The organism is Sphingomonas sp. ABOLE, assembly GCF_003950455.1.
Classification (GTDB): Bacteria; Pseudomonadota; Alphaproteobacteria; order Sphingomonadales; family Sphingomonadaceae; genus Sphingomonas; species Sphingomonas trueperi.
In genome coordinates this window covers 53,857-110,480 of sequence record NZ_QQWY01000011.1, presented here as the reverse complement: position 1 = coordinate 110,480, position 56,624 = coordinate 53,857, and the positions used below count along the sequence as shown (strand labels likewise).

Sequence of the window (56,624 nt, the reverse complement as noted above, 5' to 3'; positions counted from 1 at the left end):
TGGCTAACGGACTCGAGATAGAGGAAGCCGAGCGGATCGTCTCGGTTGCGACGCTTGCCAGTCGAACGTCCTCAGTGCTTGAGAAGCTGCGCGATTCGGCCCGTAGTGCGCGGGCTGATGACCGGCGCGAGCCGACCTTTACGATCAGCAAGGCGGCCGAGCTGGTAGGTCGAACCCCGGCGGCGATCCGCGATGCGGAGAAGGACGGACGCCTGCCCGAACCATCGCGGACCGACACCAATCGGCGCGAACGATATACGTTGGCTCAGCTGAACGACATGCGAGGCGTCTTCGGAACCCGGCCCTATCGTGCGCCAAGTGATCCGTGCTGCGTCGTTGCCGTTCAGAACTTCAAGGGTGGGGTGGGCAAGTCCACGGTAGCGGTCCACCTTGCCCAATATCTTGCGATCCGGGGCTATCGCGTTGCTCTCGTGGATTGCGACAGCCAAGCCTCCGCAACGACGCTGTTCGGCTACGTTCCCGATCTCGACCTCGACGAGGACGATACACTCTATCCGTTTCTCCGGGAGGGCGAGCGGTCATCGCTCGATTACGCACTGCGCAAGACGCATTTCGATGGCCTGGAGCTGATCCCGGCGAACCTCCGGCTGTTCAACTCGGAGTATGAGCTGGCCGCGCGCATGGCGCGGGGAAGCGACGGGCTCCTTGACCGCTTGAAGGAGGGCATCGAGAGCATTTCGGACCGGTTCGACGTGATCGTGATGGATCCGCCGCCGGCGCTGGGCGCCATCTCGCTGTCGGTTCTTCGCGCGGCGAACGCCCTTGTCGTACCGGTGCCGCCGACGGTCATGGATTTCTCGTCAACGGCGGCATTCCTGTCGATGCTAGATGAGACAATCGAGCAGCTTGCCGAGCGTGGTTTGGCGCCGGAGCTTCAGTTCCTACGGTTCGTCGGCTCTAAGGTCGACGAGAACAAGTCGATGCAAAAGGAGCTGCTGCATTTGATGCGGACGCTGTTCGGGCATGCGATGGTACGGACACCACTCAAGGATTCGGCCGAGATCGACAATGCAACGGCGCGGCTGATGACCGTGTATGAGCTTGATGGACCTGCGACCAGCTCGGCCGTTCGCAATCGCTGCCTTGGTTATCTCGACGGCGTGAACGCGGAGATCGAAGTCGATATCAGGTCGATGTGGCCAAGCCATCAGGCAGCTTTGCGCAAGGCTGCGCTGGCGTGAAAATCCGAAATTGCACGCGTGCAATTTTGAGAGAACAAGGAACAATTGCACGCGTGCAATTCGGTAGAGGGAGGCTCGAATGAGCAGGAAAAACACCGGCTTTGCGGCCGATCTGGCGGCGGGTATCGACCTGTCCGAGGAGACTCCGCCGCCGCGTCGCTCGGGCCTCGCTTCGAATGTGCTCACGGGGCGCTCCAATAGGCTCGCAGACCTTGCTTCCGGCGCGATCGTCAATCGCACGCATGAGCTTGTCGATCCGGCGCGCTGCCGGATGTGGGCAGGCCACAACCGCGATTACGCGCTGCTAACCGAGGAACGCTGCGCCGATCTGATCGAGAGCATCAAGGCGCAGGGGCGCCAGGAGATGCCGGCGATCGTACGGCGTGTCTCTGGCGATCCTGACTTCGATTTCGAAGTGATCTGTGGAGCGCGGCGGCATTGGTCGATCAGCTGGCTGAGAGCCCACAATTACCCTGACTTCAAGTTCCTGGTCGATGTGCGCGAAATCGGGGACGAGGAAGCTTTCCGGCTCGCCGACATCGAGAACCGGGCTCGTGATGACCTGACCGACCTTGAGCGGGCGAGGGACTATCTGCGCGCGCTCGACACCTATTACGATGGCCGCCAGAAGACCATGGCCGAGCGGCTCAAGGTCTCCGAAAGCTGGCTGACCCGCTACCTCGATCTGGCGCGCCTGCCAGTGGAGCTGACCCGGGCGTTCGTGAACCCGCAGGATCTCGGCATCCGCAACGCGATGGCCTTAAAGGGCCTTCTGAAGCCGGAGGATCGAAAGGCGAGGGCCTACAAGGAAGCTGAGCGGCTTTCCGAAGCGCAGGCGACGAGCGGCGAGGCGCTGCCGGTCCTCGATGTGATCAAGGCGCTCACCCTGGCGGCCGACCCCCCCAAGAGGTCAGGATCCCCCAAGAGGTCAGGAAAGCCCGAGACCATCTCCAGTTCAACCGGGAAGCCGGTGCTCCGGATTGACGGCGCCGACCGGAAGGGCATCCGCTTGACCCTGCTGAGCAAGGGCGGAGCGTCCCGCCAGGACGCGGAGGAAGCGATCCGGGCGGTGCTAGATCAGCACTGGGCGTGACCCGGACGAGGTCGACGCCAAGAGCTTTCGGGCACCTTGGGGTGTCACCTTCAGCAGGCGCGCGACCGCGGCGGGCTGAAGCCCCGGGTAGGATAGTTGGAGCCGAGCGAGCAGGGGAGCCTTGCTCCGCTTGGTGACCTGAAGATCGGACCGGATGCGCGCCGCCGCACGCTCGATAGACTCCAGTTCCCGAAGCCCCGTCTGAGCCGTTCGGCCAATCGCCTGCACCATTAGCCTCACGAGCTCAGCGGGGGAGGGGGGCAGGTACTTTGGCAGCAGGATACAAGAGGGGATGATCCGCGTGGTGAAGCCGGCGCGGTAAAGCATCCGTGGCACGGCGACCGCGATCAACCAGTTTCGGTCGCGGCCGCGCGGTGGAAGGTTGAGCGTCCGGCCATCGAGGCTGACCACGTCCCAACCGCTAGTGGTCGCCGGCTCGGTGAGGGCGGCCAACTCGAAGACGCGGTCCGCGACGCCGAGGAGGTCGGTGGTAGGGAAGGGGGCGTCTGCGGCCGCCTGCACTTTCCGCCAAAGGGGACCGAAATGGGCGAGGTCCGACGTCGCATAGGTTTCCGCTTCAGCGCGATCGTCCAGGACGGACCGCAGCGCATTCAGCGTCACGCGGGCGAGAGGGTCGCTAAGACCCTCATCGCGGCTGAGGGCGATATGGAAGATGGCCGCCACCGAGATCGGATCGTTGAGTCCCTCGGACGAGCGGGGAGGGCGCGTGCGACCCGCGATCCAGTCCTGCAGGTCTTTCACTGCGATCGGCACGCCGGCGAGGCCGGCAAGGGTGGAGGCGCCCTTAAGACGCGAACGAGCGAGAAAGATGTCCGCGCTTGTGCTACCCTGCAGCCGGCCATCCAGGCGTCCGAGCAGGAGCAGAGCGTCATCGGCACGAGGGTTGTCGTTGCGGGTCATGAGTGCCGACGATGCCACGTAAGGAAACCAAAGTCAGCAGTTGGTTTCCGCCCATGATAGTCCTTGCTTATGCACCTTCGATAATTGCAGTTATCACATAACCGAAATTGACGCCTCTTTATAAGGTGCGCTACAGCGGCGGGCATGGAGGCGAACGCGCCACTCGGGCAGGAAAGCCCTGAAACCGGTGATTTCGATACGGCCGGCGGCGAGATCGTGATGGTTCCGGCGGAGCTAATTCCCGAGATTGCATGGACTGCGACCCAGATGCGCGCCGGCGCCCGCATCGTCGTCGACGAGGCGTTGATCGCTGCCTACCAAGCCGCCAGCTCCCCGCACTCGATCCGCGCGCTCAAATGCGACCTCGAGGCATTTGACCTATGGTGCCGGCGAACGAACCGCTTGGCGCTGCCGGCGACGCCCGAGATCGTCGCCGACTATCTTGACGCGCGGGCGGGGCAGGGGGCTCGCCCCGCCTCGCTCGGCCGCTACAAAGCGTCGATCGCCAAAATCCACCAACTGCTCGACCTCAAGGATCCGACCCAGGCCACGCTGGTCAAGCTGCGGCTGCGCGCGATCCGCCGTGAGAAGGGCACCGCCCAGGCCCAGGCGCGGCCGCTCCGCTTCAAGGGGCCAGTGCGCGACGTTGAGCGCGACAAACCCCGCGGGATCAACGTGAGGGCGCTCCTGGAGGCTTGTGGAGGCGATCTGCCGGGATTGCGCGACCGGGCGCTGCTGTCGGTGGCGTACGACACCGGATTGCGGGCGTCAGAGCTCGTCGCTGTGGAAGTGGAACATATCCTCGAAGCGCTTGATCCCGAGGCCAGGCTGCTTGCGATCCATCGAAGCAAGGGTGACCAGGAAGGGGAGGGGGCGACGGCGTTCCTGTCACCGCGTTCAGCGCGGGCGATCGCAGCTTGGATGGAGGCGGCGGGTATTGCGAGCGGTCCCTTGTTTCGACGTGTGCAGGTGCGACGCTACAAGGCGCGGCCAGCAGTACAAGGGCGGCGGATCGATAGCATCTCCAGCCGCGAGAAGTGGGACTTGCGCAAGACCCTGTCGAAGCCGGCGGTGCCGGCGCGCGTGGAATATGATGTTGGTGCCGCGGCGCTGCATCCGGGGTCGGTCGGTCCGATCTGGCGGGCAATAATCCGGCGCGCGTTTGACTGCGGCGCATTGGGAGACCTGACCGCTGATGATCTGTCGCGGCTTCTGAAAGGGATCAGCGCGCATTCGACGCGTGTGGGTCTTAATCAAGACCTGTTCGTCGCGGGAGAAGATCTGGCCGGAATCATGGACGCCTTGCGGTGGAAGTCGCCGCGCATGCCGCTTGCGTACAATCGCAATCTGGCGGCGGAGCAGGGCGCCGCTGGACGGCTCATCGCTAAAATTGGATAGGTCTGCTGTGCTACCGGCATGGTGTTGAAGCTTGCTGACGGCCAGGATCACCCGGCTCGACGGCGCAGGAGATAGACGCTGAGCGCGCTGGCGGTGGTGACTACTAGTTCAGCTTCCTCAAATTGAGGCTGCCGGCCTTCGAGGATGTGTCGGCCCTGCTGCGAGGTGAAGCCCCAAAGCTTTTCGACCGCCTGGTCGAGCGGCGCCGGCAGGCTCAGCCGCCTGATGATCGGTCCAAGCGTATCGGTCGTCCCGCCGACCTCGCGGGCGACGCATTCCAGCGCCGCCATGGCGTGCTGAATCGCGCCAGTGACATCGGCCTGAGGGCGGCGCGAGATATCGCGCAAGGCCTCATGGACCTCGTTCGCGGCTGTCGGCGCGCCGTGCTGACGCATCACCTCTGTTGCATGTCCGGTGGCGAGTGCGAAGGCCTCCGACCCGCGCGCGACCAGGGTGCCCTGCTTCATCTCCCAGCCCACACCCCGATCGCGGAAAAGCTGGTTGAGCTGCGCCTCGAAGCGGGCCTGCTGTGTGCCGGTAAAGTCGCGCGTGCCGATTTCGGCATAGAGGCGTTCGGCGAAGTCATACACGCGATACCATGGCGCTTCGTCGATAAGCCCTGACACCTCGCGCTCAACATTGCTTGCCGACCAGTTGTTCTGGTCGGGCCGCTGCAGCAGAATTTGGCACAGAATGTCCCGCATCACACTGGGGCCAAGGTCAGCACCGTATCCCGCCATCAGAATTCCGTCACGGATCGGCGTCGGCGCGTCTTCGCGAATAGTGATCTCGGCTTCCGCGGCGTGATAACCGAAGCGATCGGAGAAGGAAGAACCGGAACCGTTCATGCGACGACGTTACCAGATTCGCCGGCGATCTCCCGGTCTATTTAGCGGCGGTCATTTCGTCCTCGGGCCAGGCAAGGTTGGGCGTCGCCATAATCCGACCGCCCGCGCGGAACTTATTCATGGTGGGCAGCAGCGCTCGGGCCAGCTTACGGTCGGGTGGCAGCAGTCCAACGGGGCTCACATAGACGTTGCTTCGATGTATCATGAGGCCACGCAGTGGCAGCCATCCGGGCTCGCCGAGGTTGCCGATCAAGCCGCGGCGAAGCGCGTTGGTCACGATGTCGACCAACTCGAGTCCGGGCTCCGGTTCGCTCGAAAAGCGAAAGCTCTCGCCATACATTTTCTGCAGGTCGATGCCGGCACCCCGGCTGCGATCGGCAGGCGGCGCGACGTCGCGGAGATATTCCGGGAGCTCGTCGAAGATGAAACGGCGAAAATGGCGATAATCGCCGCCGGGCAGCATCGCGCCGGGTTTCACCAGCGACATCGCCTGCAGCCAGATCACCAGCGTTTTTGACCACCATTCCTCCCAATTGGTGACGGCACTGGGATCCTTGGCGTCGATGACCCAATGGAATTCGCCAAGTTCCTTAGGGAAGCGCTGGCAGTGATAGACGATCATGTCCTGCATGACGTTGTAGAGGAGGTCGATCGTCACCGCGCCCTGAACATAGAGCTGGTCGGAAAACCCAGCCATGCGCCTCTGCAGCGCGGCGATGCTATCGCGCAGTTCCTGGGTATGGCCGTTGGTGAGATTGGCGGCGAGGCTCGCGCTGCGCCTCTCGCGGTGCTTGGCGATGTCCTCCGCGCTGTGGTCGGCGAGGTCGATCATCGAGGCGCAGAAGAGGGCACCGTTGATGCGCAGGAGCTCGACCACCGCCGCAACCTGGCGCTCGTCGAGTAGGCTACCTTTCACCTCCCCCTTGCGCGTAGGCAGGTTAGCGCGAAGCCTCCCATACTTTTTGAACAGCTTGGGCAGGCGGTGTGACGGCATGATGAGCGCGCCCAGAGTCGAAACAGCCGGCGCGTCGGCACCCGCCCCGGAAAACGTCCCTGACTCGTCGATGAAAATATGCACGCGGTCCTCCTCGCCGAGAACAATAAGGCGGGTCGCGCGACGGCGCGATCAAGACTTCGAGGACGAGCTTGTCACTCACGGCGGAACCCGCTTGAAGGGCTAAGCCAATTCTTAGTGTCAAACCGCTACCGCTGAGAAGCTGGCGAGAAGCGGAGAAGGCGCCTCGCGGCTTTGCGGATCACGCCCTTCATCGCTTCGAAGGCTTCGCTACTTATGAAAGGCGAGTGGATCGGAACGGACGATAGCAAGGGCCGTTACGGGCAAGGAAGGTTTGCGAGGCTGTATGGCTCACTTATCGCCGATCGAGATAGAAAACTGGTTGGCGCTGTACGTCGCGGTCGGATTGTGCTGCGCGTTCGCGGTCGTTCTCTCGATCACGACAACGGCGGTGCAGCTTTACCGAGAACAAGCCTGGAGCGAATTCCGCACGGTCCGTGGCGCGGTGCTGTTCATTCCTCGGACTTGGTGGCGTTGGCAGAAGCTGTATCTGCTATCTACTCCCGTGACGCTGGCAATCGTCGGTTCATTCGCTGCTACCCTGACATGGAGCTGAGGCTTCAGTAGATCAAAATGGCTGTTCGAAACCGGTGGTGAGGCGATGATAGATTAGGCCGTTCTCGAGATCGATCGGTTCAATCGTGATGGTAGGAGCGATCTGCTCCAGGCTCCGCCGAAGCGCGGCATGTTCGTCGATCTCGATGTGCCCGGCTTGCGCAATCAACTGCCGGATTTCGCCCGTCGAACGGGACCGCGCCTCGCAAAGAAAGTCGGGCCGGCATGATCCCAGCGCGGTGAGCCGATCGAACACCGGCTTCTCGATAGCGAAATCGATCCCGTCGCGATCGAACGCCTTCCTCGCTTCCAGCAGCGATCTCAGAACGCGGCGCTCGAACTCCGTCTCGACCGGAATGAACCGATTACCAGCGAAAATCGGCTGCGCGTACGCCCTCAGCGGCGCGTAGCCCCTCGCTTCCGGGTACTCGCCGACGACGACGATCACCAGATATGGCCCCTTCACAGGGTTGCCCAGCACCGCCGGCGATTGGACGCGATTGGCAACCCTTATGGGGTCACATCCCGCCGGATAGATCGTCGACCCTCTGAACTCCGAAGCGAAGACAGTGAGGAAGCCTTGCGGAGCGTGCCCGCGCGGCCATTGACTAGCGAGGGCTCGGATGCCGGCGTAGGCGCGTCTGCTGTGCAGGGCCCGACCGTGCGTCCAGAGTGCCCGGCCGAGCTCGATGCCCGGCGCGATATCGATGTGGGTGGCCGCCCGGCTCAACGCGCGGAACTCTTCGACGATCGTCCGCTCCGCGGGCTCGTCGGCGAGCGGCGGGCTGATATTGAGGCGGCTGGCGGCGAGCAGGCGCCACAAAAGACGAGCGAGGCGCGGGACCGATGCGCTTCGAGTCCGATCATCGCCACCGTCATCGTCCGGTCGCTGCGCGAGCTTCTCGGGCGCCGGTCTCAACACCTCGAAATAGCCGGCTGGTGGATCGGCCGGAGTTCGCGGGTCGCGCGTTTGCGTTATGCGGTTGGTCACCTGGTCGCGGAAGAACGGGCAGTCCGGGAGATGCTCTGGCCGCTTGGAGCTGGTCAGACGGCGAAGGTAATAGGTCTCGGCTTCAGACAGGAAGGCAGGCGTGAGGATGGGCGGCGGCTGATCGGCCCCGAGACAATCGCAGGCGAGCCATTTGTCTCCAATGCGAGCCTGTTGGACGAGCGTGATCCCGGCATCCTCGTCGTCGCGCGTCCCCTCGCCGCGGTACCACGTCACCAACGCCTCCCGAAGCGGCGATGGCAGGGGAATGCGGGTTCCACAGAGCCCGTCGGTATGGCGATCGATCAACCACATGGCACAGCCTGTTCGAAGACTTGGCATCGATGCTCGCCACGAACCGCAGGATTGACAACCGCAATTCGCATGATCTCCACTTCTGGTCTTACCCGGATCGGAGACCCGAATGCGCATTCCTTGCTTTTGCATCGTCGCCGTCGCTGCGGTTCTCACCGGCGTGCAGGCTCAGGCGCAGCCGTCTCGACCAGGAAGAACCGTCGAGATACTCACGATGCCGTCACTGCCCGCAGCGCGGGCGATCGATCGAGATGAGGGGGCAGGGGCCGCCGACTTCGCGCTGTCGGACGCCACAGCAGTGGTCGACGCCTTCCGCACCCATGATCTAAGCCGGCGCTGGGTTTCCTTCGAGATGGCGAGCAGTTTCGCCTCAGCAGGCACGGTGGATGCAGCGTCGGACTCAGCTGCCATGTCGGCCGGCACGGCAATAGCTGGTGCCGATCGGCCGCCATTGGCGCTACGACCGCCGCCTGCGATCGCAATTCCAGGATGGATGGGCGGACGCCTCGCCTTCGCGGACGCAACGACCCGCTTTACACCTGGCTGCACTCCGACAGGTTACCGACCGGCAGGCTTCCTGAGTAGGAACGTCGAAAGGCGTCGGTTCGGCTACTATACGATGATGAGCAGCATCGCCTGTGAGTATGGGATTCCGGTGGGTCTCTTCGATGCGATGATCATTCGGGAAAGCGGCTATCAAGCAGGCGTGTTCTCTAAAAAGAACGCCTTCGGGCTGACCCAGCTGATGCCGGGCACTGCGGCGGGGCTCGGTGTAGATCGATACGATGTCGAGCAGAACCTGCGCGGGGGCGCACGCTACCTGAGACGGCAACTGGACAGTTTCGGGCAGGTTCACCTCGCGCTGGCAGCCTACAATGCTGGCCCAGGGCGGGTCCGCAACGGCGCAGTTCCCGAGATTGTCGAAACGCAAGATTACGTCGAAAACGTCCTTCTCAACTGGCGGCGGTTGGCGGACGTGCCGCGCGTAGCGACGGTGCAAGCGGCTGTCGGAGCGCCCCTCCCGCCGCCCCTCACATTTGGGCGCATCGCCTCGGTATCTTCCTATTAAGCTACGGCTTTAGAGGCAGATTAAGGGATCGATCATGCGGGCTAAAATTCGAATCTAGAGGCATCCGAAAGGAAGTCCCGGCGGGCCATCACCGCGGAAACTTCCTTTACTAGCTTCTCGACCAGCGCTTTGCGCAGCGGCCCGGCCCAAGCCTTTCGGACTTCGGTGCCGTCGATCCCCTCGATCTCATCCAGCGCGGCAAGAAGCATCGAAGGAAGGCCCTGGAACAGCTCGGCCAACATTGCGATCGAGGTGGCAAACCGCTCGTCGTGGAAGAGGCGCTGATCGCGGTACGTCTCCACGGTGATGATCGCTTGGACAATGTTGATATCGAGCGCGTCGAGGATTTGCTGAAACTCCCGCAGAGACATCGTCGCCCGTTTGCCGGGGTCGCTGTGCAGAAGCAGACCGAGGCGACTTTTGCTGATGCCAGCCTTCAGCGCGAGCTTCCGCTGCCCCACGTTTTTCTCGGACATGGCTTCCAGGATCAGCGGGATGAAGTCCCGCTGGTTGCCGTTGACCGAATTTCCGACGTCCTCCGACGCCTCGATCCGGGCAGGGGAAGACATGCACCGAGCCCCCTCTCCTAAGTTAGGGCTCCGACGAAACCATAGGTGCCCAGCCTTGGCAAGGTCGACTATCTCACTGCAACAGCACCGTTTTGGATGGAAGTGGCGCGAAGCCGGACCACGTTCCCGCCACTGGCGGACGATTCCGCCTCTGTTGCCGCGTCACGCGACCAGAGACGCTGCAGAATTCCCGCAGCTTTCTGTCCGACGACGTAATTGAACAGCGCGACAGAGATCGTGTCCGCCAGCGTGAGACTTCTGCCAAGCATTTCATCAAGTTGGCGCTTCAAGGCAGCCAGATTGTCGGCGCTCGCCTGAGCGATGTTCACAGAGATCTGGATGTCGCCCCCGGTAGGAACGGTCGAGAGATGCTCGCGAATGGTCTCGGCCTGCTGATCGACCCCGGCGGCATCGCCAAAGATTCTCCGGTCGAGGAGGCTATCGAGCGTCTGAAACTGCATCGTCTCGTTTGCATGCAGGCGCAGACTCTCGGTCGTAAGGCGGAAGAAATGTTCAGAGATCTCGAGCGGAATCCGGCGCGGAGCTGCGCTCATTGTATCGATCGTCGAACGCTCCTCGATCACGTTTGCCAACCCGTTCGCTTCCCGGTGCTGCCACGCAGACCATCTCGATCCGAAGATCGACGGCTGCGAATCTACTCTCATTTATGCGTGGTCGCAATAATCGAGCCGCGCCCCAAATTGTGGGCGCTACGCCCTTGGCCAGCGGGCGCAGCGCCCCTGAATCCGGGGCAGTCCGCCCGGTCCGACGGGGCAGGGTGCCCCGCGAGGCCGGGGTGGCAGTAGTCCTCGAAGTATAAAGCGAGCTGATCTCGGGCGGACGTCGGAAACTTTGTTGTCGGTCATCGTTGGGGAGGGTCACCCTTCAAATGGGCGCGGAAACAGTCGCGTTCGATTTGAAGGGAAACTCTCATGCAGTCTGTCCTCAAATACAGCGGCCGTGCGGAGCTGGCGATTCTCGCCCTCATCGCGTTGGCGTTCGCGCTGTTTCTCCTTGCCGGCCCGGCCTTTGCCGGAGCGGATACCACGTTCGACACCGCGCTGACGAAGTTCACCGATTTCCTCGAGGGTTCCGGTGGCAAGATCATCACCGTGCTTTCGCTCGCCGGCGGCATCGTGGCGCTCGCTTCGGGCCGTTTCTCGATGGGCCAGATCGCGATCCCGGTTGGCGTGGGCGTGGGCGCCGGCACCGGCATTCCGATCGTCACCTCGACCGTGACGGCAACGATCTGAAGAGTCCGACGGTCGGTCGGACTAGCAGATCCGGCCGGCTCTTGGAGGGGGTGGTGCAATGGCTGCGGACAAGTACGTCATTCCGTCTCATCTAGACGACCCGGAGCTAATCGGGCTGTGGACGCTAGATGAATTCCTGGCGATGGTGATCCCATTCGTTTGGGGAATCCTGTCTCAGCATATCCTTCTTGGCATGTTGCTTGCGGGCGCAGGCTGGTGGGGATTGAAGAAGGCTAAGGCAGGTCGGGCGGCATCCTGGCTGCTTCACATGGCCTATTGGCATCTTCCTGCCGGGTTCACCGGCATGAAGGCCACGCCACCCTCTTACCTCCGGCTGATGGCGGGGTAAGATGGAAATCTCCTACACCCACGCCCAGAGCCAGCGCGTCCTGAAGCAGCGCAACCTGCTCATAGTGACGACGGTCGGCCTGAGCATCCTCTCCGCGATCCTGCTGCTCGTCACCGCGACCCGTGATCGCGAAGTCGTCCTGCAGCCGGTCCTCCATTCCCCGCTTTCCGTGAGCAGCGCTGGCGTGTCGAGAGCGTATCTCGAGCTTATCACGCGGGACGTTGCCGTGCTGACGCTCGACCGCAGCCCGTCCAATCTCGAATACTGGATGAAGTCGGTCCTCGAGATCACAGCGCCGAGTGCGCAAGGTCGCGTCCGCGCCGATCTGATGAAGATCGTGAACGAGCAGCGCGGCTCCTCGATCGCGCAGTTCTTCACCATCCAGACGATGGAGATGGACCCGAAGAACCTCTGGTCGACGGTCACCGGCGATCTCCACACGATCGTCGGCAACAAGGTGATCGCCAAGGATCGGCGGACCTTTCGCTTCGATTGGCAATATTCCGGCCTCTCTCTGAAGCTTGTGGGCTTCGGGATGGTGACGACCGGCAAGGAGAGGGATCAGTGATGTCGGTCTTTGCCATCGGCAGCGCCGCGACAGGCGTTGCCCTCCTGAACCGCTACTATTGCTTCGTCAGTCGCTTCTTCGGCGCGTCGTTGGTTGCCATCGCCGCGCTGCTCATCGCCGCGCCGGCCTGGGCCGACCAGACCGTCCTGGCCTCCGATGGAAGCCAGGTCGACTGTGCTGCCTCGGCGAAGGACCTGACGCGGATCAGCCTGGTCGAGGATGAGTTCGCCTCGGTCTCGAAGATCTCGACCGGCAACCCACAGGACGACTTCTCGGTCGTGAACGAGCCCGTGCGGGGTGACATTTATCTGTCGGTGCCGGATGGCTTCGGTCGCCAGGCGCTCTCCTTCTTCGGCACCAGCAAGCGCGGTTATGTCTATAAGTTCGTCTGCCGCATCGCGGGCGATCAAGCGGTGCAGGTGTTCATCTCCAACCCTGCCATCGCAAAGGACAAGGCGGAGGAAGCTTCGCCGCAGGTCGCCGCGGCCAGTCCGCAGGACAACGCCGTTGAACTGGTGCAGGCGATGTACGCCAACCAGGTCGTCGAAGGCTACGAGATGCGGCAGCGCGCGCTGCGTCCGGTCTACGTTGGCAACCTCAAGGTGCAGATGATCGCCGAATACCGCGGAGCGGAGCTCACCGGTCGTGTCCTTCGCATCGAGAACAGCGGCAGCGATGCGGTCACGCTGACCGAAGCGACCGTGGCGCCCGCCAGCGCGCTCGCCGTGTCTATCGCGGAACCAAGACTCGATCCCGGGAAGGTCACGACGGCCTACCTCGTCTCTTCGAACGGGAGGCAATGACATGGCTTTGAGCGATCTCCTGAGGCGCCAGCGCGCGCCCCTCGACAGCACCACGGATGAGGGTGTGTCCCCCGTCTCGAGCGACCTGACTACGAACGAAAGCGTGCGGAAGCGGCAGCGGATGCTGCTGGCAGGGGTCGCCGGCGTCGGGCTCGTGGCGTCATCCTTCTGGATATTCGGTGACGATGGCGACCGATCGGGCGCGGCGCTGGACGATGCGACCAAGGTCGAAGTGTCGACCAAGGACATGGTCAACAAGAACCTTAATCAGCAGGAGTGGATGGCGCTCTCCGAAAATCAGATGCAGTCGGTCGAGAACCAGCTGAAATCTGTCAACGGGCAGCAGCAGCGCATGGACCAGCTCGCGCAGCAGGTCGAGCTGCTCAAGGGTCAGAATCAGGCGATGCAGGCCGACGGCGCCCGTGTCCTGTCGGCCTATCAGCAGGAGAACGATCAGCTTCGACGGGACATGGCATCGGCCAGGGCAGCGCCACCGCCGGCACCTGGTCCCGGCGCCATGTATGGACCGGGTGGGACGCAGAGTTATCAGCGACCCGACAGCCCTTCCGCGACGCGGGCATTGCCTGCCGCCGGTAGCGGGGCGGAGGTCAAGCTGGTGAGCTTCCAGACTGCCGATGGCGGTACGGCGACGAGGATCGCCAAGGGAAGCACGACCTTCACCGACAGCATCAACTACCTCCCGCCGAACAGCTTCGCCAGCGCGAAGGTCATCGTCGGCGTCGATGCGAGCGCCGGCGTGAACAGCCAGACGGACCCTTTGCCGGTCGTCCTCCGTGTCACGGGGCCTGCGCGCTCGGTCTATCAAAACGGGCGTCTGCTCACGACGAAGATCGAAGGGTGCCTGATCAACGGTGCGGCGCGCGGCGATCTCTCGAGCGAGAAGGTCTACGTCAAACTTCAGAAGATGACGTGCCCACAGCCGGGTGGCCGCTACGCAGTGTCCGAGGTCAAGGGCTTCATCGCTTTCGGCGGCAAGACCGGCGTTCGCGGCCGGGTCGTCAGCCGCGAGGGATCTCTCGCGATGCAAGCGTTCCTGGCCGGGTTGGTCAGTGGCGGCGGCAATGCGCTGAACTCGGCGTTCAATCAGCCGCTGGCAACCATCACCGACAATGGAGAGGGCGGTCTAAATCGTACCCCCAATCTCGGCAGCGTCGGCTTGCGCGCGCTCGGCGGCGGCGCTGCCGAGGCCGGGAAGGACGTCTCGAAATACCTGATCGAGCGCGCCGAACAATATCAACCGGTCATCGAGATGCCGACGGGCGTCGACGTCGAGATCGTTTTCCTGGAGGGTGTCTATGTCCGCAACTGATCGGATGCGACGGCTCGGTGCCGTCGCCCGTTCCGCTCCTGCGATCCTGGCGGTCGGGGCGCTCGGCATCGCCGGTATCGCACTCGCGGCGGATGCGGCGAGGGTCGATGAAACGCAGGTCGTGAGCTTGTTGAAAACTCGGCTGCCCAAGACCGAGCTGACAAAGGTCGACTGCAAGAAGATCGACGGTCTGTGCGAGGTCACCGCAGGATCCAACCTATTCTACGTCAACCACGGCTCGCGTTATCTGATCATCGGCCGGGTCTACGACATGGAAACGCGCCAGGATCTGACTGCCGCGCGTCTGTTGGAGATCAACCCGGACATGCTGGTCGGCGGCGCGGCGAGAGCCAATGCCGCCGCCGATGAAGCAGGCAGCCCCGATGCGGGCATTGCCGGTGTGGCGAGCGGTGCGAAAAAGGTCACCGTCCCGGCCAAGCCCGCCGCGCTGAACCTCACGAGCTTGCCGGCCGACGGCGCTATCGTGTGGGGTAACCGGTCCGCCAAGCACACGGTTACCGTCTTCACTGACTTCCGCTGCAGCTATTGTCGGGCGTTGACCAACGTGCTGCGCAGCATGGAGGTCAAGGTTGTCGAGCGGCCGATATCGGTGCTCGGCAGCCGCGACATCGCCGACCGGGTCTATTGCTCCAAGAACCAGGAAGAGGCCTTGCACGCGGCATACGCCGGCGAGCCCTTCAAGGCGCCGAGTCCGTGCAATACCGCGGGCCTCGATGCCAATGAGAAGTTCGCACGAAAGCACGGCCTGAACGGTACGCCGATCATCGTCCGCAGCGACGGAGAGGTGATTGAGGGTTACCGGCCCAAAGAGTTCCTCGAGGCTTGGCTGAAGGGTGCGACGTCGTGAGCGCGCGCGATCCACGGTGCGCTCGCAAACAAGCTCTCATGGGCGTCGTCGGGCTGGCTGCGCTCAGCGGGTGCACGACCTTCGGCGGCAACGTGAAGGGAAACTTCTCTTGCTCGGCTCCCGACGGCATCTGCGCACCTTCGTCATCCATCGATGACCGCGCTCTCGCGATGATCGCGGACAGCGCCGGCAGCTCGGAATTGTCGCCAGCAGGCGGTTCCCAGGCTCAGGAACCGACCGCCAGGGTTCCCCGGAAGGCTTCCGCCGTTCAGCCGCTGCCGCTCGGCCAAGCCGATGCTCGGCGAACCCAGGAGCGCGTCCTCCGCATCGTCTTCCAGCCATACATAGATGATAGGGGGCGGCTACATGAAGCAAGCGCCGTGCACGCAGTGGTCCAGCGGGGCGAATGGCACCAAGAGGTGGTGGCCAACTCGACAAGCTTGCCCGATCGAAATGCCATGCGAGCACCGGCGCCTGCGGAATCGCTCGCCGATGCCGTCAACCGCGCCGACCAAGGAAGCGTCGCGTTTGCCGTCGATCCGGACCTTCCCGATCCCGCTGCCGTGGCGGCCGCGCGCGCTCGCGCGGTGGATCCGGTGGCAGCCATCAAATCCGAGGTTGCGGCTCGCCTAGCCCCCAAGGCGGGCCGCACGCCGCGAGCCGCGCCTGGCGCCGAGGGCGTGGCAACTCCGCAGCCAGCGGCCCTCGCGCCCAAGGCGAGCAGTGACGTCGGCAAGGGCAAGGTTGGCGCAGCGGGGCGCCCGGAGAAACAGGCACCTCCGGCTAATGCAGCCACCGCGATCGCCGCCGCAGATGAGCCGCTTGCCCCCGCCGGCTCGCCGCCCGTGCCGAAGCCCACCGTGAGAGCCCCCGGCTTTCCTAGCGCCGGGCCGGAGGACAATTAACATGGGTCAAGGCTTCTTCGATGATCTTCTCGCCGGCGTCTTCGGCGACAGCAAACGGCCGGACACGCAGCGACCGGATCTGGGAGTACCGATGTTGGCGCACTGGCTGCCCTACCGGAGCTACGATCCGAAAACCGGCATCTTCTACAACAGCGCGTCACGCGGGTTCGTGATTGAGGCGGCACCGCTGGTCGGCGCTGACGAGCGCACAGGGGAAATCCTCGCGCAGTTCCTTTCGGAAGGAATTCCGGCGCCAGGATGCCTGCAGTTTCATCAGTGGATGTCGCCGCGGGTCGGAGAACGCCTGTCGAGATGGTATCTGCCGCGATACTCGGCACGCGGCGTCTACGAGCGCATGGCGAAGCACCGCGTCGATTTCCTGACGAACGGCGTGTGGGCGTCGCTGTCGGCCGATGCCCCTTTTTGCCTCCGCAACCACCGCGTGGCGATCTCCTACTCCACGCCAGAATCCTCGAGCGTCTCGGTCGAACAGATCGTCTCGGTGATGGAAGGCATCATCTCGGCGCTTCAGTCGATCAACGTCTTGGCCCGTAAGATGGACCCCGTCGCGCTGATCGGCTGGATCGATGACATCACCTCGCCGACCACCGCGGCGGGCGAGGATGCGGTCAGCTATAATCCCCTTGATCCCATCGCCGATCAGGCGATCCGGCGGGACATCGAGCTGCACGTCGAGCCCGACCGCATGCTGCTGCGCACCGAGCGCTTCCGGCCCACGGGTAAGACGCTCGAGGGCGCGCCCGAGATTGGCGAAATCTATCCCGACGTCTTCGACGTCCGATCCTTCTCGGTTCGCAACCTCCCGAACCGCTGGGCCCCTTGGGATGTCGCGCGGCTGATCGGCGACATGTTCACCGACAAGCTGCGCATGCCGTGCCCGGTCGCGACGAACCTGTGCATCGACTTTCCCGATGCACAGGCCACCACCAACAAAGCCAGCTACAAATTCATGCGGACGACGAGCCTGGCGGACTCCAAGTCATCGAAGTTCCTGCCGCAACTTCGCGAGCAGTCGCAGGAGTGGCGGCACGTCAATGAGGAGATCCGGCAGGGTCGCAAGCTCGTCCGGGTGTTCTTCAGCGTCACGTCCTTCTCACCAAAGGGCAAGGGCGACAGCCATGAGCGAGTGCTAAAGTCCATCTATCGCGCCGCGGGCTGGGACCTCCTCGACGATCGCTACCTCCAGGTGATGGGCCTGCTCTGCGCCATGCCGATGACGATGGCCAACGGCCTGTCGAAGGATCTGGAGCGCATGAAGCGTATGCGCACGCTGCTCACGACGACCGCGGCCAACCTGGCGCCCCTGCAGGGGGAGTATCTGGGCGGCGCGGTGCCCCATCTGCTTCTGATCGGTCGGCGCGGGCAGCCGTTTTTCTGGAGCCCATTCGAGAATGCAGCCGGCAACCACAATGTGGCGGTGTTCGGCAAGTCCGGCTCGGGCAAGTCCGTTGCGCTCCAAGAGCTCTGCGGGTCGCTCTGCGGCGCCGGCGCCAGGGTGGTCGTCATCGACGACGGACGGTCGTTCGAGCATTCCGCGAAGCTCCAGGGAGGGGCGTTCGTCGAGTTCACGATGAGCTCGGGTTTCTGCCTCAACCCCTTTTCCATGATCGATCAGACGCAGGCCGCGGAGGATGAGGACTATCTCCTCGACTGCATGGCGATGCTGAAGGCGATCATCAACCAGATGTCGCGTCACATCAATCTGCTCGACGACACCGAACGCGGGCTGATCGACGGCGCCGTCAACCAAGTCTGGGAGGCTCACGGCAGCGAAGGTTCGATCGACTTAGTGACCGAAGCGCTCGAGGCGACCGGCAACCCGCTCGCCGCCAATCTCGCGATTGCGATGCGGCCTTTCTCGTCGGCCGGGACCTATGGTCGGTTTTTCCAGGGCCAGGTGTCGTTCGAACTGAAGGCGCAGCTGACCGTGTTCGAGCTCTCCGACCTGTCGGCGCGCGAGGAACTCCGCAGCGTCGTCCTGACCGCCATCATGTTCATGTCGCAGCAGATGATGCGCAAGCTCGATCGGTCGATCCCCAAGGCGCTTCTTCTCGACGAAGCCTGGCAGATGCTCCGCGGCGGGGCGATGGCCGACTTCATCGAAACCTATGCCCGAACGTGCCGCAAATATGGCGCGTCGCTCGTGACGGCCACCCAATCGCTCAACGACTATTACAAGTCGGCCGGGTCGATCGCTGCGCTCGAGAACTCGGACTGGTTCGTGATCCTGCAGCAGAAGCCGGAAACGATCGCCGACTTCAAGAAGCACGATCGCTTCGAGATGGACGACTACACCGACGCGCTGCTCCGATCGCTCAAGCGGAACGGGTTCGAATACTCCGATATCATGATCAAGGGTCCCGACACGCTCGCGGTCGGGCGGCTCGTCCTTGATCCCTATTCGGCGACGCTCTTCTCCTCCAGCCCCAAGACCTTCGCCGCAATCGACGGCCTGATCGCCGAGGGTCTGAGCATGGACGAAGCGATCGAGCGCATCGCGTTCCCCGACAACCCAGAGAAATGGACCAGCAATCTCGATCCATCGAGCGAGATCGCGATGGCCGCGGAGTAGGATCATGGCGACGATCATCGACAAGGTGCGGATGGCTGACGACGAGCGGAGCGCTCGCGCCTTTCCCTGGCGTGCTGTCCTCCACTTCATGCTTCACGGCTCGGGCGTCGTGGGTTCGACGCTGCTGATCACGTGGGGCCTTTTCTTCCTGTTCTTCCTGCTCCTGGGCGACCTGTCGTTCGATGGTCTCGTTCATCAGCTCCACAATTTTACGAGCCGCTACGTGGCTGCGGACGTGGCCCGAACGGCTGCTTTCCAGCACACGTTCGCCATCGCGCATCTGATCCTCTCGAGCGCGATCATCCTGCTGCGCCGGGACAAGCTTCTGCCCCGTCGTCGAGAAGAGGGAGCCGGTCGCCGTGGCTGAACAGACCGAACTCGACCTTCCGGCGGCGCCGGCGAGCGCCGGCGTAGTTGCCCCCACGGCTCGAAAAGCGGCCTTCGCAGGGTTCAGCCGACGCCAGATCCTCGCGGGAGCGGCGCTCTTCGTCGCGATCATATGGGGCATGTGGGTCACGCGCGCGCTTACCTCGGCAGAGGAGGAGCCCCTCGTGGCAGCGCGCCTGTCCGCCCTTGTCGGCGACTATGTCGAGGCTCAGCGATTCTCCGGGTCGCCGCCGGACCGCGTCCAGGCCGAGATGCGGGCCTTCATGGCATCGCTCGACAAGGAATTGCAGCGGCGAAGTGCGCGCGGGCAGGTGGTGCTCGTCGGCGAGGCGGTCCTGACCAAGAACGTGCCGGATATCACAGACAGCTTGAAGGCCGCGGTGTTTGCGTCCGGTGTGCCGGTACCGAAGCGCGCCTCCGTCGAGGAACTGCAGCGCATGCAGGAACTGGCAGCCGTGCAGGCCGCGCTGGCGGCACGCCCCGCCCAGCCCGGTTCGATCGATCCGATCGGCGCGGCTCAGCAGCTTGTGCCTCCGGCAGCGCCCGTGCCTTCCGCGATGCTAGAGCCGAGAGGGCAGGCCGGGCAGGGCGCAACCGTATCGACGTTCGGAGGGCCCGATGGCAGCCCCCGTCCGTGAGATCCCACCGCTTCGGTGGCGGCCGCGGAAGCGGTTGTGGGCACTGCTCGGCGTCGCGGTCGCGTGCTCGATCGGACTGAGTGCGATCGGCAGCTGGCGCGACAGCCATGTGCTGCTCATCAACACGACCGACTCGTTGCCCAATTGGGCTTTCCTGATCCGCCGCCACGCTTTGCCGGAGAGGGGAGAGCATGTGTTCTTCGATCCCCCGCGCTCCGAGCTTCTCAAGCGTCATTTCGGACCGAAGCCGCAGATGTTCGGCAAGATTGTGTATGGTGTGCCGGGAGACATCGTCGGCCACTCCGGGCAGCTCGTGACGATCAACGGCGAGCCGGTCGCGCGCATGAAGGCGAGGACCAAGGCGGGCGATCCCCTGACACCGGGGGCGGTCGGTCAGATTCCGCCGGGCTGCTTCTTTGCTGGGTCTCCGCACCGTGACGGCTTCGACAGCCGATATGCCGAAATCGGTCTCGTGTGCGGCCGGCAGATTGTGGGCGTCGGGGAGCCGGTGCTGTGATCCGCCTTGTCGCCAGCGCTGCAGGCGTCGCGCTGTTCGGCGTGACGATCGCCGTAACGGGCGCGATGCGCACCGAGGCGCGGGACTATGGCCAGGCGGCCCAAAGCTTCCCGGTCATCGAGCCGGACCTGCTCGCGACGATCGAAGCGCGGCTCAAGCGAGCTGAAGCGACAGGCGAGCTTGCACGCACGAACGCGATGTTCGCCAAACGCGTCGAGGCCAAGGTGCGCCGGCCGACCCCCGTCGCCGGTCTCTCGCCGGCGTCGGTTGCGCGAGCCTGGGAGTATGATCCGTCGGTCCGGCTCGAGCGCGACATCCGTGATCAGAAGGGCAATCTCATCGCCGCGGCCGGTCAAACGCTCAACCCGCTGGACTTCGTGGCGGTCAAGCAGGCGCTCGTGTTTGTCGACGGGGACGATGCCGGCCAGGTTGCCTGGGCGACGGGTCGCTACGATGATCGGGCCGCCAAGATCATTTTTGTCGGCGGCTCACCGATCGAAGAGATGACCCGCAGGAAGCGGCGATTCTACTTCGATCAGGAGGGCAGGCTCACGTCGCGCTTCGGCATCGAACATACGCCGGCGGTCGTCCGCCAGGACGGGCGCATCATGCGCGTGACCGAACATGTGGTTAAGCCCGGGGGGACGAGCTGATGCCGCTCTGGTTCGATCTTCTCCGGACGCCAATGGCCGCCCCCGAAACCCGCGGACTGCGTCGTCTCAGGCTGGCTTGGCAGACGCTCTGCTTTTCGAGCGCGCTCGTTATCGGCCTCTTCGGTCCCTTGCACCGCGCCGTCGGACGCCCCGCCGCAATCGCGGCCGCGTCACTGCTGGCAGCGCTCCTGGTCTGCACCGCGGTCTACATCGCGAAGAAGCAACGGGCCGATCGGACATTCATCGAGCAGATCGGGGAAGCCGAATGACGTCGCGCCGGCTCCACAATCTTGTGCTCCTCGTCGGAATGGTCCTGATCGGCCTGGTTTTCTCGCCGAAAGCCGAAGCGGCACCGACCTGCCACGGCAAGTTCGTCAATCCGGTCACCGACGTCTGTTGGTCATGTCTGTTTCCGCTTTCCGTGGGCGGCTTGAAGATCTGGCCGAGCGGCCGACCCGATCCGAAAAATCCTTCCTCGCCGATCTGTGCGTGTTCCGATCCGCTCCCGCGTATCGGCATTGCGGTCGGCTTCTGGGAACCTGCCCGGCTCGCGGACGTGACGATGAAGCCGTGGTGCTTTCCGAACCTCGGCGGCGTCCGGATCGCGCCAGGTTTCGACATCGGGCAAGGCTATCTTGCCGGCCCTTCGATGGTCGGCGGCCGCTCGCAGAGTACGGCTAAGTGGCACGTCCACTGGTACGTCTATCCGCTTCTATACTGGATGGAGATCCTTACCGACTTCGTCTGCTTCGAACAGGCTTCGTTCGATATCGCCTACATGACGGAGGTCGATCCGCTGTGGCAGGATGACTCGCTCGCGGCCCTGATCAACCCGGAAGCGATCGTGTTCGCAAACCCGGTCGCCCAGGCCGCGTGTGCTGGCGATTGCATCGCCGGAACGGTGAACCTCCCGCTGGATCCGCTCTTCTGGTGTGCAGGCTGCCAAGGCCCGATGTACCCGCTCAACGGGAACATCCCGGCGTCGATCGGCCACGTGCAGTCGTCCCGGCTCGCCCTGTCGCGATTTGCCTACAAGATGCATCGCCAAGCGCTGGCATGGGGCACGATGGGATCGGCCGGGCTCTGCAAAAAGTATCTGATGCCGGTGATGAGGAAGCAGCAATATCGCTTCCAGATGGTCAACCCGATCCCGACCGTCAGCGGACGTTTTGCCTGCTCGGCGATCGGGGCATCCACGATGCCGCCCGATGCTGGACGCGCCTATCCCGCCGGTGGTGAGGACATGGGCTATCTCGTCTGGCGCAAGCGCAACTGCTGCGTCCTCTAGGGGGATTACGATGCGCCTTCTCACCCTTGGTGGTCTCGCCCTCCTCTGTACCGCAGGCCTGTCGACGCTGCTCGCGCAGTCGGTCGATGGGGTCGATGTCCAGGCCGTGAAGAAGCGGGCCGCCGATCTCGCAACGGAGGCCCAAGCGTTTGTCGAGCAGGTGAAGGATCGCGGCGATCGCTTCCGGGAAGATGCCGCGACCGTTCAGACCGATGGCCTCGAGAACATGCGGCGGGTCGCATCAACCGATCTGCCGAAGGGGCCGGCGGGTGCGGTCGATTTCGATGAGATCGTGCAAGGCGCGGCTGGCAATATCGGCGCCAACGGCGGCGAGGCCCCCCGGTTCATCGTATTTGCCAGCCTCTCGATGCCCGAAAACTCACTCCGGCAATTGGTCCGCGATACCGCCGATGCCGGTGGGGTGGTCGTGTTTCGAGGCTTTCCCAACAACTCGGCGAAGGACTTCGTCGCGCGCCTCAGCAAGGTCGTCGATCAAGGCCAGCTCGCCAGCATCGGCATCGACCCACGCCTCTTCCGAGCATTCGAGGTCCAAGCGGTACCCACCTATGTGACGGTCTCGTCCGACTTCGACCTTTGCGCCGGCTTCTCCTGCCAGACGAAGCTGCCCCCTTACGACCGCATGATCGGCAACGTGACGGTCGAATACGCGCTTACGACCTTCGCCGAAGGCAATGGGCCGGGAGCGCGGATCGCCGCGGTTGCCCTGTCGAACATGAAGCGCAGCCGGTGAAGGTCAGGCGTATCCTGTCGAGCGGATTATTGGCGCTCATTCTGACGGCGCATCCCGCCGGCGCGCAGGAGATGACCGTTGAGCAGGCCCGCGAAGAGGGCAAGGCGATGGCCCAGCAGAAGCGCAATGATCCTTCATTGGTGCCGTCCAGCGACGAACAGGCGCAGGCGGTGCCGGGGTTCACCGGCACCAGCCTGCCTCAGAGCATATATTTCGACGATCCGGACAGGCTTGTGGCGGATGCCCAGGCGTCGAAGGCGGGCAACGAGAGCTACCGGATCGTCACCGACGCCGACCGCGTGCGCCCGACTTTCAGCAATGCGGAGATTCTCGCGACGACCAGTCGCGCCACGCAGGTCGAGAACGATCCCACCGCGTTTCTCGATGGCGAAGACATATCGGCGGGGTCGGGGACATGCACGCCGTTGCCGCCGGGAATTGGAACGGAGGGTTATTACGAGGCGACCTGCAATACGGGCACCAAGCTCACGGAAGAGCCGCGCACCTGTACGATCAGGATGGTCCCGCAGATTACGAACAGCGAGCGCTGGTTTTACTATGGCGTCAAGGCCAACCTGGCCGGCTACGGGTTCGCGGACCTCAATTATCTCAACGCCAAGTCGGTGGCGGGCGTCTGCCGGTCGACCGGAGTCAGCAAGCACATCTGCGATGCACAGATGGATCTAGGCGCGGGCGGCGATGATCCCGCCGCCTACCTGCGCTTCTGCAAGCGGCGGCTTTCCGGGACCGCAACCCAGTTCTCGTGCGCCGCCGAGCTGCCGCAAGGGGAGCTCCCTTATCATTATAACCATGCGACCGGGACGGTCTTCCTCAAGAAGGAAGGCGAGGTAAGCGTCACCGTCTCGCGTGACGACAGCAGTTGCGCCGGTCTTGCATCGGACGAGTTGTGCCGGAGATCGTCCGACGACGACGTCTGCGTCGAGGGCGCCGAAACGCGGACTTTCGAAGGCGTTCCGATCACCCAAGCGTGCTGGGCATGGCAGCGCAACCACATGTGCCACACGCTGAGCAGAGGAAACGACTGCACAGACCTCGAGAACAACCGCCAGTGCACTCATCTCCGAGATACGTGCCTGGACGATCCCCAAAGCGGACCCTGCAAGGTCGTCGAGAAGGTCTATAAATGTCCGACGCCGGGCAGCACCGTGCCGGGCGACAAGCAGTATATCTGTGGAAGCGACGTCTATTGCATCAACGGCGATTGCGAGCCGATCGTCCGGGAAGCATCGACCGAGTTCAGGGACGCGCTCGTCGGACTGCACTCGCTCGATCAGGCGGGAAAGGAATTCAACGAGGCTGATTACCGCGTTTTCAGTGGGAAGCGGGAAACCTGCCACAAACCGGTCTTCGGATTGATCAACTGCTGCGCTGGCAAGGTATCCGGTGTCGTGCCGGTTGCGGCAGGGGCTGCGGCGCTCGCCGGCGGACCGGCTGCCATCGCCGCTTTCGCCACGCCGTTCCTCACCCTGTTCGCCTGCTCACAGGATGAGATGAAGCTCGATATCAAGGATCGAATGGGCTTCTGCCACAATCTCGGCAGCTACTGCTCTTCGAGCTTCCTCGGCATCTGCAAGACGAGGCGCACCGCCTATTGCTGCTTCGAAAGCAAGCTCTCCCGCATTCTTCAGGAACAGGGACGGGTCCAGCTTGGAAAGCCTTGGGGTCCTCCGAAGCGGGAGCAATGCCAAGGCTTTGCGGTCGAAGAGTTCGCCCAGCTCGACCTATCGCTGATGGATTTCACCGAGGTCTATTCCGACTTCATGGAGGCCGCGAAGCTGCCCGATGAAGTGCAGACGCTGTCCGACATCCAGGACAAGATCCAGGCCTATTATGACCTACATGGCAACTGATCCGCGGCCCGGCGGGGTTGGCAGCCCGTGCCCTTGGGCCATGACGGTCTTCGAGCTCGCCATCTTCCTGGCCGTCTATCGTGCCATGAGCCCGATTGGTTCGGACGCGCTCGCGGAGACGTTGAGCGGCTGGTTCGAGACGGCGATCACCGGCGACGACATTACCACCGCAGCAGCTGGAATGGTCGGTCGCGGTTGGCTGGCAATGATTGGCGGCAGCCTGATGGCGACCGAGGAGGGACGACGGGTCTCCCGCGTGCTCGCAAACGGCCTCATCCGAATGCTCGATCAGGGGACGCGCCTGATCGACGTGGCCCTGATGATGGCCGTGCTGCGCTTAACGACAGGGGAGCTGGACGATGGCCGTCTTTGAATTGCCCGCCATCGTGGCGTTGCTCCTCGTTCAATCGCCGCTCACGCCTCCCAAACCCGGCCACCCATGCGGATGGAGAAGCACCCGCGGTTTCGACTGCTGCCTCGATCTCCCGGCTTGGAGCACGCCGGTCGTACCCGACCCACTACCCAACCAGCCCCCACCCTCCGCGACAAATCAAACTGACGGTGAAAGGACGCCAACGGATGTTGCGACACGCTAAGGTAGCGATGCTTCTGCTCGTCTTGTCGCCGCTCGGGCCTGGAACGCCGGCATTGGCGCAGAACGGAGCCGTCGCCGAAGACGAGCTCGATCGCGATGCGCCTGACGCCTTTTACTGCGGCGAGCGGAAGCTCGGCCAATGGTTTTATTGTGCCAAGCCGAAGCCGGCCGAGAACAGGGAGGCACGCCAGCCGCCTCCCGTTGCCAGCGCCGCAGAGCAAATGGCGGCGATCACGAAGCAGCTCGACGAGTTGAAGGCGCGCGCCATTCTCGAGCCGACTGAGGCCAATGTCATCGCCTATGTGCGCTTCCAGCGAGAGCAGCTCGATCGGGCATCGACCTTCTCCGACACTTGGCAACGCGCGCTGTGGCAGAACCCCGATCTCGACTACACCCTGCAACGTCCCGTTTCGACCATAGGGAAAAGGCTGTGGCTCGATAACCGCAAGGCCGATCGCGACGCCGTGCTCACCAGGCTGGGCCAGCGCTATGGGCTGTTCTACTTCTACGCGCAGAGCTGCGGTGCGTGCGAGGTGTTTGCTCCCATCCTACGATCCGTGACCGACAGTCACAGGATGTCGGTGATGGCCGTCTCGATGGACGGCGGACCGAGCAAGGATTTCCCGAACTACGTCGTCGACTCCGGCCAGCGCGCTCGAATGGGTCTGGCCGGAAACGAGACGCCGGCACTCGTGCTCTTCGACACCCAGACCCGGCGAACGATCCCGGTCGGCTACGGCGTGCTCAGCGCCGACGAGATCATGGATCGCATCTTTATGCTGACCAACACAAAGGTGGGGAGCGACTACTGATGGCTCAAGCAAGAGGGAAGGGTAGGCGCCCTGGATTCCGCAAGCGGGCATCGACTTGGCTGGGCCTGATGGCGGTGTCGCACTTCGCCCTGATCGGCGTTGCGCGCGCGGACGTCGCATCGGAGATGAACGGCTTCTTCAACGAGGCCGGCGGCGCCGCGAACGTAACCGGGCCGACGGCGTTTCAGGGGCAGTCGGCCGGCTATTATTCGCTCGGGAACGTGTGGACCCGCTTCCCCCAGAAGAGCGTGTCGCCGTTCAATCTGCAACTTCCAAGCGCCCGGGCAGGCTGCGGCGGGATCGACCTGTTCAGCGGCAGCTTCTCCTTCATCAACGCCTCCGAAATCGTGGCGATGCTGAAGGCCACCGCGAACAACGCCTTGGGCTTTGCCTTCAAGCTGGCGATCGATTCCGTGTCGCCGGAGATCGGCAAAGTAATGGACGAATTCAGCCAGAAGGCTCAACTGCTGAACCAGATGAACATTTCGAGCTGTGAAACGGCTCAGGCGCTCGTCGGCGGTATCTGGCCGCAGATGGATTCGACCCGCTCGACGATTTGCGAGGCGGTGGGCAACAGTCAGGGAGTGTTTTCCGACTGGGCGGCGTCGCGGCAAGGGTGCAACAACGGCAACAGACGTGACGCGACGATCGCCGGTAACACCGATGGCAGCATGAAGGATCAGCTCGTCGGTGAGCCGCACAACTATACTTGGGAAGCACTGAAGAAGTCGGCCAAGTTCGGCGCGTTCGATCAGTCGTTCTCGGAATATGTGATGACCCTGGTCGGGACGGTCGTCACAACGCCTTCGACCGATCCGGCCGTCGGCGGCAAAGTTGTCATGTTCGGCCCCGCGGAGGAGGCGGTGGTCACCGCACTCCTCGACGGGACGACGAATGCGCCGGCTGTGAAAATCCTGAAGTGCAACGATACCGACTGCTATGACGTCGGCGAGCAAACGCTGACCGTCCCGGCCTCTGCCGCACTTCGCCCCCGGATCGCCTCGATGATCAAGTCGATGAGCGGCAAAATCCGCTCCGATACGGCTTTGGACGCTGCCGAAAAGCAGCTCCTGAATATCGCAACTGTTCCGATCTACAAGATACTGGCCGTTCAAGCCTACGCGCATTACGCCCTGACCGATGGCGAGATCGAGACGCTGTCCGAGATCGTGGCGGTCGATCTCCTGGCGGCGATGCTGGACAACATGCTCGACCGTGTCGAGCAGGCCCAAACGCATTACCAGACTTTCGATCAGGCGACGGCGGCGCAGTGGAAACAGCAGATCGCTGCGACGCGCCTGAAATTCTCGCAGCGCGACGTCAAGCTCAACAACAAGCTTCAGGTGACGATGCAGATCATCAACCGCAGCATCATGCTCGAGTCCACCCTGCAGAATTCGATGACGCCCGGAATGTCGTCGGCGCTCAATTTCTCTCGCGGGCTCAACGCACAGGGCCTGATGTAGGGCAGCGGCAGGGGGTGGGACGATGTTGGAGGTCTTCACAGTCGGGGGTGGCGAGTATCTCGTCAACACCTTCAACGCCGTCGCGGCCTGGTCGGGGGGAGGGGGCTATCGCTCGCTCATCCGCGTCGTGCTGGTCATGGGCTTCATCTACTCGCTGTTCGTTGTCGCATTCACCCTCAACTTCCGCGCCTGGTTCAACTGGTTTCTGCAGTCGACGCTGATCTATCTTTGCCTGATGGTCCCGACCGTCGACATCAAGGTGACCGACCGGATCAATCCTTCCCTCGCTCCCGCCACCGTGTCGAACGTGCCGCTGGGTCTCGGGGTATTAGCCAGCTTCACAACGCAGATCGGCGACTGGCTGACCCGCACCGCGGAGACGGTCTTCGTGATGCCAGGAGAGCTCAACTACACCACCAATGGCATGGTCTACGGTGCGCGCTTGTTCGATGCGACGCGCAACTTCATCATCAGGGACGCCGAGTTTTCGACCAATCTCGAGGAGCACTTCAAGAAGTGCCTCTTCGGAGACGTCATGCTCTACCAGAAGTCGCTGACCAACCTCGCGCAGTCGAGGAACCTCTGGGTCGACATCGGCCCGGGATCGGAGGCTCGCTCGCAGGAGTGGCTGGAGCGGCAGGGCGATGGCACGGTCAACAACTTTATCGTTACCTGCCGTCAAGCGTACCAGATGCTCGATGCGCAGTGGGCGCCGATGATTGAGGCCAACACGCCGCTCTGGGGGAAGGAGCTCTATCCGAAGCTGAGCAACTCACTGGCGGGCGATAAGCTCAGGCACGACTTGCCAATCGCGAATGCCGCCTTCACGGGGGCAGGCAGCAGCTACACCGAAGCGATGCGCCAGAACACGGCGATCAATGCTTTCATGCAGGCGCGCAACAGCATGTCGGGTGGCACCGGCGCCGCGACCATCGACACCTTCGCGCAGACGCGCGCCGATATCCAGGCACGCAACACGTACAACTCGATTGCGCAGCAGGCGATGGCATGGGTGCCCATCCTGAACATCGTGCTGACAGTTGTGTTCTTCGCGATGTTCCCGGTGATCTTCCCCCTGTTTCTGATGCCACAAACGGGGGTCAGCACCCTGAAAGGCTATGCTGTAGGATTCTTCTATCTCGCGGCATGGGGACCGCTGTACGTCATCCTTCACATGATCTGCATGACGCGGGCAGAGGCGGCAGCGACCGGCGTGGCCGGCGGCGGCGTGACGCTCGGTTCATATGCCGGGATCGCGGCGGTGAATGGCGAGACGGCGACGATCGCCGGCTTCATGCTGATGAGCATACCGTTCCTCGCGGCCGGGCTTGCGCGGGGCGCCATGTCGATCGCAGGCCAGGCGACATCGATGCTGGCTCCCGCGCAGAACGCGGCCGAGGCGGCCGCGGTCGAGGCGACCACCGGGAACTACTCCTACGGAAACATGAGCTGGGCGAACGCGACTTCCAACATGCGGCAAAGCGACCAGTGGTCGATCGCCCCCAGCTTCATGGGCGGGTCGACCAGCGTTGGCTGGCGACAGGATAACGGCGCCGTCGTATCCGGGTTCGGTAACGGCCAGCACGTCATTGACATGGGCGGCGCGATCTCGCGTCTTGGTTTCACTCCGACCATGAACAGCGGCACCGTCTCCGAGTGGCGTCAGATGGCGAGCCAAGCGCATCGACAGGCACAGGCGTACGAGAACGCGGCTCAAGAGATTCTGACCAGTACGCACACCGACCGGAGCGCTTTCGGTACATCAACCGAACGCACGACCGGTTTCGAGGCTGGAACCGGGCGCTCCTTCAACACGAACGTCGAGCAATTCGATCGCACATCGGGGTCGAGCTCGCAGGGCCTCGAGGAGCGATCGTCCACCGGGCAAAGCCAACGCATCTCGGAAGGGCATGATCGGACGGCCGGGACGCTCGACCAGGTGCAAGGCAGCCTGACCGGTGGGATAGGTCGGAGCAGCGGCGGGCAGCGTTCGGGCAGCAACGGCAGGGCAGGTGGCCTCCTGCCGAGCGTGGGCGGATCGCTCGGTGTAAGCAGGACGGGAAGCCAACAAGACACATTACGGTATGGCACTGACGAGACGCGTTCGACAGATAGCTCAAGCTCGTCTTCGAGTGGTGTGCGTGACGAACATTCCAGTGGCAGTGGCGCCTCGACGTCGGACGGCACCTACGATCGCTCAGGCGTCTTTAGCCGAGCTTCTTCCACGTCTTCGTCCTCTCAAAGCACTGAGGACGCGCTAGCGCGAGCAAAGTCCTACTCAGAGGCAGCGCGTCGACTGGAGGAACTTTCTCAATCGCTTTCACGCGATGCGAGCTTTGCCGAGTCTCATGGCATGCAGCTAAGCGAGAATATGAGCCAGGACTTGGCCCAGTGGTATCGCCAACAGCAGGCTCTTCATCCAAACATGGACGCGCCAGAGCTTTGGGCTACCGACCTCACTTCACAGCAGAGGGCCGTCCGGGACCAGATGATACAGCAATGGTCTCAGGAAAAGCGCGATGACCTTTGGAATGAGATCAGCGGAGATATTAGGGAGCCGGCACTAGTCGACGTGAATCGCATTGGCATCGGTGGAAATAGTGACGTCCGCGCTTCGTATCGCCCTCACGGAGTTGGTCGCATTGGCGGCGCGCCGTTGGGCGGCGATCGAGACGCAGCTGCAAGTATAATCGCGGACGGCCGGGCTCGCCTTGATTCTGACCGAGCGGCTGCACAGGCTGCACGCACGAATCGCGGTCACGCGGCCGTGGATTTGCAGTCTTCAGTATCGGAAGATCACAATCGAGGATTCTTCAACGATCCAGACTTACGAAAATAGAGCCCCTCATACAGCTAAATAGAAATAGATCACGGTAGCGCCAAGTAACGCTATCGAGACTGCTCCGCCGATTGAGCGTCCGAGGCTCGTGGGCTCAGCTTCCCCCTCGGAATGCTCGCTATAATCCTCGCACAGCTCATGAGGCTCTCGATCGATGAGCCTGAGAATGGGGCCGCCCGGATTATCCTGCGTCGAGAGATAGGTCGTCGTATCAAGCATCATCGTTATCCTAGGTGATGATATCATGGCCTTAAGTGCAAGCCAATGACCGCGCCGTAACCGATCCGGCCTGCGTGACGAATATAAGCGCGGACTGGCGATCGATTGCGAGGAGCCGACGCACGGAGGGGGCGAGCGTGCGAAGGGCGGTGCGAACGTCCGCCGCTATGCGGCGGAACCAATCGGGAACCAGACCTTTACTCCGAGGCGGATAGGACATAGATTATCGCCATGGCCACGATCCTCTCTTCACGCGAACAGGCTGAGACCGGTGCTCTGGCGCGCCGTGTGGGCGGCTATGACGTGATGATCCGGCTCGAAAGAGAGCTCAAGAGGATCCAGGATGCTGGCAAGACCGGCAAGATCGAGCGCGATCCGAAGACCAAGCAGCTCCGCGTCGTCGCAGTCGCGTAGTTCGCTGCTATGGCGCTGACGCTTTCGGTCATCGCCGGCATTGCTCTGCTCCTTCCCGGACTGTTCGCGGTCCTGTTCTGGAATGTGCGAGCGCGGCGCCATTCCGCCTCTCGCCCAGACCTCCCGATCACGGCCGTGAGCGTGCTCGCCATCTCTATCTGCGTGTCGATGATGGCCCATCTGACGATGTGGTACGTATTCTTCGCGGGCCGGTTGTTCGCGGTGCGGGTCGGTGACGGATTGACCTACTTGGCACCTGAACTAGCGCTGCCCCCGCCGCTGGCCAACCCCATAGAGACCATCGTGCAGCTTACCCACGGCACGGCGACGAGCCCAGGCGAGGTGGCATTGGTCGCGGTCACCATTCTGTTGGAGATCGCCTTTGTAGCAGCCGTGGTCGCGGACGATGGCTTCGACCTGATGCTCGAGGGCATGGACCTCAACAATCAGGGGTGGGTCTACACGTATATCATCCGGCCCGCACAGAACGACTACCGCCCGCTAGCATATGTGCTCACCACGCTCCAAAAGGACAATCTCGGTATCGGATTCCGCGGTGTCGTCGCTGATATTCGGCAAAGCGAACGCGGTGAGACATTGGCGCTGAGCCTCAGCGAGCCGGAGCGTTTCCTGTTCGAGCTGAATGCCGGAAAGGATGGGGGTGGATATGGCGGTGAGGCCAGCGAGCCAAGCTTCGTGCGGCATAAGGATGAAGGCGTCGGCGATGTCGTGTCGCTCGACGGCAAGGTCATTCAGAACATCGTGATTTCCAATCCGCAGGCGAAGCGGCTGCAGGAGCTCAAGTCGCTTCTAGACGCAGGTGGCATACCGGCGACGCCGGAAGAGCCGTCCTCGGAGGATCGCTGAGATGCTCAGCGCAATGTTTATCCGTGCGGTGATCGTCGTGAGTATGCTCGTCGCGGTAGCGGCGATTCTCGGCGGTCTGGTCTTGCTGCTTCAACGACCATGGTGGCCGTCAGTCGTCTTTCAGACCGGGCAACGACCGCGAGCCTATGCTCCTTGGCTAATCGGGACATTTGCGGCGGTTGCGGTGCTTGGCTACACCTTTCTCGGTGGGGCGGGGCTGGCGGTGGCCACGCTGCTTTGGTTCATCCTTGCGCCAGCGGTGATCGTCCCCCGCGCGACCAAGGCGGCGTGGAATGCCGACACCGAAGAGCAGAGGACAGCAGCGCTCGCGGTCCGCAACCGGGTCCGGCTCGCTGCGCGCCAGTCCAAACTCGACGGCACGGAGTGCTGGAACCAATATGTGCTCGATCGAGCCCGAGCCGAGCGACAGGCGGAGTATCAGCCTCCGGGCGCAGGCTAAGCAGCCACCTCACAGGAAGCTCTCTCCGGCATGGTTCTTGAACCTTTCGGCCGAGCGGACATAATCCGACAAGATCTGCACGGTTTTGTGCCGACTGACCTCCTGCATTTTGAAGATCGTTGCGCCTCGGCTTGCCGCTTCGGTCAAAAACCCGGAGCGTAACGAGTGTCCTGAAAACGTGCTCGCGTCGAAGCCGGCGTCTGAGGCGCAACGCTTGACGAGCCGCGCTACCGCTCTGTCGGACATCGGCGAGGCGGTGAGCTCGTCTCCGCGGGTCAAGCGGCGGAACAGCGGCACTCGCTTTGCTTCAGCCTCAGTCCGTTCCAGGCCGGCTTCGAGGATCCGCACCGCGTCGATCCATTCGAGCAGCAGCGCCTTCGGCATGATCTGAGCGCCTTCCGGGATGGCGATCGTTGCGCCTTCTCCTGCCTGGTCGGTCTTGGTCGACCCGAGGTACAACTCGAGCCCTTTTTCATGTAAGCCGACGCTTCCCATCGTCAGACTCACAAGCTCGGATCGGCGCAATGCCGCGGCCATGCCGATCGCAAGGACCGCCCGGTCGCGTTTTGCCCGCAACCCCGTACCTTTGATCTCGGCAAGCATGCTCAGCAGCGCTGCAGCGTCGGCCGCACTCTTGCGAGATTTCCGGATCGTCTTGGTGTGGCGGATGCCGGCGAGCGCCTCGCGGAGGCCGCCGGCGGCCGGGTGCGCGGTCGGCGCAGGGTAGTTGCTCGCCCGGTGGTGGTGTCCGATCGCGGCGACGCGCCGCTCGATCGTCGATGCTTTGAACCCCGCCGTGGCTTGGTTGGCCACAAACGCGGCGATCTGCTCCGGATGCGCCGGCATGGACGCAAGCCCGCGCGATCCGCACCATTCGCAGTAGATGGCCCAGTCTGACCCGTAGGCGCGGTGAGTAGCGGCGGCACGCGCGGCCTCCTTGAATGCCGCGGCCTGCTCGAGGTCCTCGCGCAGGTTAGCGAGCATGCCGTCTTGCGACGCCAGCGCCGGCACGACACCTCCGTCCGAACCAGCTTCATCGTCCGTTGCTTCGTCCACCACGATCGCTACCGCCTCATATCGGACGGGTTTGGCATCCCTTCCGCGCCTTGTCACATATGTCCGATAAGGCATCTTATCGGACATATGAAGAGACTTGGCTCTAAGCTATATTGCCTCGTCGCGCTTATACAGCGAATGGCGTCTCTTGAGGACAAACCCGTCGTTCCCATGCGGCATATCGAGCGTCAGCTCTTGTCAGATGCCGACGTTCAGCGCTTGTCCGCACGGCGTGACGTTGCGACTTAAGCTGGGCCGGTAAGCGACCGTCCGGGTTGGCGCCGGGGCGGTTGATCCCGTCAGCGCGCAGACTGAAAGTGTTAGAGCTATGGCTGTTTACTTCATCTTCCAATTGAGCGCTGGCGAGCCATTGCTGAAGATTGGACGCGCCAAGGACATTTATCAGCGCCGCGACGCTCTGCAGACTGGAAATCCGCATACGCTGGTGCTGGTCGGGTGGATAGAGTCCGATGCAGAAAGCCTCCTTGAGGCAGAGTTGCACCGCAAGCATCATGCGCGCCGCGTCGCAGGCGAGTGGTTCCGTCTCCAGCCCGCCGAAATTCTGGAGGATCTCATGTGCGCCGGCAGCGATGGCTTCGTCGCGCGACATGCCGACGCATTCGAAATTATCGGCCATGATCGTGACGCAGTCCCCGAATATCTCGGCGTCTGGGAATGGGGCGACCTCGAACTCGAAGAATGCTGTCCATTTTGCGGCGCCATGTGCGGTATGCATTTCCAGGAGGCGTCCCAAGCCTATCACTGCATCAGCTGCGGGCGTCTGAGCGATTTCTTCGATCAGACGCCGGACTTCGACACTGAAGAGGAATATCGCGCCTGGCTGGCGGACAATCCTCCGCCTCTCCCCCGAGGAATGGATCGGTTCGCGATTCTGGGCGGCGCACCGGATTATCCCGAGCATCTTCGCCGCAATGGCCGTCTGCGTTAGTCCGTCAGCGCCGGGCTGAGATCCGTGATCGCGTCTACATCTCGATCCAGAGATGATCGATCTGGATCGGTTCGAGGCCGGCGCTCCGGATATGGCGCGATCGCAATGCTGCCGTGCGCCGCAGGCCGTCATGGGCGATCATTGCAAGCTTGTCCGCGGCCGACCAATTCTCGGTCGCATCCTTGACGATACCGTCGATCCAGCTGGCGATTTCCGCTTGCCAATGGCCGATGTCCTGGGCCTGGACATAGCCTATCATCGCGGCTTGTTCATGACCCGCACCGTGATGTCCGGCCTTGAAGCGCTGCACGCCGCCGGTGGAGCTGAACCGGCTGATCAGATATTCGCGCTCGTCACGATCGCTGCCCGATGGCGTGGGCAGTCGCTTGCATTCGATCGGAAGCAAAGTGCGGTACTCGGTGTATTCGCGCCCCTTTATCCAGATCAACTGACCGCTCGGCGCAACGGCGAGATCGATTGCGCGCCGCCCGTCCGCCTCGTCCGGCTCTTCCCGTCGGAATTGCAGAAAGTCCCAGCCCGGTGTGTGCCGCGAAACGCTGTTGAGGCGCGCGCATAGCTGCGCCGTAAGTTTCGTCTCACCTGTTGCAGCCTCGCGCACCGGATCGTCACGCCAGTTCGGAAGGATGCCGCCGATGAACGTCACCAGTGCGCCAAGCCACTCGCCGGGAAGATGGACGCCGGTTCCGAGTGATCCTGCCCGAGCAATGCTTTCCCCTCCATCCGCCAACATCTCAGAAGCCCTGCGCGCGCAAATCGGCGAGGATGTCGTCGGCATCGCGCAAAGCGACCGAGCGTGTCCAGAAACGATGTCGATCAGGTTTCAGCAGGAAGACGAAGCCCTGATCGTAGAGACGGGTGATCCGGGTGATCGTGAGGCCGGACCCGCGGCGCTCGTACAAAAGGCCGTCAAGCTTATGCCGTAGCGCTTCGGCATCTGCCCAGTCGACCTGTCCATCACCGAAGACGTAAGCCCGGCAAATCGCGCCGGACCAGTGATAGGATGGCAACGCCCGCACGGGGTTGCGGCCGTAAACAGCATTGATCTGCTCGAGGAGGGTGCTGTCGAATTGCTCGAGCGCATCGGCCGGCGCTCTATGCATGAGCTTGGCGCGCGTTCCCAGTCGAATGAAATCACGCTGAAAGGCGACGATGTCGTCGGTCAGTATCCGTTCGTTGGCGCTCAGGTCGAGGTTGCCGTCCTCGGGGAAGGGGAGCGCAAAAATATCGGCATTGAAGACGGCGGTTGCCCGCTGTGTGAAGAGCCGCGTACTGATGCCGGCAACATAAGCCTTGAGCGCGACATGCTCTCGGTCGAGCCACTCGGCGACCGATGTGAGCCGCGCGACGTCGCCAGGTGCGGAAAAACCAACAATTTCATTCTTGAAGGCGAGATATCCGTCCTGCCAGACGTCGCTGTGAAGATCCTGATGCTCCTTGATCAGCAAAAGCGGCGCCTGGAAGCGACGGCTGGTCTTCGGATCCTTGATCGGCGCATCCGGTACCACGGTGATCCGATCGGCCTCGATACCATCTGGGCCAAGTGCATCGGTCGGAAGAAGGGGTCGGCCGATCAGGTGGTCGACGTTATTCGACGCATTCTTCTGGCCGCCGAAATAGCCTTCACCGGCATCCCACCCATGCTGCAATGCATATTGCTCGAGTGTCGGAAACTGCCGAAGTCGCTCGATGAAATCCAGAACCCTGCTTCCGCCGAGCAGATTGGCGCGCCAGATATCGCGTGATGCGACAGCGACCGCGTTGGCGAACCAATGCATGTCATAATAGTCGATGTCGAAGCCCTGCTCGGCGCTGGCCCGGCCATTGCGCCGAAACACGGCATGGAGCAGACGGCTGTCCGGGCTGGGCTGGGCGGCTTCCGCAAGGATGACGACGACCTTGGGATCCGCGTCGCCCTTTTTGAAAAGTCCGCGTACGGACACGAAGTCGAGCACCTCTCGCACCGTCCACCGGCTGAAAAAGGCTTGCCGGAATGTGAGGGCGTGCTGGTTGTACAGGAAGCCGGACGGCTCGATCATGGCAAGCACCCCGCCGGGGGCAAGCAACTCCATCGCTTCGTGCAGGAACAGATAGGCAAGCTGGTTGTCGGCCAAGCTGCCATGGGCCTTTTTGTATGCAGCATAGCACCGCTTCGCGCCATCGGTCGTCAGCTTGGACTCGAATGGCGGATTGCCCACCACCACCGCGACCGGTGCCGTGACCAATCCACGCGCCTTCGCCTCGAAGAAGCAGCTTCCGTGAAGCGTATGGTCACCCAGCGGCGGGAAGAGCTTGACGCTGGACCGGATATCCTCCGGTTCGAGCGCATCGCACAAGCTGAGGCAAAGGCTGAACGCAGCGAGCTCGACCGCGCCTTCCTCAAGATCGATTCCATGCACGCGCTGCAGTAGCGGACGAAGCTCGTCAACGCCGGGACGCGCCCAGCCATTGCGCCAGCGCCAGTGGAGCACCAGCCGCTTATAGGCTTCGACGAGAAACACCCCCGACCCGCATGCCGGATCGAGGATGACTCCGTCCCCGTCCATGAGCGCGTCGATCCGCTTCCAGCTGAGCGCCTCCTCGAGGATCAGCCGGACCAAAGCCGGCGGCGTGTAGATCGAACTCGCAGCGTCCTTGACGAACAGCTGGTAGATATTGCTGATCAGCTCGACCGGCAGATCGCGGAACGAGTAGAGCCGCCACAAGCTAAGCTGCCCCGACGAATCTTCATATCCCTCGACAAGCCGTGCATAGCTGGCGAGTCCCTCGCTGACGGTCAGAGCCGCCCGCTCGGAATCCTTCAACCGGAAGACATGGCCATTGAAGCGTTCCTCGAGCGCTTCTAGCAAGGTCACTAGCGCCGGACCATTTCCTAGCACCTGGAAGAACTGCGTCGCGCCGGGCAGGGCGCGATCGAAGTCGTCGGGCAACAGCACCGAGCGTTCTTCCAGATAGGCGATCAGCAGCGACAGGATGAGAAGCCGCCGTTGCAAGCCTGCGTCTAGCAGCTTGCGCTCGCTCATCTGCTTCGCGAGCCCACGCACTTCCTCGACGAGCTTGCGATGGGCGGACTTCTTCGCTGACAACATCAGCCGGCAGGCATCGGGATCGTCCCAGATCGCCCCGTTGCGGATGCGGCTCGCATCCCACCACACGTCCTGGGCGGCGATCTCAGCGCCAATCGTCAAAGTTCGGATCGGCCGGCAGACAGGCGTGCCGTCCGGCCCGAGAAAGTCGGGCTCGTGCGCACACCGGAATAGCTGAATGCGGCCGGGCCCGGCCCGATAGACGATGGGAACGCCACCCCAGCTCCACAAGCGCTTGTGGAGTTCCGCGAACTGCCCATCATCGCCATGATCGGTTATGTCGAAGATCAGCGCCTGCGCTACCGGTGCGCGACCATGGCGTCCGGCTTCGAAGAAGACCGCGCGCGCGCCATAGGCCGCCGCCTTCTCGACCACGGCGACCTCTTCGGGCGGGCGCCCTTCAGGTGTGTAGTCTGCAATGGCGACTAGCCCGTCGACGACGGGAAGATCGCCACCGCCACCGATGGCGAATAGCCATTCCGCGCCGACGAAACTGGAGCCGGGGCTGTGGAGCGTCATCGCCGCCTCCTCAGCGAGGATGCGACCGGCCGACAAGGCTGACGTCGGATCACTTCTGCCGCTTCTTTTTCGAGAGCGCGTAGCCCTCCTTGAGAAGGTCGGTCATGCTTAGCCCTTGCGATGCGGCAAAGCCTTTGAACTCGCGCTTGAATTCCTCGGTGACCTTGAAGTTAAGCGTCTTTCCCTTGTCGCTGTCGGACACGGATTCCTGCTCGGTTGCATCGGTCTGCCGGCTAGCCATGTCGAGGATCCTCAAACAGCGACCGCCCCAAGGTCGCAAAGTCAAGAAAGACATACAGATTTCCGACTCTCTGGCAAGACCGAAAGCCAGAGGGTCAGAATATTGGAAAGCCAGAAATAATGAAATCTGAGTCATGCTCGCTTCCGTTGCAGCGAAGGGCAGAGCTTAGCATCGGAACATATAGAGACCATGAACAATTGACGCTAGCTTGCGTCATCGCGCGTGCATCCCACGCCGCGGCGCAGCGGAGATAGAGCCACGGTGCCCGCGCGAAGCGGTCAGCCGCCAACCTCGTCGGCCGCACCACGCCCGAAATCATGATCTGGATCATCATCTCCTTGAGAGGCTCGCCAGGATGGATATCAGAGGAGATCGATCCAGGGGGCTGGACAGCAGATTCGGGGGAGCAGTGGCCAATGGAGGAGGAAGAGGCCAAGGTCATCGACGCGCGGCAGCTGGTTCGCATCGAGGCTGTACATCGCGGTTTCCTGTATCAGCACATCTATGCGTCGATATGCCTGCTGATGGCAGGCAGCGCTGGGGTCGAGCGGATCATCGTCGAGCACGACGAGGACGTGGAGATCGTCCTGCCCGATCGGCATGTCTATGTTCAGATCAAGACGCGCCAGGGTGATCTGGCGAGCGGAGACATCAGCGGGGCGCTCGACCGGTTCGACGAGATCCGCAAGGCGCACGCAGATGGCAACCGAGCCGGGGAAGCCTCCTTCGTCATTGCGTCGAACGCGGCGCCCAATGGGCCGCTGAAGGAGAAGCTGGCGGCTGCCGATTGGCCGAAGGATGTGGCCTTGCACTGGCCAGAGGGTCCGAAGCCCGAGGATGCTTGCCTCCCGGTGCCGCCAGCAAGCGTCCCTGACGCAATCGAGGCCTCCTCGGCCTTTGCAGCGGACCTCCCGCTTGGATTGCTGCGTCCGGACACCTTGACCTGGAAACTCGCGAGCATGGTCATGTTTGCGTCCGCAGGCGCACCGCCGCGAACGGATCACAGCTTCGCGCGGGAGGAACTACCCGACCTGTTCGAGCAGCTCGCCGTCCAGATGCAGGAGCTTCCCACCCCGCCGGCGCCTTATCGGGCACAGATCAACGAGCCTGCGCTGCTGGGCGATGAGAAGGTCCGGATCGTCTCGGGTCTGTCCGGTGCGGGCAAGACCGCCTGGGTCGCCGAGGCGGTTGTCCACGCGCCGCTGCCGGTCACCTATCTCGACGTGGTGGACATGCCCGGTGCGGCGCTGGCGACGGCGGTCGCGCGCGAGGTCGCGGGCAAGATGTTCGGGCGGTCGAGCGGGAAGCTTGGCGAGATATTCCTGCCCGGCGCCATCGGCCTCGACATGCTGGGGGCGCTCAGCGTCAAGCTCGGCGAAGAGGCGATTGCGGCGCATTTGGTGATCGACAATGCGCACCGCGTCCCGCCAAGCGATCTTGAGGCAATTGCAGCGCGCGCACCCAATCTGCGCATCCTGCTGCTGTGCCAGCCGGGCGCGGCGGTGACCGAATTGGAGGCAAAGCTAGGCATCAAGGCGGAAACGCTGAACGGCTGGGATGAGGACACGATTGCGGCGGCGGCGCATGATGCCGGATGCCAGGCCGACTTCGCCGATTGCGAGCGGCTGTCACGGCTGACGGGTGGCTTGCCATTCTATGTCATCAACGCGGCGGTCGTGGCGGCGCGCGAATATGGCGGGGCCATCCGAGATTTCTGTGCCGATGTCGAAGCGCAATCCCATATCGTCGAGACCGCGCAGGAGATCATTCTCAAGCGCGCATTCGAGTCCCTTTCGACGGAGGATCGCGAGACCATTGCAGTGCTGAGCGTGGCAGATGTGGCGCTGTCGCGGGACGAGGCGATGAACCTGCTGATGGGTGCCGCCGGCCTCGAGAAGAAAGCGGCCGCACTCAGGCTCAAGGCGCTTCCCGCGACGGGCGCGATGGAGATGTTCGGCAATAGCGGCTTGAAGATCCACGACGCAATCCGCGTCCTTGCGACGGCGGACCTCGGTGCCCGCGGCAAGGAGGTGGAGGAAAAGGCCAAGAGCGCGCTTCTCCAGGTGATGATCACGTCGATCCGCGAGGATTGGTCCATCGCGAAGCTTGGTCTCCTGATCAGGCTGTTCGGACAGGTGGGTGATGCCCGGATCCTCGTGGAGTTCGCGACCGACGAGCTGTTTCACGAGATGGGCGTTTGGCCGGAGATCGAGCCCTATCTGCTGGCGATCGCGGCCAATGAGGAGGCCGACCCCGAAACGCGGCTATGGGCGCTCGACGGCCTTGCCTTCAACGATCTGCGTGATGGGGAAGCCGAGCCTGCGCTCGAACGAACCAATGCGATGCGCGCGCTACTCGAGGCCCATGACCTGGGCGACGATGAATGGCTCGCCTGTGGCATGAAGCGCATGCTCGCGTGCGCGAGACTAGGCGATGCGGATGGCGTCAAATCTACGTCCGACGAGGTGGAGAAACGCCTCCCGGACAAATCCGAACATCGCCGCATCTTCCGCTACAATCGCGCCTGGGCGCTGTTCAAGCTTGGTCAGCGGGAGGCCGCAGCCGAAGAGGCAAATGCCCTCGTCGGCGAATATTATGATGCACTCGGGCTTAAGCCGGCAGACGTGTTCGGGCGTAATGCGCCCGAGCTTCGACCGCTGCTCCCGGCGGGCAAGGACGTCACCGACACGGTCAAGCATCTGGCCGACTCTCTCGATCTTCTGGCGCAGTCGATGGGTCAGTTCAGCCCGCGATCGGCGCTGACGCGTATCCATGCGATGAAGTTCTACGAGCTGGCGCAGGCCTATAATTCGCTGGTGCGCGTCGGGCAGGACCTGGTCGACGAGTTCGTCGATGCGCATGATTTCATCGGTGCGCGGGAGGTGCTCGAGAAGAACGTCTTTCCGTTCGTCCAGGCGATCGGGCTCGTCTCCTGGGTCCTGCCGGTCCGGACGCTCTATGCCGTGGTGCTGGCCTATTGCGGTGACCACGACGCTGCTGCAGCCGAGGTCGCGCGGCTGGGCCCGTATGAAGAGGCAATGGTGCCGGGACATCGGGAAGCGTTTCAAAACCAGAAAAGGCTGATCGAGGACCTGCGCCGTCGTGGCGGACCGCCCCAGCGCCGTGTGGAAATCCCGGCGCCGCTCCAAGCCCTGTTCGACCAGCGACGTGGCGCCCCGCGCGCTGTCGAGCCGCGCCGGAAGGTCGGCCGCAATGAGCGCTGCCCCTGCGGGTCCGGCAAGAAATACAAGCAGTGCCATGGTCGCTGATCGGAAACGCCCCGGCAGCGACGCGATGGATCAGCATGACTTCATCGCCAGCATCTTCGAGGCCGCTGGCGGGGAGCCGGTCGATGCGCTTGTGCCGGCGGGCTACACGGGTAAGCGCGCGGATATCCTGTTCCGGAGCGACGGCATCATCGCCGAGATCAAGTCGCTGACCAGCGATCGGCGAAATGATCCCAAGGTCGGCGAGAAACTGGGCGAAATGCTCGCGCGCGATCCAGCAGGCCCGGTGATTTTCGGTGAGGTCACCATCGGCCTTCATGACCTGCCCGGTCATTTGGCGGAGAGCGCGCTCCGCGAGGTGGGCGACCGGGTCCGAAAGGAGGTGTCGTCGGCCGGAAAGCAAATCGAGGCGACCCGGACGATCCTCGACATGCCTGAGGCCTATGGTTTGCTCGTGTTCGTCAGCCCTCCGGACAGGATCGGGCATCAGTCGATCGCGTGGTTGGTCAACGATATCGTCCGCCAGTCCGCGGATCGGTGCAAGCTCGATGGATTGCTCGTCATGGAGACCGCGCTCGGCCTCGGTGATCCGGAGGGGATCAACGCCAACAGCTTCTCATCGGTCTGGTCGATATCGGGCCGTCCCCTGCACGAAGATTTCGGTAACTACCTGGGCAAGGCCTGGGAGCAAATGACCAGTCAGCCGGCACGAACCGCGGAGGTCGGGACTTTCACCCGACTGGGGTCCGCAGAATAAGGATCAGGACTGACGGGCGGAAATGCGTTCCGATCCACAATTTGATGATCCGGACGCAGCGGGTCAGAGGGAACATCGATATCAGGGAAAGCTGGAGACGTGGCGGGCGTCTAGCTGTCATACTGGCCGCTGTCCCACGGCGCGAAGAACGCCACATAGCTGCCGGGTTGTGCCTCGACGGCCCAGGGAGCGTCTTCGTTCTCCGGCGTGCGGGCACCTCAATCAGGTCGTCCGGGAAGCCGCGATCGCGAAAAGCGAGCACATCCTCATCCCTGTCGTCTTGGCCGAGGTCCGCTTCTAGGATCGGCGAACTAATTGAAGAATGGCCAATATCTGGGCGCCTCGCTGGGAGTCCGCTTCGGAGCATTCCATCGGCAGCTCTTGGTAAGAGCAGATGTTCCCGGTGATCGATCTGAACGACCGACTCTGGTCGTGACCTGCGGTCTGATTTAATATCAACTAGGCCAGTGTTTGCAGCCAAGACCGATCTGCTCGAAATGCTGTAACTTCCGCCCGTCCACTGTTCCATCAGCTAGCACGTTATGCGCATGGGCATTCTACTGTTCTTGCACTGCATCACCGCCGAACATTCGAGTCGGGCCCACGCAATGCCATATCCCACGAGCAATCCTGCCTATCCATTTGGCGTAAGTGCACTGAGAGCAGCCACAAACGCCTCACCTCGTGCCCGTACCTCGAGATGCGTCATGCCAGCCGAGTAGAGCGCTGATCCTAACCCAAAGCCGGCAGCGCCTGCCGATCGCCAGCGCCCCATCGTTTCTGGAAGGATACCGCCGGTCGGGAGTATGCGAGTTCGTTGCGGCAGGACCGCCAGCGAAGCCTTTACGAACACCGGGGTGAAACCCTCGGCCGGAAACAGCTTAAGTGCCGCCGCACCTGCCGCTATCGCCGCGTATGCTTCTGTGGGTGTCGCGAAGCCCGGCAGCGCCGCCATGCCTCGCTCGGACGCGGCGGCGACGATGCGAACATCCGTGTTTGGCGCGATGACCAGCGTACCGCCGGCATCCTCGACCCTTGGGACATCCTCGACGTGAACGACGGTCCCTGCCCCCACGATCGCGCGTCCCGCAAGGTGCTTTGCCAGAAGCTCGATACTGAGCAGCGGCTCCGGCGAGTTCAGCGGTATCTCGATTAGGCCGATGCCCACTTCTACGAGCGCTTCGCCGATCGCCTCTACTTCCACAGGACGGACGCCGCGCAGGATCGCTATGAGCGGGCAGCGTTCGAAAGCGTCGTTGAACGAACCGATATGCGAAGGCTGATGCGTCATGGGACTGCTCATTTCGAGGGCAGCGCGATATCTGCGTACTCTCGGCGGATGAAATCGAGCTTCGGATCGATGTACCGACGGCAGAACGGCCGGCTAGGGTCGGTGCGATAGTAGTTCTGGTAGCGCTCGTCCGACGGTAAGAAGCCGATGAAGGGGATTACCTGCGTGTGAATTTCCTTCGCAGCTTCTTCCGCGAACCGGCGCACTGCCCGCTCAGCTTCCGCAAGTTGGTTAGGTTCGAAGGTGTAGACCGCGCTGCGGTACTTCCCGCGGGGTGAACGTGCTCTGCCTGAAGAGTGTGTTCTAAGATGCACTTCGGCCAGCGTCTCCAGGCTGATAACGGACGGGTCAAACGTTACGATGACGCCTTCGGCCCAGGTGTCCGCGGGAGGCTCGGACTGCAGGAAGCCCTGGTCTACTTGGGTGACCCCTCTGAGCGCCTGAAAAACGCCTTCGGTGCACCAATGGCAGCCGCCGCCGAAGCCAATCTTCATCATTTTCTACCTCGGGTAAGCGGGTGCAGCGCCGCTCGTTCGATGGAGGGAGCGACCGGCGTTGATGAACGCCGCGATACGACGCCCAACTGCGTCCGCCGCCTCGACGTGAGGATAGTGGCCGGCGCCCTCTACCATCATCGCTTCTGCGTTGAGCTGCGCAGCGAGCATTTCAGCCTCGGCGCCGGGATCGGAGAAGTCCGGGTCGTTGGTGCCCATCACTACAAGCGCCGGAACGGCACTGTCGTCCAGGATGGCCGCAGTGTCCGCTTTTGACAGCGAGAGCATCTTGAGGAGCGCGTCCATTCGACCCGGCTCTTTCAGGTTGCGGGCGATTGCCCGCTTGACTTCGGTATGGTCGGGCGCTCGTAGCTTCGTAAAAAGGCTAGCCCAGTAAGTCGTCCAGAACCATATGCGCCATGGTCCGGCGAAGCCGATCGTAAGAGCGAGCTTCTGTACCGTGGAGAGTGGAAGATCGCGTACGATCGGCCCCAGCAAGACGACTCCGTTGACCAGGTTTGGCGCTTCCTTCGCCGCCCATAGCGCGGCCCCTGCGGCAAAAGAGTTGCCCAAGATGAATGCCGGCCCAGCATCTAGGTGTCGGATGATGGCCACCGCGTCACGGCCGACGGCGCGGGCTGAATAGTCATCCCATTGAGACGACGTTTCGCCAAAGCCGCGGACGTCCATCGTAACGACCCGCATCCCCGCCTGCTGCAGGATCGGCTTCAGGTGCCGATACTCTGATCGCAGATCGCCCATCCCGGGAATGCCGAGAACGATCGGACCTGCGCCTCCCGTGTCGTCGAACGCCACGGCACCGCCCTCATGTTGCACGAATTGCGTGCGCAATTGGCCAGCGTTCATATTGATCCCTCACAATATCAGATCGACAAGCCGCGCGGATCGGCCTTCGGCTAGCGTCATGGCGTTCGGCGCCCCGGCGGCTTGCTATTGTCTGGAAGGCGCGATCGGTTTGCCCGAGCAGCGATGTCTAGATTGCGGTGGTCAGCTGGGCCGGCTGGCTTCGAAGAGGAACCATGCGCGCCGTTCCGCTTCATCGGTCCATGTGTCGATGAGGCCAGAGGTGGCGTTATCCTTCGCGTCGTCCGCCACCTCCTTCGCGCGCCGGAACGCCTCCACCATGTGCAGATTATCGGCCCTCAGCTCGGCCAGCATGTCCTGCGGCGTCACGAACTCGGCATCGTTGTCCTTGATGGTCTGGTGGCGTGCGATGTCACCGATCGATGTGAGCGTACGATTGCCCGTCTTCCTGGCACGCTCGGCGATCGCATCAGTGACGGCGAGAATCTCGGCCGCCTGTTCGTCGAGTAGGAGATGATAGTCCCTGAAATAGGGACCAGAGACGTGCCAGTGAAAATTCTTGGTCTTCAGATAGACCGCGTAGCTGTTCGCGAGGATGATCTTGAGCGCATCGGCTACGGTCATCGTTGCGGACTCGTCGAGGTCAGTGGGAGTTGCAACTGGCGCAGGACTGGCGTTAATCATCGAGAAGCTCCCTGAATGGTGGCTTTCACAGGAGCCGGCATCGATTCCCCTTCGGCCGCTGAGGCCGACAGAATGAGTTTGCCTCAGATCGATGTCCAATAACCAGCGGCTATAGTTTCGATAGCCTTCGGCGACGAAGGCGAGAGCTGCACTTAAGTCGCAAGTCTTACACCGCGCGCGAGATGGAGTTTATTTCTCGGGCGTGAACCCAAGCACAAAGCTCACCACTTTCTCCGAGGACATCTCGCAAGGCCTGAGCAACGTCTTGCCGTTCGCCACTCGGTACAAATTGAAACTTACGATATCGGTGCCGGCGAGATCTCTCGCAAACAGGCTGTTCCGCCGGCCATCGTCAGACCGCTGCACCGTCACGCCGTAACGGCGGCCGTCGAAGGTCCCTTCACTATAGCCGCGCGGCAGACCTTCGAGCGCTGCTTCGAAGTCGGCGTTCTCCATTCAGGCAGCCGGTGCGCTATCAGGACGGGACGTGGTCGGCAGGCACCTTTGCGCGGCGCGCCAGCCGACCCGCCTGCCTGCTGCCCGGGGCGCCGCGATGCGGCGACCCGGCGAGGATGCGACAACAATCACGAGCGCGCCTTAGACCAGGACACCGCCGGAAACGTCGATGACGGCCCCGGCGGTGTAGTTGGCGGTAGGACCAACGAGATAGCTCACCGCGGACGCGACTTCCTCGATGGTCGCGATGCGACGTATCGGATGCAGGTCCAGGACGGCTTCAGGGAAGTTTTCCGCAGCACCTGCCGCCATATCGGTCGGCATGATGCCAGGCTGCACCACGTTCACGGTGATATTGCGCGGCCCAAGGTCGCGCTGCACGCCGCGGGCGTATCCGGCGATCGCTGCCTTCGTGCCTGCGTAATCGGCAACCCCCGGCACGATCGCGCGCGTACCTAGTCCGGACCCGATGAAGACGATCCGGCCGCCGTCCGAAATCTTCTGCGCTGCCGCCCGCGTCACCGCAACGGTCCCGAGCACGTTGACGATCCATTGCTTGTCGAAGGCCGGCCCATCAAGCGTGGGATCGTCGACCAGCTTGCCCTGAACCGCGATCGCTGCGTTGTTGATGAGGATGTCGAGCTTGCCGAGCTCCGAGACCACCTGCTCGACCATCGGCTGCGCAGCGGAGCTATCTGCCTGATCGCACTGAATGGCGATCGCGCGCACTCCTTTGGCTCTCACCTTCTCGACCACGGCTTCCGCCTTGGCGGCCGAGGCGGCATAGGTGATCGCGATATCAGCGCCCTGTTCGGCGAGCGTCTCGGCCAGCACGGCCCCGAGACCCCGAGAGCCGCCGGTGATCAGCGCGACCTTGCCTTGTAGAACCTTCGACATTTGAGCTTCTCCTGTTGAGGCTTGGATGTCCGCGCGCCGATCGAAAGCAGGGGCGCCGACAGGTGGGTAGTATGGGCGCGGCTCGAGAGCTTACGGCGCTCGAGGCATCTGCTGCATCGGTTCGACACCCATCAGCGCCATGCCGTTGCGGATGACCTGTCCAACGGCGTTCGCCAGCGAGAGCCGGGCGTGACTGAGCGGGGCGTCGTCTTCCAGGATGAAGCGGCGCTGCGGATCATCGATGCCGGCGTTCCACATGGCGTGGAATGCGCCCGCAAGTTGAAAAAGGAAGAAGGCGATCCGATGCGGTTCGCGCGCTGCTGCAGACGCCTCCACTATGCGCGGAAATTGTGCCGCATGTTTCACGAGAGCGAGGTCGCGGTCGTCCAGTCGGGTCAGGTCGGGTGTGCCCCCCTGCTCGATGCCGGCTTCGGCCGCGCGATTGGACAGCGAGTAGATACGCGCATGGGCATAATGCACGTAGAAGACCGGGTTGTCCCTGGACGCCTCGACAACCTTCGCGAAGTCGAAGTCCATCGGTGCTTCGGCTTTGCGGGTCAGCATGGTGAAGCGGACGACGTCCTTGCCGACTTCCCGAACCACATCGGAGAGCGTCACGAAGTTGCCGGCGCGCTTCGACATCTTCACCGGCTCGCCCGCGCGAAGCAGGCGAACGATCTGCACCAGCTTGACGTCGAAACGCTTGCGCCCTTCGGTGAGGGCATCGGTAGCCGCGACGATGCGCCTCACCGTGCCGGCGTGATCCGCGCCCCAGACGTCGATCATCTGATCGGCGTCGCGTGCCTTCTCGAAATGGTAGGCCAGGTCGACGCCGAAATAGGTCCAGCTTCCATCTGCCTTGCGGATCGGCCGGTCCTGATCATCGCCAAAGAGAGTTGAGCGGAACAGCGGCAGCTCGATCGGTTGCCAGTCCTCCGGTTCCGATCCCTTCGGACGGTCAAGCACACCATCATAGATGAGATCGCGCTCGCGCAGCCACGCCTCGGCGGCGGCGGGCCTGCCCGCTTCGAGAAGTTCGGCTTCCGATGCGAAGCGGTCATGACGAACGCCCAGCAGCGCGAGGTCCGCGCGGATCGTTTCCATCATCGCTGCGACGGCGCGCGAGCGGAAGATCGGAAGCCACGCGGCCTGCGGGGCATGTCGGTAACGGTCGCCGAAGTCCGCCGCCAAGGCCTGGCCGACGGGCTTGAGATAGTCGCCCGGATAGAGGCCTTCCGGAATATCGCCGACGCTGTCGCCCAGCGCCTCGAGGTAGCGGAGGTGGGCGGATCTGGCGAGGACGTCCACCTGTCCCCCGGCGTCGTTGACATAGTATTCGCGGATCACGCGGTGCCCGGTGAACGCCAGCAGGTTCGCCAGCGCGTCCCCCACGACCGCTCCGCGGCAATGCCCCATGTGCATTGGGCCGGTCGGATTGGCCGAGACATATTCGACGTTCACCGTCGTGCCGGCACCAGAGTCCGATTTGCCATATCGCTCGCCCGCATGTGCGATCGTCGCCAGCTCATTCCGCCACGCGCCGTCGGAAAGGCGCAGATTGATGAAGCCCGGCCCGGCGACGTCGACCCTTGTCACTTCGGCGAGCGCCGCCAACTGGTGAGCGAGTGCCTCGGCGAGCTGCCGCGGCGGGACTCCGGCAAGTCTCCCCATAACCATCGCAGCGTTGGTCGACAGGTCGCCGTGCGCAGCGTCATTCGGCGTCTCCACGGTCACGCCGCTCCGTGCTAGACCGGCCGGCAGGTCGCCAGACGCCTCCAGCGCATCGAGCGCCCGGTCGAGGTGAGCGGCGACGCGAGCATGAAGCGCTGCCGGCATCAGCGGCCGCGCCCGGCGAGGAGCTTGTTACGCAACCTCCACCCCTTTCCAGAATGCGAAATGATTCCTGATCGCTTCGGCATCCGCGGTCGGGTCGGGGTAGGTCCAGGCCGCATTCGGATTTCGCTCGCCGGCCACCCGAACATGGAAGTAGCGTGCCGAGCCCTTGATCGGACAGACGGACGAATGATCGCTCGCCTCGAGCCGGCTACGATCGACCGTCTCCGGCGGAAAATAGTGATTGCCGTCGACAATCACGGTCTTTTCGCTCACGGCGATAGTGGCGCCGTTCCAAACTGCCGAAACCATTTCCTATTCCCTCTTTCCATCGCTGGCTGGGCGCGCCTTAACCAGGCGCATCAGGTGGCAGACGCCTCACCCGCGAGAAGCTTGTCGAGGCCGCCTTTGGCATCGAGCTCCAGAAGGTCGTCAGACCCTCCGATGTGCGTGCCGTTGATGAAAATCTGTGGAACCGTGGCCCGTCCCGACGCTTCGACCATAGCCTGCCGCTGAGCAGGATCTTCCTCGATGTCGTGTTCGGTCCATTGCACGCCCTTCTGCGTGAGCAGCGCCCTCGCGCGGCGGCAAAAAGGACACCAGCTGGTCGTGTAGAGAGTAATTTCGGGCGTCATGGCTACTGTCTCCGGTCGTTCGCTGTTGAGGGTGATTGCGATGGCTCGGGCATTTCGTCTCAGCCGAAGGTAAAGGCGAAAGCCTGAGCGCCGGCGTCGAGGAACTCGATCGAGAAGGTGCGCTCCCGCACGGCACCCTGCTGCCGAACGAGCTGGTAGAGACGCTGCCCGTCGATCGTGCCGTTCCCAGCATCGTCGATGTCCGTGCCGTGATCGCCAGCGGGTGGCTTGCCGTCGATCGTGACGCGGAACCGAACCCGCTGGCCCGTGGCGGAAGGGCCGAGCACAAGGTGGAGGTCGCGGGCATGAAAGCGGTAGACGATGCGGGCGCCGGCGGATTGGGCCGAGGCATGTTCCGACCCTGCGATCCAGCGTCCGGACAGCGCCCAGGCATTCAGAGGCAGCCGAGGCGGCGCGACATAGTTATGCCCGGCTTCGCGCACGAGGCCCCCCGGTGACGTGAAACGCTCGCCACGCACATAGCCCAGGTAGGTCTCGGGGGAGCGTACGTCGTTCCAGCTCGCTGCCGCAGAGCTTCCCGCAGTGCGTACCGATACGGTCCGCATGTCGCCGACGGCTTGGCCATTCTCGGCAAGGAGCCGCTGGATAACCTTTTCAGATTCGGCGTAGTTGCCTTCGCCGAAATGATGGTATCGGATGCGGCCGCGGCCATCGATGAAATAGTGGGCCGGCCAGTAGCGGTTGTCGAAGGCGCGCCAGATCGCGTGATTGTTGTCGAGCGCGACGGGATAGGTGACGCTCAGGTCACGCACCGCCTTCGCGACGTTGCCGGGATCTTTCTCGAAGGCGAACTCGGGGGCGTGAACGCCGATCACGACGAGCCCGGCCGCCCGATACTTCTGATCCCAGGCTTTGACGTAGGGCAGCGTTCGCAGACAATTGATGCAGCTGTATGTCCAGAAATCGACCAGCACGACCTTGCCGCGCAACGCCTCGCGCGTGAGCGGTGGAGAGTTCAGCCAGCTCGTTGCACCGGTGAGCGGTGGCAACTCCCCTTCGATGCCGAGCGGGCCGTCTCCCAGAATGCTGGTTTGTGTCGAGCGATCATCCAGCCGGAACCTGTCCAGGAGTTTCTGTTCGACGGTCGACGTGCCGGCGAGCGAGAGCCTGGTCAGCAGGCCCGTGTCGAGCCCCAGCGCGATGGCGGCCACGGCGACGAGCACCAGCGCGCCGAGCGAGCGACGCAATCCGTCTCCGACACGGATCGATCGCTTCATCGCGGCGAACACGCGCCCGCCGACGAGTAGCGCCAGCGCGAGCGACGTTGCCGCGCCGGCGGCGTAGGCGAGCAGCAGCAGCGACGTGCCGACATTGGCGCCCTGCAGGGCGGCTCCGGTCAGGATCAATCCGAGGATCGGTCCCGCGCACGGCGCCCATAGAAGACCGGTGGCGAACCCAAGCAGCAGGGATGCCCAGAAGCTGCCGCCGGAGCGTTCCGGGCCGGTCGCCTCCGTGAGACGGGCGCCCAGCTTGACGAGCGGTCTGGTGGCCCGATCCGCGAGCGCGGGAAAAAGCAGCAGAAGGCCGAACAGCCCCAGTATCAGCAGCGCCACAGCCCTCCCGAGGCTGTTCGCCTGCACGGCCCAGCCGCCGCCGACCGCCGCCAGCGTCGCTACCCCGGCGAAGGTTACCGCCATACCCAGCAGAAGCGGCAGGCCACTGCGCATGAACGGCTGACCTGCTCGCGCGAACACGAAGGGCAGCACCGGCAGGATGCATGGGCTGATGATCGTCAGCACGCCGGCGAGGTAGGAGAGCATCAGCAGCAGCATCACGAGCACTCTTTCAGCGAGAAGAGGAGTAGCCGGGGTCTCCGGGCATCAGCGGCTCGTCCCGGCTGGGGGCTGGAGCTTGCGCCGGCATTGATCCGCGGCGTGCGGGCGCGAGGTATCATGCCGCCATCCGCCGGACTGTCTCCAGCACCCGGTCCTGACGATATGGCTTCGAGAAAAAGACCATGTCCTCGGGAAGGGCGGTCCCTTCCGGCCAGGGTCTCCCCGACGTGATGATGATCTGAATGGAGGGCCAGCGCTCGCGAATGCAGATCGCCAGCATGATGCCGTCGATCCCGCCGGGCATGTCTACATCGGTGAAGACGACTCGGACATCGAGCCGATCTTCCAGAGTGACGATCGCGTCCGTGGCATCGGCCGCTTGCAGCACCTCGAAGCCGGCCTCCTCGATCATGTCCGATGCGAAAAGCCGAACAAGTGGCTCGTCTTCCACGACGAGAACCACGGGCCTCATCATTATACGCATTCCTCCGTCAGCCCTTGGCCAGGTGGCGCATGGGGGCTTGCAAGTCGGCCGCGAATCCGCCCGGATCGTAGCGGAGATCCACTCCGCCGGTGCCGGCCAAGCCGATGCTGATGAGCTTCGAGCCGAAGCCGCGTCGCGTCGGTGGAGTGACTGGAGGTCCTCCCCGCTCGCGCCACTTGATCATGAGGCGATCGTCGCCATCGTCAGTCTCGATCTCCCAGGTCAGCGAGACTTCGCCGACGTCGCCCGTCAGAGACCCGTATTTGCAGGCGTTTGTCAGAAGCTCGTGCACGATCAGCGAGAAAGAGAGCGCCGCCCGTGCGCCCAACGCCACTGGTGGGCCGTCCATCTTCACGCGATCCATGAACCCGATCGCCTCGACCACGGTCGTCGCGATCGATTTGAGGTCGGCCTGCGCCCAGCTATTCTGAAGCAGTGCATCATGCGCGGCGCTCAGCGCCATCAGGCGGCGTTCGAACGCATAGACCGATTCACGATCGCTGGCCGATCGCAGTGTCTGGCTCGCGATCGCCTGAACCATGGTCAGCATGTTCTTCAGCCGGTGCGCGATCTCACCGTTCACGATGCGCTGCTGCTCATCCGATCGATGTCGCGCAACGCCGGCTTCGAGACGGTCGGTCGCGCTACGGACAAACGCGATCTCTTCTGCGAGCCAAGGCCTGGGCTGCGCCGAATGGACGAAGAACAAGGCGATCGTCCGGCCATGTTCCCTGACCGGCATATCGACGAGCGCGCGAACCCCGATGCGCATTGCGATCGAAAGGTTAGAGAATGCGCGTTCGTCGGTGAGAGCGTCAGCGACCACCAGCGGGTCGCCATAAATGAGCGGCTCCCGCAAACTCACATACTCGTCGAGGCGATGACGGCCGGCGATGCTGAGAATGCCGGGCGCAGTCCAGTCGGTCTTGATGTCGATCGTTTCGACTGCGTCGTCGACCGACCCCAGACCGGCGCGATCTGCGGTCAGCACGCGACCGACGATAGCGGCGGTAGCTGATGCCATCTGCCCGGCGTCTACGCTACCCCGAATGGCCTCGCCGATCTCGACCAAGGCGGCCTGCAACTCCGTCAGGCGATTGCTGACCCTTGCGGTCCGACGAAGCTCGAGGTTCTCGCTGGCGAGGCGAGCGAGCGCGCGCAGCATCGCCCTTTCCAACTCGCTCAACCCTTCCGGGCGTGGCTCGGTGTCGATGACGCAGAGCCGGCCGACAATGGCACCGGAACGCAGAACCAGCGGTGCGCCGGCGTAAGCGCGGAAGTGCCGGGCGCCGGTGACGAGCGGGTTGCAATTGGTGCGATGATCGGCGGTCAGATCCGTAATTTCGAGAATGTCTCCGCGATCGATCTCGATCCGGCACACGGAGTGCTCGATCTCCGTTTCCCGAACGTCCAGGCCGTACTTTGCCTTGAACCATTGTCGGTCGACGTCGAGGAGGGTGATCAGCGCGATCGGGACATCGCAGGCCTTTGCCGCGATGAAAACGAGGTCGTCGAAGGCTTGCTCATCTGGCGTGTCGAGAACCATCAGGTCCGCAAGCGCCTTGGCGCGATGGATCGCACCTACGTCCGCCGTGTCAGCATTCAGAGCCACTGATCGCCTCCCGTAGAGGGATCGCATGGTCGGGATTCATAATCGCGACAGGCTCCGGCGGATCTCTGCGGCGCGAGTGAGATAGCTTGCGCGTGCCCGCTCGGGCGGTTGCGCATCGAAACAGCCCCGAGCTGCCGACGGGCGCGAGCGAAAGGCGGGTCAGGCGGCCGCACATCAGTGTCCGACGGTGCGCGGCGGCCATGTCGTCGACGACACGGCAGATGCATCTTGAGGGCGCGGATCTGCGCCACCGACGGTGAGAACGATCTTCCCTTGAATGTGCCCGTCCGCAGCGCGCTCGTGCGCTGCCGCCGCCTGCGACAGCGGATAGGTGCTGTCGACGGCAACGCGGACAGCTCCGCTTTGAAGCAGCTGCCCGAGCTCTGCGAGTTGCGCGCCGTTCGATCTGACCTGCGTCGCCGAGACGGTTACACCGAGCCGAGCCGCCTCGTCCTGACTGGCGAAGCCCAGCGGGAAGATCGGAAAGAGCGCGCCGCCGCGTCGGATCGTGCGCAGGAAGCGGTCTACCGTCGGACCCCCGACAGCGTCGACCACAAGATCGACGTCGCGCACGACATCCTCTGCCGCAGTCTTCGTATAGTCGATGAAATCGTCGGCACCGAGGTCGTCCAGGAAATTCTCGTGCCGGCCGGATGCAACGGCGATGACGCGCGCGCCCTGTTGCTTCGCCAGCTGGACGGCGAGATGGCCCACCCCGCCAGCCGCGCCATTGACGAGAACCCATTTGCCGGCAAGCGGAACCGGTTGATGACGATCCGGCTGCAGCGGATTAGGCTCGTCGTGACCCAGGTCGATTAGGAATTGCCAAGCTGTGAGGCCCGACATCGGGACGGCCGCGGCATGCACGTGATCGATCGCCCGCGGCTTGATGGCGAGGTCTGATGCCGGCGCGGATACATATTCGGCATATCCCAGGCTGTCGCCGTAGCTCGGGAAACGGATCATGCCGAATGCTTCGTCGCCGGGCGCGAAACCCTGCACATCGTCGGCGACGGCAACGACGACACCGGACACGTCCGACCCGGGAATGACCGGGAACGCGACCTCCGGCCGCCATTCCGGCGGCAGGGCCTTGTACCCTTCCCGCAGATACCAGTCGGGGGGGTTGATGCCCGCGGCGAGCACGCGGACGAGCACTTCTCCCGGTTTGATGCCCGGCTTCGGAGCGTCTTCGTATCGAAGCACGTCTGGAGCGCCGAATTCATGGAATCGGATGGCTTTCATATTGCTGGCCCCCTTCAGACGCGCTCGAGGAGCGCGACGGTGCCCTGTCCGCCGTCGGCGCAGATGCTGACGATCGCCCGTGATCCCGCCGGCAGCGCCCACAGCTCCTTCACCGCCTGGCTGAGGTCGCGGGCGCCGGTGGCGCCGAACGGATGCCCGATCGCCACTGAACCGCCATTCGGGTTGACGCGGTCCCAGTCGAACTGGCCCATGTCTTCGTCGACACCCGCCTTCGCGCGGACCCAGTCCCTGTCGGAAATGGCCGCGACGTTCGCCAGCACCTGGGCCGCGAACGCCTCGTGGATTTCCCAGAGCGCGATGTCGGAATAGCTCAGCCGATGCCGAGCCAGCAGGCGCGGAATGCCATAGGACGGCGCCATCAGCAGACCTTCGGCGTGAAGGTCGACCGCTGACACCTCGTAGTCGACCAGCCGGGCATATGGCGTATTGGACGGTAGCTTTGCCACTCCGGCCGCGTTGGCGACCCAGCAGCCGGCCGCGCCGTCGGTGATCGGCGAGCTGTTGCCGGCCGTCAGAGTTCCGGAACCGCTCTCCCGGTCGAAGGCTGGCTTTAGGGCGGCAAGTCGCTCGGCCGACGTGTCTGAACGAGGGTTAGCGTCGCGCGTCAATTCGGGCAGCGAGACAACGAGGTCATCGAAGAAACCGGCGTCCCAGCCGGCGACCGAACGCTGGTGGCTTTTCAGCGCCCAATCGTCCTGGGCTTCGCGCGGGATGGACCAGGCCTTGGCCGTCTCCTCCATGTGATCGCCCATGGTCCTGCCGGTGATGCGGTTTGCCCACCCCTTGGTCGGCAGGACATAGTCGCGCGGCGTGAGGGCCTGCAGCGCAGCCAGCGCGGCGGCGGGATCCTTCGCGAAGAGATCAGTGAGCCGCTTCGATGCCTCTGGGGTCACAGCCAGCGACGGCCTGCTCATGACCTCGCCGCCGCCAACAAGCGTCAGGTCGGTTCCGCCGCCGAGCATGCCCGCAGCTGCGAAGGTCGCCGTCATGCTGGTCGAGCACGCGAGAACTACGGAGAATGCCGGCACGCTCGGATTGAGCCCGGCATCGAGCCAGACCTCGCGGGCGATGTTGCTCCAGCCCAGGTTCGGGATCACGGTTCCCCACACGACTAGGTCCGGCTCCGCCTGCTTCGCCATCGCCTGCGCCACCGGGACGGACAGCGAAACCGTGTCGTATGCCGCTAGCGCTCCGCCGCCGCGGCCAAACGGAGTCCGAAGGCCGGCGGCCACGAAGACGGGTTCGGCGAAGCGGCTCATGCTGGTCTCCCGAGAGTCTGGAATTGCGCTGGAATGAGGCAGCGGGATGCTGTCGCGGTCGCGCGTTGCGGTCGTCGCATCACGATCCTCCCTGTGGATCGTCGCGCAGGTCGATCACCATCTTGCCGCTGTTCTTCCCCGCGAAGAGGTCGAGGAAGGCAGCCGGCGTGTTCTCGAGGCCGTGAAGCACGGTATCCTGCCATTTGACCTCGCCCTCCAAAATCCATCGCGTGACGTCGCGCTGGAAGTCTTCCCACACGGACATGTTGTGGATCGTGATGAAGCCCTGCAGCAGGATGCTCTTCTCGATCGCGGCATAGATGTTGCGGGGGCCGGACGGCTCGCTGTTATACTGGTCGATCATTCCGCAAAGGGCGAAGCGGGCGAAGTCGTTCGCGGCGTTCAGCGCTGCCTCTAGATGCGTCCCGCCGACATTGTCGAAATAGACGTCGATGCCTTCTGGTGCTGCCGCGTCGAGCGCTGCCGCCATGTCCTCCGCCTCCTTGTAGTTGATCGCGGCATCGACGCCCGCCTCATCGCGTAGCCAGCGAAGCTTTTCCTCTGAGCCGGCGGAGGCCACGACCCGGCATCCCTTGATCTTTGCGATCTGGACGGCGAGCGAACCGACCGAGCCGGCTGCGGCGGAGACGAAGACGGTTTCGCCCGACTGCGGCTTTCCGATCCGCAGAACGCCGATGTAAGCCGCGAAGCCGGGGAACCCGAGCGGCCCGAGATAGGCTTGCTCCGGGATCGCAGGATC

General features: G+C 63.3%; 57 protein-coding genes and 1 pseudogene (2 of these 58 only partly in view). 32 read left to right on the top strand and 26 right to left on the bottom strand.

Features of this window, described 5'->3' with window-relative positions:
* Both CA234_RS09020 and CA234_RS09015 read left to right on the top strand, forming a co-directional pair.
* Nucleotides 1-1,202, top strand: partial view of an AAA family ATPase gene (locus CA234_RS09020; RefSeq protein WP_126001471.1) — the 3' portion only. Its footprint begins 1 nt before the window's first position; the window shows 1,202 of its 1,203 coding nt (coding positions 2-1,203); the start codon is cut by the window's left edge — 2 of its three bases fall inside, at nt 1-2; it ends in the stop codon at nt 1,200-1,202.
* A gap of 79 nt (nt 1,203-1,281) precedes the next feature.
* The gene (locus CA234_RS09015; protein ID WP_126001470.1) at nt 1,282-2,295 is read left to right on the top strand and encodes a ParB/RepB/Spo0J family partition protein; all 1,014 of its coding nucleotides are present in this window, start codon (nt 1,282-1,284) and stop codon (nt 2,293-2,295) included.
* Here CA234_RS09015 and CA234_RS09010 read toward each other — a convergent pair.
* Complete coding sequence (locus tag CA234_RS09010; protein WP_126001469.1) at nt 2,275-3,216, bottom strand: hypothetical protein; 942 nt, start codon at nt 3,214-3,216, stop codon at nt 2,275-2,277. The two genes, CA234_RS09015 and CA234_RS09010, sit on opposite strands and share 21 nt — an antisense overlap.
* 219 nt (nt 3,217-3,435) lie before the next feature.
* On the opposite strand from CA234_RS09010, the gene CA234_RS09005 reads away from it, so the two are divergent.
* Nucleotides 3,436-4,614 carry a tyrosine-type recombinase/integrase gene (locus CA234_RS09005; protein ID WP_126001494.1) on the top strand — a complete coding sequence of 393 codons (1,179 nt, stop codon included), beginning with the start codon at nt 3,436-3,438 and terminating at the stop codon, nt 4,612-4,614.
* Between the two features lie 47 nt (nt 4,615-4,661).
* On the opposite strand, the gene CA234_RS09000 is transcribed toward CA234_RS09005, so the two are convergent.
* A complete protein-coding gene (locus CA234_RS09000; protein WP_126001468.1) occupies nt 4,662-5,462 on the bottom strand; it encodes a hypothetical protein in 801 nt (266 codons plus the stop codon).
* 37 nt (nt 5,463-5,499) lie between these two features.
* The gene (locus tag CA234_RS08995; RefSeq protein ID WP_126001467.1) at nt 5,500-6,540 is read right to left on the bottom strand and encodes a hypothetical protein; all 1,041 of its coding nucleotides are present in this window, start codon (nt 6,538-6,540) and stop codon (nt 5,500-5,502) included.
* 283 nt (nt 6,541-6,823) lie between these two features.
* Between CA234_RS08995 and CA234_RS08990 the strand changes: the two genes are divergently transcribed.
* A complete protein-coding gene (locus CA234_RS08990) occupies nt 6,824-7,093 on the top strand; it encodes a hypothetical protein (RefSeq protein ID WP_126001466.1) in 270 nt (89 codons plus the stop codon).
* 12 nt (nt 7,094-7,105) lie between these two features.
* On the opposite strand, the gene CA234_RS08985 is transcribed toward CA234_RS08990, so the two are convergent.
* Complete coding sequence (locus tag CA234_RS08985; RefSeq protein WP_126001465.1) at nt 7,106-8,395, bottom strand: hypothetical protein; 1,290 nt, start codon at nt 8,393-8,395, stop codon at nt 7,106-7,108.
* A 109-nt stretch (nt 8,396-8,504) separates the two neighbouring features.
* Here CA234_RS08985 and CA234_RS08980 point away from each other — a divergent pair, with 109 nt between their 5' ends.
* The gene (locus tag CA234_RS08980) at nt 8,505-9,464 is read left to right on the top strand and encodes a lytic transglycosylase domain-containing protein (RefSeq protein WP_126001464.1); all 960 of its coding nucleotides are present in this window, start codon (nt 8,505-8,507) and stop codon (nt 9,462-9,464) included.
* 41 nt (nt 9,465-9,505) lie between these two features.
* Here CA234_RS08980 and CA234_RS08975 read toward each other — a convergent pair whose 3' ends face one another.
* Together CA234_RS08975 and CA234_RS08970 are read right to left on the bottom strand one after the other, a co-directional pair.
* Nucleotides 9,506-10,033: an XRE family transcriptional regulator gene (locus CA234_RS08975; RefSeq protein ID WP_126001463.1), complete on the bottom strand. Its 528-nt coding sequence runs from the start codon at nt 10,031-10,033 to the stop codon at nt 9,506-9,508.
* A 68-nt stretch (nt 10,034-10,101) separates the two neighbouring features.
* On the bottom strand, nt 10,102-10,626 hold the full coding sequence (locus CA234_RS08970; RefSeq protein WP_126001462.1) for a hypothetical protein: 525 nt from the start codon (nt 10,624-10,626) through the stop codon (nt 10,102-10,104).
* A 339-nt stretch (nt 10,627-10,965) separates the two neighbouring features.
* Between CA234_RS08970 and CA234_RS08965 the strand changes: the two genes are divergently transcribed.
* From CA234_RS08965 to CA234_RS08870, 21 genes and pseudogenes are all read left to right on the top strand, one after another.
* Nucleotides 10,966-11,286, top strand: coding sequence for a TrbC/VirB2 family protein (locus CA234_RS08965; RefSeq protein WP_126001461.1), 321 nt, complete (start codon nt 10,966-10,968; stop codon nt 11,284-11,286).
* A gap of 58 nt (nt 11,287-11,344) precedes the next feature.
* Entirely contained in the window at nt 11,345-11,635 is a 291-nt protein-coding gene (gene traL, locus CA234_RS08960; RefSeq protein ID WP_069207811.1) for a type IV conjugative transfer system protein TraL, read from the top strand.
* Between the two features lies 1 nt (nt 11,636).
* Nucleotides 11,637-12,203 carry a type IV conjugative transfer system protein TraE gene (locus CA234_RS08955; protein WP_126001460.1) on the top strand — a complete coding sequence of 189 codons (567 nt, stop codon included), beginning with the start codon at nt 11,637-11,639 and terminating at the stop codon, nt 12,201-12,203.
* The gene (locus CA234_RS08950; RefSeq protein WP_346962888.1) at nt 12,200-13,006 is read left to right on the top strand and encodes a type-F conjugative transfer system secretin TraK; all 807 of its coding nucleotides are present in this window, start codon (nt 12,200-12,202) and stop codon (nt 13,004-13,006) included. Before CA234_RS08955 ends, CA234_RS08950 begins: the two co-directional genes overlap by 4 nt.
* A gap of 1 nt (nt 13,007) precedes the next feature.
* Nucleotides 13,008-14,336, top strand: coding sequence for a TraB/VirB10 family protein (locus CA234_RS08945; RefSeq protein ID WP_126001458.1), 1,329 nt, complete (start codon nt 13,008-13,010; stop codon nt 14,334-14,336).
* Nucleotides 14,323-15,204, top strand: a complete 882-nt coding sequence (locus CA234_RS08940) for a DsbC family protein (RefSeq protein ID WP_126001457.1) — start codon at nt 14,323-14,325, stop codon at nt 15,202-15,204. The genes CA234_RS08945 and CA234_RS08940 overlap by 14 nt, the downstream gene beginning before the upstream one ends.
* A 38-nt stretch (nt 15,205-15,242) precedes the next feature.
* A pseudogene (locus CA234_RS25330) lies at nt 15,243-15,602 on the top strand (TraV family lipoprotein); the annotation flags it as partial.
* 60 nt (nt 15,603-15,662) lie between these two features.
* Entirely contained in the window at nt 15,663-16,109 is a 447-nt protein-coding gene (locus tag CA234_RS24840; RefSeq protein ID WP_241213406.1) for a hypothetical protein, read from the top strand.
* 1 nt (nt 16,110) lies between these two features.
* On the top strand, nt 16,111-18,702 hold the full coding sequence (traC, locus tag CA234_RS08930) for a type IV secretion system protein TraC (RefSeq protein ID WP_126001455.1): 2,592 nt from the start codon (nt 16,111-16,113) through the stop codon (nt 18,700-18,702).
* Between the two features lie 4 nt (nt 18,703-18,706).
* Nucleotides 18,707-19,069 carry a hypothetical protein gene (locus CA234_RS08925; RefSeq protein ID WP_126001454.1) on the top strand — a complete coding sequence of 121 codons (363 nt, stop codon included), beginning with the start codon at nt 18,707-18,709 and terminating at the stop codon, nt 19,067-19,069.
* On the top strand, nt 19,062-19,727 hold the full coding sequence (locus CA234_RS08920) for a TrbI F-type domain-containing protein (RefSeq protein ID WP_126001453.1): 666 nt from the start codon (nt 19,062-19,064) through the stop codon (nt 19,725-19,727). The genes CA234_RS08925 and CA234_RS08920 overlap by 8 nt, the downstream gene beginning before the upstream one ends.
* Nucleotides 19,708-20,244, top strand: a complete 537-nt coding sequence (locus CA234_RS08915; protein WP_126001452.1) for a S26 family signal peptidase — start codon at nt 19,708-19,710, stop codon at nt 20,242-20,244. Before CA234_RS08920 ends, CA234_RS08915 begins: the two co-directional genes overlap by 20 nt.
* Nucleotides 20,245-20,309: 65 nt before the next feature.
* Nucleotides 20,310-20,897 carry a type-F conjugative transfer system protein TraW gene (gene traW, locus CA234_RS08910; RefSeq protein WP_126001493.1) on the top strand — a complete coding sequence of 196 codons (588 nt, stop codon included), beginning with the start codon at nt 20,310-20,312 and terminating at the stop codon, nt 20,895-20,897.
* Nucleotides 20,897-21,166 (top strand): hypothetical protein, encoded by a 270-nt coding sequence (locus CA234_RS08905; RefSeq protein ID WP_126001451.1) that lies wholly within the window; start codon nt 20,897-20,899, stop codon nt 21,164-21,166. The genes traW and CA234_RS08905 overlap by 1 nt, the downstream gene beginning before the upstream one ends.
* Before the next feature lie 38 nt (nt 21,167-21,204).
* The gene (gene traU, locus CA234_RS08900; RefSeq protein ID WP_126001450.1) at nt 21,205-22,185 is read left to right on the top strand and encodes a conjugal transfer pilus assembly protein TraU; all 981 of its coding nucleotides are present in this window, start codon (nt 21,205-21,207) and stop codon (nt 22,183-22,185) included.
* 10 nt (nt 22,186-22,195) lie between these two features.
* Nucleotides 22,196-22,936, top strand: coding sequence for a type-F conjugative transfer system pilin assembly protein TrbC (gene trbC / locus CA234_RS08895; protein WP_126001449.1), 741 nt, complete (start codon nt 22,196-22,198; stop codon nt 22,934-22,936).
* Nucleotides 22,933-24,807 carry a conjugal transfer protein TraN gene (locus CA234_RS08890; protein WP_126001448.1) on the top strand — a complete coding sequence of 625 codons (1,875 nt, stop codon included), beginning with the start codon at nt 22,933-22,935 and terminating at the stop codon, nt 24,805-24,807. Before trbC ends, CA234_RS08890 begins: the two co-directional genes overlap by 4 nt.
* Nucleotides 24,808-24,847: 40 nt before the next feature.
* Nucleotides 24,848-25,180 (top strand): hypothetical protein, encoded by a 333-nt coding sequence (locus tag CA234_RS08885; protein ID WP_126001447.1) that lies wholly within the window; start codon nt 24,848-24,850, stop codon nt 25,178-25,180.
* A 206-nt stretch (nt 25,181-25,386) separates the two neighbouring features.
* Nucleotides 25,387-26,214, top strand: coding sequence for a conjugal transfer protein TraF (locus tag CA234_RS08880; RefSeq protein ID WP_206431148.1), 828 nt, complete (start codon nt 25,387-25,389; stop codon nt 26,212-26,214).
* Nucleotides 26,215-26,279: 65 nt separating this feature from the next.
* Entirely contained in the window at nt 26,280-27,680 is a 1,401-nt protein-coding gene (locus CA234_RS08875; RefSeq protein ID WP_126001492.1) for a conjugal transfer protein TraH, read from the top strand.
* Between the two features lie 22 nt (nt 27,681-27,702).
* Nucleotides 27,703-30,519: a conjugal transfer protein TraG N-terminal domain-containing protein gene (locus tag CA234_RS08870; RefSeq protein WP_126001445.1), complete on the top strand. Its 2,817-nt coding sequence runs from the start codon at nt 27,703-27,705 to the stop codon at nt 30,517-30,519.
* Between the two features lie 6 nt (nt 30,520-30,525).
* Here the strand turns inward: CA234_RS08870 and CA234_RS08865 are convergent, their stop codons facing one another.
* A complete protein-coding gene (locus tag CA234_RS08865; protein WP_126001444.1) occupies nt 30,526-30,741 on the bottom strand; it encodes a hypothetical protein in 216 nt (71 codons plus the stop codon).
* A 228-nt stretch (nt 30,742-30,969) separates the two neighbouring features.
* Here CA234_RS08865 and CA234_RS08860 point away from each other — a divergent pair, with 228 nt between their 5' ends.
* From CA234_RS08860 to CA234_RS08850, 3 genes are read left to right on the top strand one after another with little or no spacing between them, the layout of a single operon-like run.
* On the top strand, nt 30,970-31,152 hold the full coding sequence (locus CA234_RS08860) for a hypothetical protein (RefSeq protein WP_126001443.1): 183 nt from the start codon (nt 30,970-30,972) through the stop codon (nt 31,150-31,152).
* Between the two features lie 9 nt (nt 31,153-31,161).
* Complete coding sequence (locus tag CA234_RS08855) at nt 31,162-32,019, top strand: hypothetical protein (RefSeq protein ID WP_126001442.1); 858 nt, start codon at nt 31,162-31,164, stop codon at nt 32,017-32,019.
* 1 nt (nt 32,020) lies between these two features.
* Nucleotides 32,021-32,479, top strand: coding sequence for a hypothetical protein (locus CA234_RS08850; RefSeq protein WP_126001441.1), 459 nt, complete (start codon nt 32,021-32,023; stop codon nt 32,477-32,479).
* Between the two features lie 9 nt (nt 32,480-32,488).
* Here CA234_RS08850 and CA234_RS08845 read toward each other — a convergent pair whose 3' ends face one another.
* Nucleotides 32,489-33,535 carry a site-specific integrase gene (locus tag CA234_RS08845; RefSeq protein WP_241213401.1) on the bottom strand — a complete coding sequence of 349 codons (1,047 nt, stop codon included), beginning with the start codon at nt 33,533-33,535 and terminating at the stop codon, nt 32,489-32,491.
* A gap of 328 nt (nt 33,536-33,863) precedes the next feature.
* On the opposite strand from CA234_RS08845, the gene CA234_RS08840 reads away from it, so the two are divergent.
* Complete coding sequence (locus tag CA234_RS08840) at nt 33,864-34,484, top strand: GIY-YIG nuclease family protein (RefSeq protein WP_126001440.1); 621 nt, start codon at nt 33,864-33,866, stop codon at nt 34,482-34,484.
* A 34-nt stretch (nt 34,485-34,518) separates the two neighbouring features.
* Here the strand turns inward: CA234_RS08840 and CA234_RS08835 are convergent, their stop codons facing one another.
* The 3 genes from CA234_RS08835 to CA234_RS08825 all read right to left on the bottom strand — a co-directional run bounded on the left by CA234_RS08835 (nt 34,519) and on the right by CA234_RS08825 (nt 38,348).
* Entirely contained in the window at nt 34,519-35,148 is a 630-nt protein-coding gene (locus CA234_RS08835) for a hypothetical protein (RefSeq protein WP_206431147.1), read from the bottom strand.
* Nucleotides 35,149-35,236: 88 nt separating this feature from the next.
* Entirely contained in the window at nt 35,237-38,107 is a 2,871-nt protein-coding gene (locus CA234_RS08830; RefSeq protein ID WP_126001439.1) for an N-6 DNA methylase, read from the bottom strand.
* 49 nt (nt 38,108-38,156) lie between these two features.
* Nucleotides 38,157-38,348, bottom strand: a complete 192-nt coding sequence (locus CA234_RS08825; protein ID WP_126001438.1) for a hypothetical protein — start codon at nt 38,346-38,348, stop codon at nt 38,157-38,159.
* Nucleotides 38,349-38,764: 416 nt separating this feature from the next.
* Here CA234_RS08825 and CA234_RS24835 point away from each other — a divergent pair, with 416 nt between their 5' ends.
* The gene (locus tag CA234_RS24835; protein WP_164521754.1) at nt 38,765-41,617 is read left to right on the top strand and encodes an SEC-C metal-binding domain-containing protein; all 2,853 of its coding nucleotides are present in this window, start codon (nt 38,765-38,767) and stop codon (nt 41,615-41,617) included.
* The gene (locus CA234_RS08815; protein ID WP_206431146.1) at nt 41,607-42,332 is read left to right on the top strand and encodes a hypothetical protein; all 726 of its coding nucleotides are present in this window, start codon (nt 41,607-41,609) and stop codon (nt 42,330-42,332) included. Before CA234_RS24835 ends, CA234_RS08815 begins: the two co-directional genes overlap by 11 nt.
* 634 nt (nt 42,333-42,966) lie before the next feature.
* Here CA234_RS08815 and CA234_RS08810 read toward each other — a convergent pair.
* The 15 genes from CA234_RS08810 to CA234_RS08740 all read right to left on the bottom strand — a co-directional run.
* Nucleotides 42,967-43,623, bottom strand: a complete 657-nt coding sequence (locus tag CA234_RS08810) for a 2-dehydro-3-deoxy-6-phosphogalactonate aldolase (protein ID WP_126001435.1) — start codon at nt 43,621-43,623, stop codon at nt 42,967-42,969.
* 8 nt (nt 43,624-43,631) lie between these two features.
* On the bottom strand, nt 43,632-44,120 hold the full coding sequence (locus CA234_RS08805) for a peptide-methionine (S)-S-oxide reductase (protein ID WP_241213400.1): 489 nt from the start codon (nt 44,118-44,120) through the stop codon (nt 43,632-43,634).
* 3 nt (nt 44,121-44,123) lie between these two features.
* Complete coding sequence (locus CA234_RS08800; RefSeq protein ID WP_206431145.1) at nt 44,124-44,933, bottom strand: alpha/beta hydrolase; 810 nt, start codon at nt 44,931-44,933, stop codon at nt 44,124-44,126.
* Nucleotides 44,934-45,125: 192 nt separating this feature from the next.
* Entirely contained in the window at nt 45,126-45,626 is a 501-nt protein-coding gene (locus CA234_RS08795; protein WP_126001432.1) for a DNA starvation/stationary phase protection protein, read from the bottom strand.
* Nucleotides 45,627-45,815: 189 nt separating this feature from the next.
* Complete coding sequence (locus CA234_RS08790) at nt 45,816-46,082, bottom strand: hypothetical protein (RefSeq protein ID WP_126001431.1); 267 nt, start codon at nt 46,080-46,082, stop codon at nt 45,816-45,818.
* Between the two features lie 141 nt (nt 46,083-46,223).
* Complete coding sequence (locus CA234_RS08785; RefSeq protein WP_126001430.1) at nt 46,224-46,979, bottom strand: SDR family oxidoreductase; 756 nt, start codon at nt 46,977-46,979, stop codon at nt 46,224-46,226.
* 90 nt (nt 46,980-47,069) lie between these two features.
* Nucleotides 47,070-48,815 (bottom strand): arginine--tRNA ligase, encoded by a 1,746-nt coding sequence (gene argS / locus CA234_RS08780; protein ID WP_126001429.1) that lies wholly within the window; start codon nt 48,813-48,815, stop codon nt 47,070-47,072.
* 27 nt (nt 48,816-48,842) lie between these two features.
* On the bottom strand, nt 48,843-49,124 hold the full coding sequence (locus CA234_RS08775; protein WP_126001428.1) for a DUF427 domain-containing protein: 282 nt from the start codon (nt 49,122-49,124) through the stop codon (nt 48,843-48,845).
* 50 nt (nt 49,125-49,174) lie between these two features.
* Nucleotides 49,175-49,447, bottom strand: a complete 273-nt coding sequence (gene grxC, locus CA234_RS08770) for a glutaredoxin 3 (protein ID WP_126001427.1) — start codon at nt 49,445-49,447, stop codon at nt 49,175-49,177.
* Between the two features lie 59 nt (nt 49,448-49,506).
* Entirely contained in the window at nt 49,507-51,240 is a 1,734-nt protein-coding gene (locus tag CA234_RS08765; RefSeq protein WP_126001426.1) for a cytochrome c biogenesis protein DipZ, read from the bottom strand.
* A 118-nt stretch (nt 51,241-51,358) separates the two neighbouring features.
* Nucleotides 51,359-51,715, bottom strand: a complete 357-nt coding sequence (locus CA234_RS08760; protein ID WP_277600213.1) for a response regulator — start codon at nt 51,713-51,715, stop codon at nt 51,359-51,361.
* Nucleotides 51,716-51,734: 19 nt separating this feature from the next.
* Nucleotides 51,735-53,339, bottom strand: coding sequence for a GAF domain-containing protein (locus tag CA234_RS08755; RefSeq protein WP_164521753.1), 1,605 nt, complete (start codon nt 53,337-53,339; stop codon nt 51,735-51,737).
* 174 nt (nt 53,340-53,513) lie between these two features.
* Nucleotides 53,514-54,584, bottom strand: coding sequence for an NADP-dependent oxidoreductase (locus CA234_RS08750; protein WP_126001423.1), 1,071 nt, complete (start codon nt 54,582-54,584; stop codon nt 53,514-53,516).
* Nucleotides 54,585-54,598: 14 nt separating this feature from the next.
* Nucleotides 54,599-55,864, bottom strand: coding sequence for a thiolase family protein (locus CA234_RS08745; protein ID WP_126001422.1), 1,266 nt, complete (start codon nt 55,862-55,864; stop codon nt 54,599-54,601).
* Nucleotides 55,865-55,943: 79 nt separating this feature from the next.
* A protein-coding gene (locus tag CA234_RS08740; RefSeq protein ID WP_126001421.1) for an NADP-dependent oxidoreductase crosses the window boundary here: on the bottom strand, nt 55,944-56,624 show its 3' portion. 339 nt of this gene lie beyond the right edge of the window; only the last 681 of its 1,020 coding nucleotides appear in the window; its start codon lies off the right edge, out of view; it ends in the stop codon at nt 55,944-55,946.

Bases quoted from the DNA above. Each gene is read 5' to 3' on its own strand.
- traL (WP_069207811.1), top strand. From the start codon at position 11,345: ATGGCTGCGGACAAGTACGTCATTCCGTCTCATCTAGACGACCCGGAG.
- CA234_RS08860 (WP_126001443.1), top strand. From the start codon at position 30,970: ATGGCCACGATCCTCTCTTCACGCGAACAGGCTGAGACCGGTGCTCTG.
- CA234_RS08965 (WP_126001461.1), top strand. From the start codon at position 10,966: ATGCAGTCTGTCCTCAAATACAGCGGCCGTGCGGAGCTGGCGATTCTC.
- CA234_RS08765 (WP_126001426.1), bottom strand. From the start codon at position 51,240: ATGCTGCTGCTGATGCTCTCCTACCTCGCCGGCGTGCTGACGATCATC.
- CA234_RS08980 (WP_126001464.1), top strand. From the start codon at position 8,505: ATGCGCATTCCTTGCTTTTGCATCGTCGCCGTCGCTGCGGTTCTCACC.
- CA234_RS08840 (WP_126001440.1), top strand. From the start codon at position 33,864: ATGGCTGTTTACTTCATCTTCCAATTGAGCGCTGGCGAGCCATTGCTG.
- CA234_RS08865 (WP_126001444.1), bottom strand. From the start codon at position 30,741: ATGATGCTTGATACGACGACCTATCTCTCGACGCAGGATAATCCGGGC.
- CA234_RS09000 (WP_126001468.1), bottom strand. From the start codon at position 5,462: ATGAACGGTTCCGGTTCTTCCTTCTCCGATCGCTTCGGTTATCACGCC.
- CA234_RS09005 (WP_126001494.1), top strand. From the start codon at position 3,436: ATGGTTCCGGCGGAGCTAATTCCCGAGATTGCATGGACTGCGACCCAG.
- CA234_RS08785 (WP_126001430.1), bottom strand. From the start codon at position 46,979: ATGTCGAAGGTTCTACAAGGCAAGGTCGCGCTGATCACCGGCGGCTCT.
- CA234_RS08750 (WP_126001423.1), bottom strand. From the start codon at position 54,584: ATGAAAGCCATCCGATTCCATGAATTCGGCGCTCCAGACGTGCTTCGA.
- CA234_RS08795 (WP_126001432.1), bottom strand. From the start codon at position 45,626: ATGATTAACGCCAGTCCTGCGCCAGTTGCAACTCCCACTGACCTCGAC.
- CA234_RS08955 (WP_126001460.1), top strand. From the start codon at position 11,637: ATGGAAATCTCCTACACCCACGCCCAGAGCCAGCGCGTCCTGAAGCAG.
- CA234_RS08790 (WP_126001431.1), bottom strand. From the start codon at position 46,082: ATGGAGAACGCCGACTTCGAAGCAGCGCTCGAAGGTCTGCCGCGCGGC.
- traU (WP_126001450.1), top strand. From the start codon at position 21,205: ATGGTCCTGATCGGCCTGGTTTTCTCGCCGAAAGCCGAAGCGGCACCG.
- CA234_RS08905 (WP_126001451.1), top strand. From the start codon at position 20,897: ATGCCGCTCTGGTTCGATCTTCTCCGGACGCCAATGGCCGCCCCCGAA.
- CA234_RS08885 (WP_126001447.1), top strand. From the start codon at position 24,848: ATGACGGTCTTCGAGCTCGCCATCTTCCTGGCCGTCTATCGTGCCATG.
- CA234_RS08850 (WP_126001441.1), top strand. From the start codon at position 32,021: ATGCTCAGCGCAATGTTTATCCGTGCGGTGATCGTCGTGAGTATGCTC.
- CA234_RS08830 (WP_126001439.1), bottom strand. From the start codon at position 38,107: ATGACGCTCCACAGCCCCGGCTCCAGTTTCGTCGGCGCGGAATGGCTA.
- CA234_RS08945 (WP_126001458.1), top strand. From the start codon at position 13,008: ATGGCTTTGAGCGATCTCCTGAGGCGCCAGCGCGCGCCCCTCGACAGC.
- CA234_RS08825 (WP_126001438.1), bottom strand. From the start codon at position 38,348: ATGGCTAGCCGGCAGACCGATGCAACCGAGCAGGAATCCGTGTCCGAC.
- traC (WP_126001455.1), top strand. From the start codon at position 16,111: ATGGGTCAAGGCTTCTTCGATGATCTTCTCGCCGGCGTCTTCGGCGAC.
- CA234_RS08915 (WP_126001452.1), top strand. From the start codon at position 19,708: ATGGCAGCCCCCGTCCGTGAGATCCCACCGCTTCGGTGGCGGCCGCGG.
- CA234_RS08990 (WP_126001466.1), top strand. From the start codon at position 6,824: ATGGCTCACTTATCGCCGATCGAGATAGAAAACTGGTTGGCGCTGTAC.
- CA234_RS08805 (WP_241213400.1), bottom strand. From the start codon at position 44,120: ATGATGAAGATTGGCTTCGGCGGCGGCTGCCATTGGTGCACCGAAGGC.
- CA234_RS08975 (WP_126001463.1), bottom strand. From the start codon at position 10,033: ATGTCTTCCCCTGCCCGGATCGAGGCGTCGGAGGACGTCGGAAATTCG.
- CA234_RS08775 (WP_126001428.1), bottom strand. From the start codon at position 49,124: ATGGTTTCGGCAGTTTGGAACGGCGCCACTATCGCCGTGAGCGAAAAG.
- CA234_RS09010 (WP_126001469.1), bottom strand. From the start codon at position 3,216: ATGACCCGCAACGACAACCCTCGTGCCGATGACGCTCTGCTCCTGCTC.
- CA234_RS24835 (WP_164521754.1), top strand. From the start codon at position 38,765: ATGGAGGAGGAAGAGGCCAAGGTCATCGACGCGCGGCAGCTGGTTCGC.
- trbC (WP_126001449.1), top strand. From the start codon at position 22,196: ATGCGCCTTCTCACCCTTGGTGGTCTCGCCCTCCTCTGTACCGCAGGC.
- CA234_RS08760 (WP_277600213.1), bottom strand. From the start codon at position 51,715: ATGAGGCCCGTGGTTCTCGTCGTGGAAGACGAGCCACTTGTTCGGCTT.
- argS (WP_126001429.1), bottom strand. From the start codon at position 48,815: ATGCCGGCAGCGCTTCATGCTCGCGTCGCCGCTCACCTCGACCGGGCG.
- CA234_RS08855 (WP_126001442.1), top strand. From the start codon at position 31,162: ATGGCGCTGACGCTTTCGGTCATCGCCGGCATTGCTCTGCTCCTTCCC.
- CA234_RS08745 (WP_126001422.1), bottom strand. From the start codon at position 55,864: ATGAGCCGCTTCGCCGAACCCGTCTTCGTGGCCGCCGGCCTTCGGACT.
- CA234_RS08810 (WP_126001435.1), bottom strand. From the start codon at position 43,623: ATGACGCATCAGCCTTCGCATATCGGTTCGTTCAACGACGCTTTCGAA.
- traW (WP_126001493.1), top strand. From the start codon at position 20,310: ATGCGCACCGAGGCGCGGGACTATGGCCAGGCGGCCCAAAGCTTCCCG.
- CA234_RS08815 (WP_206431146.1), top strand. From the start codon at position 41,607: ATGGTCGCTGATCGGAAACGCCCCGGCAGCGACGCGATGGATCAGCAT.
- CA234_RS24840 (WP_241213406.1), top strand. From the start codon at position 15,663: ATGCGAGCACCGGCGCCTGCGGAATCGCTCGCCGATGCCGTCAACCGC.
- grxC (WP_126001427.1), bottom strand. From the start codon at position 49,447: ATGACGCCCGAAATTACTCTCTACACGACCAGCTGGTGTCCTTTTTGC.
- CA234_RS08940 (WP_126001457.1), top strand. From the start codon at position 14,323: ATGTCCGCAACTGATCGGATGCGACGGCTCGGTGCCGTCGCCCGTTCC.
- CA234_RS08925 (WP_126001454.1), top strand. From the start codon at position 18,707: ATGGCGACGATCATCGACAAGGTGCGGATGGCTGACGACGAGCGGAGC.
- CA234_RS09015 (WP_126001470.1), top strand. From the start codon at position 1,282: ATGAGCAGGAAAAACACCGGCTTTGCGGCCGATCTGGCGGCGGGTATC.
- CA234_RS08870 (WP_126001445.1), top strand. From the start codon at position 27,703: ATGTTGGAGGTCTTCACAGTCGGGGGTGGCGAGTATCTCGTCAACACC.
- CA234_RS08985 (WP_126001465.1), bottom strand. From the start codon at position 8,395: ATGTGGTTGATCGATCGCCATACCGACGGGCTCTGTGGAACCCGCATT.
- CA234_RS08880 (WP_206431148.1), top strand. From the start codon at position 25,387: ATGTTGCGACACGCTAAGGTAGCGATGCTTCTGCTCGTCTTGTCGCCG.